The sequence below is a fragment of the Chryseobacterium piscicola genome, assembly GCF_900156685.1.
GTDB lineage: Bacteria > Bacteroidota > Bacteroidia > Flavobacteriales > Weeksellaceae > Chryseobacterium > Chryseobacterium piscicola.
On record NZ_FTOJ01000006.1, the window covers coordinates 1 to 57,671 of the forward strand.

General features: G+C 33.7%; 49 protein-coding genes, 3 tRNA genes and 1 pseudogene (1 of these 53 running past the window's edge). 23 read left to right on the forward strand and 30 right to left on the reverse strand.

Features of this window, described 5'->3' with window-relative positions; all coding sequences use genetic code 11:
* The first annotated feature begins 236 nt into the window (after nucleotides 1-236).
* The 3 genes from BW939_RS10010 to BW939_RS10025 all read left to right on the forward strand — a co-directional run bounded on the left by BW939_RS10010 (nucleotide 237) and on the right by BW939_RS10025 (nucleotide 3,695).
* The gene (locus BW939_RS10010) at nucleotides 237-1,247 is read left to right on the forward strand and encodes a hypothetical protein (RefSeq protein WP_076451902.1); all 1,011 of its coding nucleotides are present in this window, start codon (nucleotides 237-239) and stop codon (nucleotides 1,245-1,247) included.
* Between the two features lie 478 nt (nucleotides 1,248-1,725).
* Nucleotides 1,726-2,337 (forward strand): REP-associated tyrosine transposase, encoded by a 612-nt coding sequence (locus tag BW939_RS10020; protein ID WP_076451903.1) that lies wholly within the window; start codon nucleotides 1,726-1,728, stop codon nucleotides 2,335-2,337.
* A 242-nt stretch (nucleotides 2,338-2,579) separates the two neighbouring features.
* The gene (locus BW939_RS10025) at nucleotides 2,580-3,695 is read left to right on the forward strand and encodes an SIR2 family protein (RefSeq protein ID WP_076451904.1); all 1,116 of its coding nucleotides are present in this window, start codon (nucleotides 2,580-2,582) and stop codon (nucleotides 3,693-3,695) included.
* Between the two features lie 245 nt (nucleotides 3,696-3,940).
* On the opposite strand, the pseudogene BW939_RS16235 reads toward BW939_RS10025, so the two are convergent.
* Together BW939_RS16235 and BW939_RS10035 are read right to left on the reverse strand one after the other, a co-directional pair.
* Nucleotides 3,941-4,159 (reverse strand): annotated as a pseudogene (locus BW939_RS16235) (IS91 family transposase); the annotation flags it as partial.
* 33 nt (nucleotides 4,160-4,192) lie between these two features.
* Nucleotides 4,193-4,387, reverse strand: coding sequence for a hypothetical protein (locus BW939_RS10035; protein ID WP_076451905.1), 195 nt, complete (start codon nucleotides 4,385-4,387; stop codon nucleotides 4,193-4,195).
* A 121-nt stretch (nucleotides 4,388-4,508) separates the two neighbouring features.
* On the opposite strand from BW939_RS10035, the gene BW939_RS10040 reads away from it, so the two are divergent.
* Together BW939_RS10040 and BW939_RS10045 are read left to right on the forward strand one after the other, a co-directional pair.
* Entirely contained in the window at nucleotides 4,509-4,817 is a 309-nt protein-coding gene (locus BW939_RS10040) for an aminoacyl-tRNA hydrolase (protein WP_228417187.1), read from the forward strand.
* A 1-nt stretch (nucleotide 4,818) separates the two neighbouring features.
* Entirely contained in the window at nucleotides 4,819-5,208 is a 390-nt protein-coding gene (locus BW939_RS10045) for a hypothetical protein (protein WP_076451907.1), read from the forward strand.
* A 175-nt stretch (nucleotides 5,209-5,383) separates the two neighbouring features.
* Here the strand turns inward: BW939_RS10045 and BW939_RS10050 are convergent, their stop codons facing one another.
* Nucleotides 5,384-6,424 carry an acyl-CoA dehydrogenase family protein gene (locus BW939_RS10050; protein ID WP_076451908.1) on the reverse strand — a complete coding sequence of 347 codons (1,041 nt, stop codon included), beginning with the start codon at nucleotides 6,422-6,424 and terminating at the stop codon, nucleotides 5,384-5,386.
* Nucleotides 6,411-7,007, reverse strand: coding sequence for a nicotinamide riboside transporter PnuC (gene pnuC / locus BW939_RS10055; RefSeq protein ID WP_076451909.1), 597 nt, complete (start codon nucleotides 7,005-7,007; stop codon nucleotides 6,411-6,413). The genes BW939_RS10050 and pnuC overlap by 14 nt, the downstream gene beginning before the upstream one ends.
* 596 nt (nucleotides 7,008-7,603) lie before the next feature.
* Between pnuC and BW939_RS10060 the strand changes: the two genes are divergently transcribed.
* From BW939_RS10060 to BW939_RS10085, 6 genes are all read left to right on the forward strand, one after another.
* Nucleotides 7,604-8,200, forward strand: a complete 597-nt coding sequence (locus BW939_RS10060; RefSeq protein WP_084566641.1) for an HPP family protein — start codon at nucleotides 7,604-7,606, stop codon at nucleotides 8,198-8,200.
* Nucleotides 8,201-8,205: 5 nt separating this feature from the next.
* Nucleotides 8,206-8,547 carry a hypothetical protein gene (locus BW939_RS10065; protein ID WP_076451911.1) on the forward strand — a complete coding sequence of 114 codons (342 nt, stop codon included), beginning with the start codon at nucleotides 8,206-8,208 and terminating at the stop codon, nucleotides 8,545-8,547.
* Nucleotides 8,548-8,551: 4 nt separating this feature from the next.
* Nucleotides 8,552-9,457 (forward strand): TIGR01777 family oxidoreductase, encoded by a 906-nt coding sequence (locus BW939_RS10070; protein ID WP_076451912.1) that lies wholly within the window; start codon nucleotides 8,552-8,554, stop codon nucleotides 9,455-9,457.
* A 19-nt stretch (nucleotides 9,458-9,476) separates the two neighbouring features.
* On the forward strand, nucleotides 9,477-10,058 hold the full coding sequence (gene nudK / locus BW939_RS10075) for a GDP-mannose pyrophosphatase NudK (protein WP_185115887.1): 582 nt from the start codon (nucleotides 9,477-9,479) through the stop codon (nucleotides 10,056-10,058).
* Between the two features lie 22 nt (nucleotides 10,059-10,080).
* Complete coding sequence (locus tag BW939_RS10080; RefSeq protein ID WP_076451914.1) at nucleotides 10,081-10,662, forward strand: hypothetical protein; 582 nt, start codon at nucleotides 10,081-10,083, stop codon at nucleotides 10,660-10,662.
* 593 nt (nucleotides 10,663-11,255) lie between these two features.
* Nucleotides 11,256-11,702 (forward strand): KTSC domain-containing protein, encoded by a 447-nt coding sequence (locus tag BW939_RS10085; protein ID WP_076451915.1) that lies wholly within the window; start codon nucleotides 11,256-11,258, stop codon nucleotides 11,700-11,702.
* Between the two features lie 136 nt (nucleotides 11,703-11,838).
* Here BW939_RS10085 and BW939_RS10090 read toward each other — a convergent pair whose 3' ends face one another.
* From BW939_RS10090 to BW939_RS10105, 4 genes are all read right to left on the reverse strand, one after another.
* Nucleotides 11,839-15,027: an efflux RND transporter permease subunit gene (locus BW939_RS10090; protein WP_076451916.1), complete on the reverse strand. Its 3,189-nt coding sequence runs from the start codon at nucleotides 15,025-15,027 to the stop codon at nucleotides 11,839-11,841.
* A 7-nt stretch (nucleotides 15,028-15,034) separates the two neighbouring features.
* Nucleotides 15,035-16,096: an efflux RND transporter periplasmic adaptor subunit gene (locus BW939_RS10095; protein WP_076451917.1), complete on the reverse strand. Its 1,062-nt coding sequence runs from the start codon at nucleotides 16,094-16,096 to the stop codon at nucleotides 15,035-15,037.
* Between the two features lie 90 nt (nucleotides 16,097-16,186).
* Nucleotides 16,187-17,539, reverse strand: coding sequence for a TolC family protein (locus BW939_RS10100; RefSeq protein ID WP_076451918.1), 1,353 nt, complete (start codon nucleotides 17,537-17,539; stop codon nucleotides 16,187-16,189).
* 100 nt (nucleotides 17,540-17,639) lie between these two features.
* On the reverse strand, nucleotides 17,640-18,233 hold the full coding sequence (locus BW939_RS10105) for a TetR/AcrR family transcriptional regulator (RefSeq protein WP_076451919.1): 594 nt from the start codon (nucleotides 18,231-18,233) through the stop codon (nucleotides 17,640-17,642).
* Between the two features lie 231 nt (nucleotides 18,234-18,464).
* Here BW939_RS10105 and BW939_RS10110 point away from each other — a divergent pair, with 231 nt between their 5' ends.
* Complete coding sequence (locus BW939_RS10110) at nucleotides 18,465-21,731, forward strand: T9SS type B sorting domain-containing protein (protein WP_076451920.1); 3,267 nt, start codon at nucleotides 18,465-18,467, stop codon at nucleotides 21,729-21,731.
* Nucleotides 21,732-21,801: 70 nt separating this feature from the next.
* Here the strand turns inward: BW939_RS10110 and BW939_RS10115 are convergent, their stop codons facing one another.
* The 7 genes from BW939_RS10115 to recQ all read right to left on the reverse strand — a co-directional run bounded on the left by BW939_RS10115 (nucleotide 21,802) and on the right by recQ (nucleotide 29,850).
* On the reverse strand, nucleotides 21,802-22,626 hold the full coding sequence (locus BW939_RS10115; protein WP_076451921.1) for a CvfB family protein: 825 nt from the start codon (nucleotides 22,624-22,626) through the stop codon (nucleotides 21,802-21,804).
* A gap of 113 nt (nucleotides 22,627-22,739) precedes the next feature.
* Nucleotides 22,740-23,603 (reverse strand): DUF4476 domain-containing protein, encoded by an 864-nt coding sequence (locus BW939_RS10120; RefSeq protein WP_076451922.1) that lies wholly within the window; start codon nucleotides 23,601-23,603, stop codon nucleotides 22,740-22,742.
* Between the two features lie 151 nt (nucleotides 23,604-23,754).
* Complete coding sequence (locus tag BW939_RS10125) at nucleotides 23,755-24,366, reverse strand: FEKKY domain-containing protein (RefSeq protein WP_123891562.1); 612 nt, start codon at nucleotides 24,364-24,366, stop codon at nucleotides 23,755-23,757.
* A gap of 136 nt (nucleotides 24,367-24,502) precedes the next feature.
* Nucleotides 24,503-25,906, reverse strand: coding sequence for a dihydrolipoyl dehydrogenase (gene lpdA, locus BW939_RS10130; protein ID WP_076451924.1), 1,404 nt, complete (start codon nucleotides 25,904-25,906; stop codon nucleotides 24,503-24,505).
* 202 nt (nucleotides 25,907-26,108) lie between these two features.
* A complete protein-coding gene (locus tag BW939_RS10135) occupies nucleotides 26,109-26,459 on the reverse strand; it encodes a hypothetical protein (protein ID WP_076451925.1) in 351 nt (116 codons plus the stop codon).
* A gap of 60 nt (nucleotides 26,460-26,519) precedes the next feature.
* A complete protein-coding gene (locus BW939_RS10140; RefSeq protein ID WP_076451926.1) occupies nucleotides 26,520-27,605 on the reverse strand; it encodes a glycosyltransferase in 1,086 nt (361 codons plus the stop codon).
* 40 nt (nucleotides 27,606-27,645) lie between these two features.
* The gene (gene recQ, locus BW939_RS10145; RefSeq protein WP_076451927.1) at nucleotides 27,646-29,850 is read right to left on the reverse strand and encodes a DNA helicase RecQ; all 2,205 of its coding nucleotides are present in this window, start codon (nucleotides 29,848-29,850) and stop codon (nucleotides 27,646-27,648) included.
* A gap of 145 nt (nucleotides 29,851-29,995) precedes the next feature.
* On the opposite strand from recQ, the gene BW939_RS10150 reads away from it, so the two are divergent.
* The 5 genes from BW939_RS10150 to BW939_RS10170 all read left to right on the forward strand — a co-directional run bounded on the left by BW939_RS10150 (nucleotide 29,996) and on the right by BW939_RS10170 (nucleotide 36,796).
* The gene (locus BW939_RS10150; RefSeq protein ID WP_076451928.1) at nucleotides 29,996-30,955 is read left to right on the forward strand and encodes a KpsF/GutQ family sugar-phosphate isomerase; all 960 of its coding nucleotides are present in this window, start codon (nucleotides 29,996-29,998) and stop codon (nucleotides 30,953-30,955) included.
* A 121-nt stretch (nucleotides 30,956-31,076) separates the two neighbouring features.
* Nucleotides 31,077-31,901: a twin-arginine translocase subunit TatC gene (tatC, locus tag BW939_RS10155; RefSeq protein WP_076451929.1), complete on the forward strand. Its 825-nt coding sequence runs from the start codon at nucleotides 31,077-31,079 to the stop codon at nucleotides 31,899-31,901.
* A 140-nt stretch (nucleotides 31,902-32,041) separates the two neighbouring features.
* Nucleotides 32,042-33,688, forward strand: a complete 1,647-nt coding sequence (locus tag BW939_RS10160) for a M1 family metallopeptidase (protein ID WP_076451930.1) — start codon at nucleotides 32,042-32,044, stop codon at nucleotides 33,686-33,688.
* Nucleotides 33,689-33,845: 157 nt separating this feature from the next.
* A complete protein-coding gene (locus BW939_RS10165) occupies nucleotides 33,846-35,702 on the forward strand; it encodes a M61 family metallopeptidase (RefSeq protein WP_076451931.1) in 1,857 nt (618 codons plus the stop codon).
* Nucleotides 35,703-36,229: 527 nt separating this feature from the next.
* Nucleotides 36,230-36,796 (forward strand): hypothetical protein, encoded by a 567-nt coding sequence (locus BW939_RS10170; protein WP_076451932.1) that lies wholly within the window; start codon nucleotides 36,230-36,232, stop codon nucleotides 36,794-36,796.
* A gap of 98 nt (nucleotides 36,797-36,894) precedes the next feature.
* Here BW939_RS10170 and BW939_RS10175 read toward each other — a convergent pair whose 3' ends face one another.
* The 4 genes from BW939_RS10175 to BW939_RS10190 all read right to left on the reverse strand — a co-directional run bounded on the left by BW939_RS10175 (nucleotide 36,895) and on the right by BW939_RS10190 (nucleotide 37,756).
* Nucleotides 36,895-37,293 carry a hypothetical protein gene (locus tag BW939_RS10175; RefSeq protein WP_076451933.1) on the reverse strand — a complete coding sequence of 133 codons (399 nt, stop codon included), beginning with the start codon at nucleotides 37,291-37,293 and terminating at the stop codon, nucleotides 36,895-36,897.
* Between the two features lie 154 nt (nucleotides 37,294-37,447).
* Nucleotides 37,448-37,520, reverse strand: a tRNA-Met gene (locus tag BW939_RS10180).
* Between the two features lie 45 nt (nucleotides 37,521-37,565).
* Nucleotides 37,566-37,638, reverse strand: a tRNA-Met gene (locus BW939_RS10185).
* A gap of 45 nt (nucleotides 37,639-37,683) precedes the next feature.
* Nucleotides 37,684-37,756: transfer RNA gene (locus tag BW939_RS10190), tRNA-Met, on the reverse strand.
* A 101-nt stretch (nucleotides 37,757-37,857) separates the two neighbouring features.
* On the opposite strand from BW939_RS10190, the gene BW939_RS10195 reads away from it, so the two are divergent.
* From BW939_RS10195 to prmC, 3 genes are all read left to right on the forward strand, one after another.
* Nucleotides 37,858-38,469: an L-threonylcarbamoyladenylate synthase gene (locus BW939_RS10195; RefSeq protein WP_076451934.1), complete on the forward strand. Its 612-nt coding sequence runs from the start codon at nucleotides 37,858-37,860 to the stop codon at nucleotides 38,467-38,469.
* Nucleotides 38,470-38,542: 73 nt separating this feature from the next.
* The gene (yaaA, locus tag BW939_RS10200; protein ID WP_076451935.1) at nucleotides 38,543-39,301 is read left to right on the forward strand and encodes a peroxide stress protein YaaA; all 759 of its coding nucleotides are present in this window, start codon (nucleotides 38,543-38,545) and stop codon (nucleotides 39,299-39,301) included.
* A gap of 1 nt (nucleotide 39,302) precedes the next feature.
* Nucleotides 39,303-40,151 (forward strand): peptide chain release factor N(5)-glutamine methyltransferase, encoded by an 849-nt coding sequence (gene prmC / locus BW939_RS10205; protein ID WP_076451936.1) that lies wholly within the window; start codon nucleotides 39,303-39,305, stop codon nucleotides 40,149-40,151.
* Between the two features lie 209 nt (nucleotides 40,152-40,360).
* On the opposite strand, the gene BW939_RS10210 is transcribed toward prmC, so the two are convergent.
* The 4 genes from BW939_RS10210 to BW939_RS10225 are packed head-to-tail and all read right to left on the reverse strand — an operon-like array spanning nucleotide 40,361 to nucleotide 46,013.
* Nucleotides 40,361-41,020: a rhomboid family intramembrane serine protease gene (locus tag BW939_RS10210; protein ID WP_076451937.1), complete on the reverse strand. Its 660-nt coding sequence runs from the start codon at nucleotides 41,018-41,020 to the stop codon at nucleotides 40,361-40,363.
* 3 nt (nucleotides 41,021-41,023) lie between these two features.
* On the reverse strand, nucleotides 41,024-43,609 hold the full coding sequence (locus BW939_RS10215; protein WP_076451938.1) for a DNA gyrase/topoisomerase IV subunit A: 2,586 nt from the start codon (nucleotides 43,607-43,609) through the stop codon (nucleotides 41,024-41,026).
* On the reverse strand, nucleotides 43,599-44,078 hold the full coding sequence (locus BW939_RS10220; RefSeq protein WP_076451939.1) for a hypothetical protein: 480 nt from the start codon (nucleotides 44,076-44,078) through the stop codon (nucleotides 43,599-43,601). The genes BW939_RS10215 and BW939_RS10220 overlap by 11 nt, the downstream gene beginning before the upstream one ends.
* A 36-nt stretch (nucleotides 44,079-44,114) precedes the next feature.
* On the reverse strand, nucleotides 44,115-46,013 hold the full coding sequence (locus BW939_RS10225) for a DNA topoisomerase IV subunit B (RefSeq protein WP_076451940.1): 1,899 nt from the start codon (nucleotides 46,011-46,013) through the stop codon (nucleotides 44,115-44,117).
* Between the two features lie 190 nt (nucleotides 46,014-46,203).
* Here BW939_RS10225 and BW939_RS10230 point away from each other — a divergent pair, with 190 nt between their 5' ends.
* Nucleotides 46,204-47,352, forward strand: a complete 1,149-nt coding sequence (locus tag BW939_RS10230) for a methionine aminotransferase (RefSeq protein WP_076451941.1) — start codon at nucleotides 46,204-46,206, stop codon at nucleotides 47,350-47,352.
* A 172-nt stretch (nucleotides 47,353-47,524) separates the two neighbouring features.
* Here the strand turns inward: BW939_RS10230 and ychF are convergent, their stop codons facing one another.
* Entirely contained in the window at nucleotides 47,525-48,616 is a 1,092-nt protein-coding gene (ychF, locus tag BW939_RS10235; RefSeq protein WP_076451942.1) for a redox-regulated ATPase YchF, read from the reverse strand.
* 203 nt (nucleotides 48,617-48,819) lie between these two features.
* Complete coding sequence (locus BW939_RS10240; RefSeq protein ID WP_076451943.1) at nucleotides 48,820-49,371, reverse strand: ferritin; 552 nt, start codon at nucleotides 49,369-49,371, stop codon at nucleotides 48,820-48,822.
* A 352-nt stretch (nucleotides 49,372-49,723) separates the two neighbouring features.
* Between BW939_RS10240 and BW939_RS10245 the strand changes: the two genes are divergently transcribed.
* Nucleotides 49,724-50,935 (forward strand): dicarboxylate/amino acid:cation symporter, encoded by a 1,212-nt coding sequence (locus tag BW939_RS10245; protein ID WP_076451944.1) that lies wholly within the window; start codon nucleotides 49,724-49,726, stop codon nucleotides 50,933-50,935.
* Between the two features lie 245 nt (nucleotides 50,936-51,180).
* Here BW939_RS10245 and BW939_RS10250 read toward each other — a convergent pair whose 3' ends face one another.
* Both BW939_RS10250 and BW939_RS10255 read right to left on the reverse strand, forming a co-directional pair.
* Nucleotides 51,181-51,570: a DUF779 domain-containing protein gene (locus BW939_RS10250; protein ID WP_076451945.1), complete on the reverse strand. Its 390-nt coding sequence runs from the start codon at nucleotides 51,568-51,570 to the stop codon at nucleotides 51,181-51,183.
* A gap of 431 nt (nucleotides 51,571-52,001) precedes the next feature.
* On the reverse strand, nucleotides 52,002-53,528 hold the full coding sequence (locus BW939_RS10255) for an aldehyde dehydrogenase family protein (RefSeq protein WP_076451946.1): 1,527 nt from the start codon (nucleotides 53,526-53,528) through the stop codon (nucleotides 52,002-52,004).
* Between the two features lie 192 nt (nucleotides 53,529-53,720).
* On the opposite strand from BW939_RS10255, the gene BW939_RS10260 reads away from it, so the two are divergent.
* Complete coding sequence (locus tag BW939_RS10260; RefSeq protein ID WP_076451947.1) at nucleotides 53,721-54,641, forward strand: helix-turn-helix transcriptional regulator; 921 nt, start codon at nucleotides 53,721-53,723, stop codon at nucleotides 54,639-54,641.
* A gap of 204 nt (nucleotides 54,642-54,845) precedes the next feature.
* On the opposite strand, the gene hemL is transcribed toward BW939_RS10260, so the two are convergent.
* The 3 genes from hemL to BW939_RS10275 form a co-directional block, all read right to left on the reverse strand.
* Nucleotides 54,846-56,120, reverse strand: coding sequence for a glutamate-1-semialdehyde 2,1-aminomutase (gene hemL, locus BW939_RS10265; RefSeq protein ID WP_076451948.1), 1,275 nt, complete (start codon nucleotides 56,118-56,120; stop codon nucleotides 54,846-54,848).
* Between the two features lie 64 nt (nucleotides 56,121-56,184).
* Nucleotides 56,185-57,234 carry a glucosaminidase domain-containing protein gene (locus BW939_RS10270; RefSeq protein ID WP_076451949.1) on the reverse strand — a complete coding sequence of 350 codons (1,050 nt, stop codon included), beginning with the start codon at nucleotides 57,232-57,234 and terminating at the stop codon, nucleotides 56,185-56,187.
* 69 nt (nucleotides 57,235-57,303) lie between these two features.
* A protein-coding gene (locus BW939_RS10275; protein WP_076451950.1) for a 1-aminocyclopropane-1-carboxylate deaminase/D-cysteine desulfhydrase crosses the window boundary here: on the reverse strand, nucleotides 57,304-57,671 show its 3' end. The gene runs 535 nt beyond the window's last position; 368 of the gene's 903 nt are visible here — the last part of the coding sequence; its start codon lies beyond the right edge, outside the window; it ends in the stop codon at nucleotides 57,304-57,306.

Here is a 57,671-nt window from a genome sequence, read left to right on the forward strand (position 1 = left end):
AAATCGATATTCTCCACAAAAGCATCAATAAAGCGAACCGGATTATCTTCAAAAATCGAATCTTCTAAACTCGTAAAAACCATTTGATTGCGGGCAATCCCAGCGATGTGTTGCATCTTTAAATATACAAAATCACTCTCGAATTATTGAAATTATTTACCTATTTTTGATTAAAATAAACGGAGGTTTTTTCACAGACTGCCGTTATCTGTAATTTTAACCAAACACAATCCAAAATGAGCATTTGTAAATTTTGTCAAATAAATGACGCAAATAAAAAAAACACTCATTATTTAACTGATGCAATTATAAGGAGTTGTTTAAATATTGAAGGGTCAAACAATAGAGAAAAAGGATTATATTTTGCGATTAATAGTAAAAATCCATTTATTGAATTTAATTTCCAGCGATTAGATGAGCATACAATTGAAAATGCCATTGGAAGAAAACCAACTGATGAAGAAATAGAAAACGCAAAACGAATTCCATTTTCTGTTGATTATATTTTTTGTAGTGATTGTGAGAGAAAATTCACAGATATTGAGACTAAATTTATAGAGAAAGTGTTGCCAAAATTCAGACAGGATGATTTAACAAATCTAAATTCCATTTCAATCAGCGATAATTTAATTTGTAGAAATTTTTTCTATCTTCAAATCTTTAGAAGTACAATATGCGAAGAAGTATTTGACTTACCTAAAGACTTTGTTGACAAACTTCGTAAAATATTATTTGAAAATATTGAAGATTATACAATTCCACTTTCTGTTACTTATTTGCAAACGACAGGTGGACAAGAGAATTACACAGAGAATTATGTAGGATACACAAGTGACAAAAATCCATTTATTATTTTTATGAATGATTTTATTGTTCAATGTTATGATAGAAATGAGAACATAAAACATTTAGAACTATATGGTTTAAATAATGATAACTACAATGACTTTATTAATATCAATGAAGAAGAATTTATTTTCAATATTTTTCAAAATGATGAAAGAAAAGCATTTCTTAGCAACTTAATCACAAATGAAAAAGTTAAGCAAACAATAATCAATTTCGAAAATTACTTTGATGAAATTTGGATAAGATTATTTGGCACAAAAGCTCCTTCTTACCAAAAAGAAAAATACATTAAATCTGTTGCTAATCAAAGTCAAGAAAAACTAAATTCACTTTCACAAGAAGAGATGTATAACTTTACATTTTCTTATTTAACTAAATTATTGAACATTAAAGAATAAAAACTACAGATAATAACTAAGCTTTCGTTGGGCTTGAAAAGCCAACAATGAAAGCCCGTTGAACGGAACCTCCGGTGGCTTTTCCTCCCCACTTGGTAACCTTATGGAGTTGTCGTTTTTAGAATTTTGATATACAAAGCAGTTTTTAGAAGAACTGCTTTTTTTTGTGGCGTTTGGTAGCATCTCTTATCTTCTGTAGTTTATTCGACCGTTTTGCCCAAAAACACTTGTGCTACTTTTCCACAAAAGCATCGATAAAGCGAACCGGATTATCTCCAGAAATAGAATCTTTTAAACTCTTAAAAACCATTTGATTGCGGGCAATTCCAATGATGTGTTGCATCATTAAATATACAAATTTCTTCTCCCGCTGCGCAAAGTCTCCTGACTTTGAGCAATCAACATAACAAATCTTGTCACCTCGAGCGATATAAAACTGATGTCTGAATAAATTTATATATTTGGTAAAAGCATTAAGATGAAAGAAGGTTACGTTATTAGAGATCAGGAAAAAATACATTTCGTTACCTGCACTGTTGTAGATTGGATCGACGTTTTTTCACGGAAAATCTATCGGGATCTAGTGATCGATTGCTTTCGGTATTGTATTGAAAATAAAGGAATGCTGGTGTATGGTTTTGTGATTATGAGTAATCATATTCATATTATTTTGCAATCGAAAGAGGGTAAACTTTCAGATTTGATTAGAGATTTTAAAAAATTCACAGCAAAGAGTATTTTAGATGCCATAAAACAAAATCCTGAAAGCAGACGAGAGTGGATGTTGGAACGATTTGCAAAAGCAACCGAAACGCATACCAGAAATAAGAATTACCAGTTTTGGCAATATGGCAATCATGCCGAAGAAATTTATACTTTGCATTTCCTTTGGGATAAACTTAATTATATTCATCTAAATCCTATAAGAGCCGGAATTGTAGAAAAAGCGCAGGATTATCTTTATTCTTCCGCAAGCAATTACGTAAACGGAAAGGGATTATTTGAGATAGAATTAGCTGATAACCCAATCATAGATGTGACAAAAACCAATGAGTTTTGGAAGTATGGTAATTATGATAAGGAGGAATAATTTTAGCGCAAAGTCAGGAGACTTTGCGCAGCGGGGGAACCGGATTATCTTCAAAAATCGACTCTTCTAAACTCGTAAAAACCATTTGATTGCGGGCAATCCCAGTAATATGTTGCATCTTTAAATATACGAATTTCTTCCCAAATTATTGAAATTTTTTACCTATTTTTGATTAAAATAAACGGAGGTTTTTTCACAGACTGACGTTGGTGGCAAGCTTAACAGACACATCGTAAAAAAAAATGACAAAGAGAATAAAAACTAAAACAGTATTCATAATTGGTGCAGGATTTTCAGTTGAAGCCAAAGCACCTTCACAAGAAAAATTAGTTCAGAAAATATTTGAAGTACATAGTACTAATCCTGAAGTTTTCAAAGAAAATAGAATTGCAGAATTTGTTGAATTTTTAAATAATACACTTTGTATTCCATCAGAATTACAAGAAACAATTCCCCTCGAAGATATATTTACACCATTAGATAGTTGTATTGCTAACAATGTATCTTTTAGAAATTTAAGTGTTCAAGAAGTTGTCCAAAAAAGGAAATTAATATTTGAACTTATCGGTTTAACCCTTCAATTTTTATTAGAAAATTCGGATAAAAAATATATTGATGACTTTGCTAAATATGTAGTTGACGCATCAAAAGTTAGACAAGGAAAATATCGAACAATTGACCCAGTTTCAATTATCAGTACAAATTGGGACATTCTATTAGACAATTCACTTTATAACAAAATCAGAAATCAAAATGATTTAGGAGTTGTTGATTATTGTTGTTACATAAGTTCATATGACGAATTTGATGATACGGTAAAGCCAGGACTTGAAATATTAGGCAAAGGTGGATTTAATGTAAAACTTTTAAAACTTCACGGCTCTTTAAATTGGTTACAATGTCCTAAGTGCCAGAGAATTTATGTGAAGTTTAATGAGAAAATTGCAATGAACCCGTATGCAAATATTGCACATCCAACTTGTAGGCATTGTGACGGAAATTTTGGAAAACAAAAATCACATAATCTTGTTGCAAATATCATAATGCCAACATTCTTGAAAGACTTATCTAATCCACAATATAAAATTATTTGGCAGAATGCAGGAATAGAACTTTCTGAGGCTAAAAAAATAGTATTTATTGGCTATTCATTACCTCAAGCCGACTTTGAAATGAGACAGTTATTATCAAGAATGGTTGACGTAGATACAGAAATTGAAGTAGTAAATTTCAAAGATAATAATAACCCGAAAGTATACGAAGACTTAATAAACAATTACAAACAATTCTTTGGAAGAAACATCACTGATTTTAAAGACGGAACTTCAAAATATATAGAACAAATACTAAAAGAATAAAGCCAGCCACCAATAACTAAGCTTTCGTTGGGCTTGAAAAGCCAACAATGAAAGCCCGTTGAACGGAACCTTCGGTGGCTTTTCCTCCCCACTTGGTAATCTTATGGAGTTGTCGTTTTTAGAATTTTGATATACAAAGCAGTTTTTAGAAGGACTGCTTTTTTTTGTGGCGTTTAGTAGCCGTTAGAAGCGGATTTCTGCGGTTTTTCTTTGTGGCAGAACACAATTTCCCTTACCCACAATGGTTATTTTGCAGATGAAGTTGGGGTTACGAAAAGAAAATCCTCTGGCGGTCCTCGCTGTCCGAAAAGTGCGATGGTCACGAGGTTTCCTTCCTTGCAACACCGGCATTTTTTAAGCAAAGTTTTGGGTTTTACCTCCGGAATTTGGATTTTTAAAGTGGTTTGTAAATCCTGAAGTTTGCCCCGTTTCCATGAACTGCTTAAAATCCCGTAATGGAAAAATTCGATGAAATATTTTTTGTTGAAATAGCAAGACTAAATGAGAAATATCTTTTTCCTTGAATTCGGTCGTCCTTCCGTTTTCGGAGTTCGAAGTTCAAAACCCAACGCTTTCAAATCGATATTCTCCACAAAAACATCAATAAAGCGAACCGGATTTTCTCCAGAAATCGAATCTTCTAAACTCGTAAAAACCATTTGATCGCGGGCAATCCCAGCGATGTGTTGCATCTTTAAATATACAAAATCACTCTCGAATTATTGAAATTATTTACCTATTTTTGATTAAAATAAACGGAGGTTTTTTCACAGACTGACGTTAGACACAATAATAAGGAGACTCCGTATGAAAATGTACATTATCGTAAAAGACAGTATTCCAGATAAACTAGTTCCTGTAATTACGGCACACGCAGCTTTAGCTTGTTACAAAAAATTTGAGGAGCATGAGAATATGATTAAATGGATTAATGAAACATTTAAAAAAGTAGTTTGCATTGTAAATGAGATTGAATTTGACCAATTTAAAAGCGAACTAGATTTTGTGGTGTTAACAGAATCTTCTCTTGAAAGCAAAGAGGTTAGTTTAGCATTTTGCCCAAGAGCAGAATTTCCAAAAAAATTTAAATTCCTAAAAATGTGGACACCACAAAATATATAAAATGGAAAATAAAGTATACAACTGGCTTGTTAAAAAAGGAACTATTTCTGTTCGAAAAAATGGCGATTTAATAATGCTACAACTTGACTATGAAAATGGAGAAAGTTGTTTACTGACAAGAGCAGACAATGATGAAATTATTCAATTATTAACTACAATTGCAGAACAGATTTGGGAAAATCCTAACTATGAAAGAAAACCTTATACAAAGCAACTATATGAGAAGATTGACAATGACTATTATTGGGAAATAAACGGATCTAAACTTATCATAAGATACAATGAAAATGAAAATGCAACAGAAATTAGAAGCGATGAAAGTAAAGAATTGAATATAGAAATAAACTATATAATAGAGATAGTACAAATTTTAGAACATTTGAGCCGTTAAAAATACTCAACTTACCAGCTAAGCTTTCGTTTGTATGAAAGACAAAAAACCTTGTAAGTTTGCCAAAGGGAAATGATTTACAATCACCGATTCCACTAAAAAAAGAGATACATTCCGTTGAACGAAAAGTTCGGTAGTTTTTCGACAGTGCTGCACCATTATATAGCAACAATACTTATTTAGATAAACGAAAAAAATTATGCTCATTAAACTCATTCCTAAAATTGGAATGCTGAGTAGCCGTAAAATAATCACAAAAAATTTGATATATTTCAGAATCTATATGAGTGGCTTTTAGTCCTAACTGGAAATAAATTTCCAAAATCTGATGAGATAAGTTTTCTACCAAAACGGTTGATAAGCTGTGGATTTCAGCCTGTTTTTCAGAACTTATTAATTCGAAATCATTCAGTAAAACTTCTATTTCATTGGCAAAACACATCAATTTTTCTTTTTGCTTTTCTATGTTTTGATTGAATAAGCTTAAATTTAAATGTGGCCGAATTTTAATTGCTTCCTCAGAAAAATGCGCCGCCATCCCAAGATAGTTTACTAGCAAAGTAAAGTCTGCAAAAATCCGGAATGGTATTTTATCTAAAACATCATTCGTGAAAAATTCATCGTAAACAAAACTGTAATCTTCCGAAACTTTTGCATTGTTTACTTTAAAAGAATACGTTCCCGTAGCTTTCATACCCATGGATTTCCAATTGGGAATAATTTCTACCTGATCTTTAAGAATTACAAATGACCGAATGATTTCAGTACCCGATTCATCCAGCAAAGGATTCCCATTGTCAGTCAGTTTTGCATTCAGTGTAAAATGACTCAAATGTGGCGTTCCTGTTGCGAAATGCCAAAGCCCGTTGATAATGTAAGATCCGTCGTTTTGTTTCTCTGCATTTCCGCCAATCATTCCACTTCCTCCAAAGCAAGTATTTGGGTTAGCGAAAAGTGTTGAGGCAACATTTGGTTTTAAATTTCTAGAGAAAAAATTGGCGCCCGAACATAAAGTAAGCATCCAACCCAAACTCCCATCAATTTTTGCCCATTCAAAAAGTAATTTTAAACCTTCATTTAAACGAAATCCCAATCCACCGTATTGTTTGGGAACCCAAATCTGAAGCAAACGTTGCTCATGAATAGCACTCATTATTTTTGGGGAAACTTCAGAAGCTCCCAGCATTTCATTTCTGATGTCTTTATGCGAAAGCATTTTCTCTTTTTTTAATAATTTTGCGCCACTCCAAATATCCGAAGATAGCAACGATGAATAAGAAAATCGTCAAAACTGCATATAAATACAGGTCTTTGTGAATCAATAACGGGATTGCAATGATATTACTGATATTAAGCAAAAGCCAGTTTTCTATTTTTCTTCTCGCCATTAGCCACATTCCGGCCCAAGCAAAAGCACTAACCAATGAATCTAAAATAGGAACATCAGAATCGGTAAAATTTGTAAGAAAAAGCCAGAAAAGGATAAAAGTTCCCATCACGATTCCTGCTGTAATTACTTTTTCCTGATTCGTTGTTTCAGAAATCGCCGTTTCAGATTTTCGTTTTCCGAATTTCCAGTAGAGCCAGCCGTAAATGCTCATCACCAAATAGTACAAGTTGAGCGTAAACTCTGCATACAGTTTAGATTGAATCATTACAAACAGTGTGAGTGAAATACCGGCAATACCGAAAAGATAATTATTGGGATTGTTTTTTTTGGCCAATAAAACCTGAAAAACTGAAAAGAAGACTCCAAACCATTCCGGCAAGGTTGTCTTAAGTAAAATTTCGTGCATCAAATTAACTTTAATAAATTAAATGATGAGATGACAAATCATAAAATCCCTACGTCGGCATTATCCGAATCAGGTGTGGAAAAATTTCCTGGGTATCATCTCAGCCGCCATCTTGCAGCACCCCATTGATGCCACAAATTTGATGTTTTTTTTCTGAAATAAAAAATTAAATTCATTTTATTAAGAGCCTGTTTAAATTTTCACCAAAATTTATTAATTTCCCCCTAAAAGTATAATTTGGATGAAATTTTCACACATTTTTCCACTCTTTAGGGATGAGAAAACAATAAAAACTTTATTTTTTTTTCTGATTGTCCGCAATCCGTTATAATGGAGAACCCTTTGTATTCTTTAAGCTAAAAATGGGTATTATGATGAATAACGTACAATCAAATATTTTTTAAATAGGCTCTAAGCCGCAAAATATTTTTCTGTAATTTCAGATTTAGAAAAGCAAGTATCAGATTAACAAAGGAGTTCCAATTCTGTAAAATTTTACATTCCCTATGTGTATCTTTTTCTTTTGTATCTCTTACAGTTAATTCAAAATCGTTTTCAAACGGATATTTTGTATATTTAAATTTTAATATCAGAAAATTGTGAAGAAGACTTTAAGAAGAACCTATCGTGTATCTAAATATGTAATCTACAAAGAAACACTTGTAGATTACAAAGAGCATTTTTGGTCTTTTCTGGGGGCATTTTTCGGAATTGGAGTTATTGCTTTCTTGCAGTCGAAATATCTTTTAGAACAAGAAAATATATTTCTGATTGGCTCATTTGGCGCCTCAAGTGTTTTGATTTATGGAGCCATTCAAAGTCCGTTAGCACAACCGAGAAATCTTGTGGGCGGCCATGTACTTTCGGCTTTGGTTGGAGTCACAATTTATCAGATATTTCCGGATATAATATGGCTTAGTGCACCTCTAGCAGTAGCACTTTCAATAGTTTTAATGCAATATACAAAAACGCTTCATCCTCCAGGTGGCGCAACAGCTTTAATTGCAGTAAGTTCTCCTGGGAAAATTGCAGATTTAGGATATTGGTATGTTTTGTCTCCGGTTTTATCCGGTTGTATTATTTTACTTCTCGTTGCTTTGCTTTTTAATAATATGACAAAGAACAGAAGCTACCCAAACAGTGCAAAACGAAGAAGAATCTCAGATAAAAAACACAGACACCCATTGAAAAATTAATTATTATGGAATGTATTGAATGCGGTGAAAAAATCATTGGCAGATCCGACAAAAAATTCTGTAACGATGCCTGCAGAAACGCTTTTAATAATAAACAAAATAAAGATTCCAGCAATTTGATGCGGAATGTAAATAATAAACTAAGAAGAAACTACAAGATTTTGAACACAATAAATATTGAGGGCAAAACAAAAATTACCAAAGCTAAACTTGATGGCTTGGGATTTGATTTTAATTATTTTACTAATCTGAAAGTGTATAAAAACGGTTCAGAATACAAATTTATTTATGATCAAGGCTACAAAATTTTAGAAGAAGATTTTGTATTGATTGTAAAAAACTTATAATTAAATGAAAGAAACAATTCTCATTACCGGAGCCGGCGGAAGTATCGCCCGAAAACTGTCTGAAAGATTACAACCAGATTTTGAAATACGGTTTCTTACCCGAAAAAAGAAAAATATAAACGATTTTGAATGGGATTTGAAAAATAAAACCATTGATGAAAATGCTTTTAATAATGTCTCGCATATTATTCATCTCGCTGGAGCCAATATTGCCGAAAAAAGATGGACTGCCGAGCGTAAACAAGAAATCATCAAAAGCCGTACAGATTCTGCGCAACTTCTTTTAAAAACTTTAAAGAAGAAAAACATCAGGCTAAAAACATTTATTTCGGCTTCTGGAATCAATTATTACGGAACCGAAACTACAGAGCATATTTTCACTGAGAACGATCCTTCTGGAAATGATTTTTTAAGTAAAGTTGTGGTTTTGTGGGAAAAATCTGCCGATCAATTTAAAGAAAATAATGTTGCGGAAAGAGTTGTAAAAATAAGAACAGCAGTTGTGCTTACCGAAAATGAAGGTGCACTTCCGAAAATGTCTACACCAATAAAATTAGGAATAGGATCGCCCATAGGAACTGGAAAACAATACATGCCCTGGATTCACATTGATGACATCTGCAGAATTTATGAATTTGCATTAAAAAACGAATCAGTTGAAGGAGCTTTCAACGCTACAGCTCCAGAACATAGCAACAATCATTATTTTACAAAAACAATTGCCAAAGTTTTAAAAAAACCTTTATTTATGCCAAATATTCCAGGGTTTATTTTAAAACTTCTATTTGGAGAATTATCAGTTGCACTTTTGGAAGGCTCTAGAGCATCATCAGAAAAAATAAGAAAAGCTGGATTTGAATTTAAATTTCCTGATTTGGAAAATGCCCTGAAAAATTTGTTTAGAAAATAAAAAAGCTGAAAAATATATAATGCCGGAGCATACTATAAATATTGAAAATACAGAGATTTTATCTAATAATTGGTACACTTTAAAAAAAGTAACTTTCCAGATTATAAAAGACAACGGAGAAACTGAAGTACAAATACGGGAAGCTTATGACAGAGGAAACGGAGCCGCAATTTTATTGTACAATATCAATTCTAAAAATGTAATTTTGACGAGACAATTTCGGCTTCCCACTTACATTAACGGAAACTCTACAGGATTTTTGATTGAAGCTTGTGCAGGAGTTTTGGATAACGATAATCCTGAAGACTGTATAAAAAGAGAAACTGAGGAAGAAACCGGTTATAAAATTTCGAAACTTGAAAAAATATTTGAAGCGTATATGTCTCCGGGATCTGTAACGGAACTTCTCCATTTTTATATCGCCGAATATGCAGATGATATGAAAGTAAATGAGGGCGGCGGTCTTAAAGAAGAGGGAGAAAACATTGAAGTATTGGAAATTAACTTCGAAAAAGCTATTGAAATGATTGTTTCTGGAGAGATTAAAGATGCGAAAACAATCATGCTACTTCAGCATCTGCTTATTAAAAATTTAGTTTAAATTTCAATTAAAATCACTGATTATGAAAATTCGTTTTTTGATGATATTTTGTTTAATTTTTTCGGTATTTGCTTGGGCTCAAAAAAATCAAGCTATAAGCCCTAAAGACAAAAAAATCATCGAACATTTTGAAAAAAATTATAAAAAACAAAACTATAAAAAATTTAACGGAACAATTATCGTTAACAATAACAACGTGAGTTTTGACAAAAGAACGATAACATTTGATACTGCCGAAAAAATCATTCAAACCATTCTGAAAAACGGGTTAATTTATCCTCAGCTGATTTCAGAATATCAGGCAGAAAAGTACAAAAAAGAAACCACAGACCGTACCCAAAAGAGGTTTATGAAAATTCAAAAAGACTGGAAATCTTCATTTGATATTGTAAGCTTAAAATTGAGTCAGCTACAAGATTTGCAATATTTTAAAAATAATATTCAGGTAAAAAGATTTAAGGTAATTTCAAAAAACAATAATCTACCCAATTCTGTAATCTATTTTTTTGAATTGACCAACGAAAAAGCAACAGCCAAAACAAATCTAGAAGATTTTGTGAATGGTGCAAAGCTGACGTTTTTTGAGCAGGAATGGTATGAATAATACTGCACCTGCTCCTATTAAAAATCATCTCAATCAAATTTCTTCATCTCAGCTTTTTCTACAAAACAGTTTTTGGAATCTCAGAATTAGCATACAAAAAAACAACATAAATCCTGGATTGAGGTTTTCTATTTAATTTATTATCCACTATTTGTGAGAATGCATAATTCATTCCGATGGTAAATAAAGAATTTTATATTGTTCCCATTTTCAATATAGAAAGAGGCAATTTGGCCTGCTGAGTATCTAATTAAAACTTAATAAAGAAGCCAAAAACATTTTCTATAAGGTTAGATCTTCTACCAGCCTAAAATTGAAGCCTCATTTTTATCTTTATGAAAATGAATCTTTTTTTTTACCTATTGTAAAGCTTTAGATTATATTTTAAATAATTTTTCGTTACCAAATAAATTAATAATGAATTACTTACGCTTCTTTCAATTAAAAAGACTAATTTTGCATCCCGTAAAAATGATTATACAATAATGAAATCGCTATTGCAAATTTTGTAATGAAGCACAGAGTGGTTTAGCGATTACATTATCTTTCCCGACTATTCGGGACGACTTTAAAAAATTGATAAATATCTTTATATGAAAAGAATAGGCGAACACAGAAAACTTCTTGGCGTTGATAAGACAGCAACCCTAAAAGATCTTAAAAACATTTACAGGAATACAATGAAGGATACGCATCCTGATAAATTTGTGAATGACGAAGAAGGGAAACTGGCAGCAGAAGAAAAAAGCAAATCTGTGATTGAAGCCTATCACTTTTTGGTAAGCATCAATCCGGAAACACAAGAAAAATACAAAGAAGAATATACGGAGACGATTACAAAATCTAATATTCAGGATTTTTATCTTGAAAAATCGATTTTGAAAGTTCAGCACCTGAACGGAAAAATGTTTGAATACATTGGAGTTCCAAGAAATACGTATATCAAAATGGTGAATGCTGATTCTCCTAGCCGTTTTGCAAGAAGACATATCTATGGAAATTTTATTTTCAGAAAGTCTGGTGAAGTAATGGCAGATTAATTTCTTGTTTTAAAATATATTAAAGGCTTTCAGAATTTTTTTCTGGAAGCTTTTTTTTGTTTTTATAATGCTAATGAAACTAAAAAAAGCGCACCAATAGAATTGATGCGCTTTTAGGTTAATTAAGGTTGTTATATTAATCTACGTGTTTTGGCGTATAGCCATCTTCACTTAGTTCTTTATGCTCATACTCTGCTACCATTTCGGCGTCGTAATCTACAGGTTTACCTTTGCCCATTCTTCTTAGTAATGAATCAAACAATGAATAAACTACTGGTACGATAATCAAGGTTAAGAATAATGAAGATGTCAAACCACCGATGATTACCCAAGCCAAACCGTTGTTCATCTCGGCTCCTGCTCCTTTTGCAATTGCAATCGGGATCATACCAAAGATCATTGCAATAGTCGTCATCAAAATCGGACGAAGACGTGCGTGGTTGGCTTGGATCAAGGCATCGTGCGTACTTGCACCTGCTGCTTTTCTCATATTGGCAAAATCTACAATCATAATTGCGTTTTTCGCTACCAAACCAATCAACATAATCATTCCCAACATCGTAAAGATGTTTAGTGAATTCCCCGTGATGGCCAAAATAACCATTACCCCGATTAATGCTAAAGGAATAGAGAACAGTACTACGAATGGATACACAAACGAGTCATACAATGAAACCATTACCAAATAAACCAATACGATTGCTGCTAACAAAGCGATACCTAAAGTACCGAAACCTTCCGTTTGGTTTTCCATATCACCACTCCAAATATAAGTTACACCCGCTGGTTTGGTTTTCTCGTTGTCCATAAACTGAGCAGCCCACTCGTTGGCAACATCTCCTACGGGACGACCTACTACTTTAGATTTTACCTTTATAGAAGGCGCTTTGTCTCTACGCTCCAGCAAACTAGGGCCCGATCCCATCTTCACATCTGCAAACTGACTGAGTCTTATCTGCTGTCCTGAAGGATTGGTAAACATCAAGTTTCTTACATCATCAATTGATTGTCTGTTGGCATCTCCGAAGCGAATGTTGATATCATACTCATATTCTCCGGCTCTGAACTTCCCATCTGTATTTCCACTGAATGCAGTTTGCATCGTTTGTCCTATACTTGAAAGATTTAAACCTAAAGAAGCCATTTTATCTCTATCGATATTCACCTGTACTTCTGGACTCCCAGAATCTGATGATAATTCTGCATCTACAGAACCTGGTACTTTTTTCAGTAATTCTAGAATTCTGTTGGCTTCTTTGTTTGCTGTTGCATTATCTTGAGCGGTTACAACCATTTCGATTGGTGCATTGTCTGCTCCCATTAATCCGATGGGTGCTGTTTTGAATTCAACACCGGTGAATTTTTCTTCTAAAGCTCTTTTTATTTTTGCTGATTTGATATCTGTACTTTCATTACGCTCAGATTTATCAACTAAAATCACCTGAATTTCAGACTGATACAATGTTGCCTGCGCTCCACCAAAACCTGATGACTGCTGGCCAACTGTGGTAATCATATCGACTACATCTTTATCTTCTCTCAGATATTTTTCTACTGCAAGAGTCACTTGATTGGTTTTTTCTACAGAAGCATCCTTAGATAACTCCATCTGAACCAGAAACTGACCTCTATCCATTTTCGGGAAGAATTCTCCTCCGATAAATCCGAAAAACACCAACGTAAATGATGAAATCAAAATAATAAAGGTCACTACCACCACCATTATTCTTCTTAATCCGGATTTAAGCGCCCATTCTAGAATTCCGGAGATCCATTGTGTAAATTTCTCCAATTGCTTTTCAAACCAAAGGATAAATTTTTCAAAAGGATTTTTACCCGTCAAATGAACTAACTTACCATATCTTGATGATAACCAAGGAATGATGGTAAATGAAGCCAATAATGAGAACAATGTGGCAATAACAACCGTCACACAGAATTGCGCTAAGATATCAGCCACCAAACCAGAGCTCATTGCAATTGGTAAAAATACCACGACAATTACCATCGTGATTGCTGTTACCGTAAATCCTATTTCTGATGCACCATCGTACGCTGCACGTATTCTGCTTTTTCCCATCTCCATATGGCGGTAAACGTTTTCTAAAACCACAATTGCATCATCCACAAGGATCCCTACAACGAGTGAAAGCCCTAGTAAACTCATCAAGTTCAAGGTGTAGCCCATCAGGTACATTCCAATTACTGTTGCAATCAATGACATCGGGATAGAAACCATTACAATAAATGCATTTCTGATGTTGTGAAGGAATAATAACATTACCACTGCCACCAAAATAATCGCAAGGAATAAATCGAAGATCACGTGGTCTGCTGCTTCTAGCGTAAACTCTGTTGTGTCATCTACAATATTAACTTTGATATCCTGCGCTTTATAATTACCCTCTACCTGCCCAATGGTTTTCTGAATCAATTCTGAAACCGATACAGCATTGGCATCAGACTGTTTCTTCACCTGCATCAAAATTGTAGAATTCTGATTGTATCTTGCTACTTTCTCGATATCTTTCTGTGTATCAAAAACGGTAGCAATATCCGATAGGCGAACTTGTGCACCATTTTTATTAGAAATTACAAGATTATTCATTTCTTGTACATTTCTATACTTTCCGGAAAGTCTGATTGTAGATCTTGAAGTTCTGGTTTTTAAAGCTCCCGTTGGGAAATCTAAATTGGATGAAAGAATCGCCTGCTGCACGTCTGCAATCACAAGACCATAGCCCTGCATTTTCTTTTCATCTAAACTCACCTGAATTTCTCTTTCCTGCCCACCGACAAGGTCTACCTGAGCCACACCGTTTACACGAGAAAAGACGGGTTCTATTTTTTTATCCAAAAGATCATAAAGATCTTTGTTGTTCAGCTTGTTACTAGAGATACTCAAGGTCATAATCGGGAGATCATCCAGTGAGAATTTTTGCAAAGACGGCGGATCTGCATCTTCCGGAAGATCTGCCAAAATAGCGTTTACTTTTCTCTGCGCATCATTCAAAGCATAATTAACATCTGCACCCGTGTTCAGCTGAACCATAATAACAGATAAACTTTCGTAAGATGAAGATTCTACTTTTTTTACGTTTTCTAAAGAACCTACAGCATCTTCGATCTTACGCGTCACAGATGTTTCTACCTCGGCAGGCGAAGCTCCCGGATAAATGGTAGAAATTGTTACCATATTGGTTTCAAACTTCGGAATCAACTCGTACCCCATCATAGAGTAACTTAACAAACCTCCCAGCGTAAGAATCGTAAATAATACGATAACGAGGGACGGTCTTTTAATGGATATTTCTGCTAACTTCATTCTTATATTACTTTACGATATTGATTTTTGACCCATTGTCTAGGTTGATCTGTCCGCTTGTGATTACTTGTTCACCTCCATTCAATCCGCTGATAATTTGTACTTTGTCTCCGTATACTTTTCCTGTTTTCACAGTGATCATTTTAGCAGTACCATTTTGAACGATAAAGATTTGCCCTGAGCTCACTCCGTTGGCAAAAGCTTCTGCAGGTACAGTTAGCATATTTTGAGTTTCGGCACCGTGATTGGTTTTGAATAAAGCAGTGGCATACATACCCGCTTTTAGATTTCCTCTGTTCTGAACTTCAATTTCCACAGGGAAATTAAGCGATGCATCACTTTTTGGAGCTATAAACGTAATTCTTCCGCTAAAAGATTCTTCAGGTAAAACATTGACATTAATTGAAACTTCCTGACCCAATTGAATTCTTCCAATTTGGCTTTCGTCTACTAAAACAGACAATTTTAAGCTGTTGATATTAACGATTTCAAATAAAGCAGTCCCTGGCGCAACCACCATACCTGGCTCTACCATTTTCTTGTTTATGGTACCACTAATTCCGGCTCTGATGCTTGTGTCGTTTACTCTCACACCTTGCGCTCTTACAGCAGCCTGCATATTTTTCAACTGTAATCTTGAATTATCGAGCTGTTGTTTTGTAACACCTCCGGTTTTGAAAGCATTTTCATAACGTTGGTTGTCTGCAATGGCATTCTGCAAATTGTTCTGAGCCTGAGTAACGTCTACTTCAATTGCATCTCTTTTAATGGTTGCCAAAACCTGACCCGCTCCTACTCTAGAACCTTCTTTTACAAAAACGCTTACAATACGTCCCGCGATTTCTGAAGACTGATTGGATTCTTGTTTTGGGATAAAAGTTCCGTTGGCTGAGTAATCTGTATCTATATTTTCTCTAGAAACTGTGATTACATTCACGTTGATTTTGTCAACCTGCTTTGCCACTTCTTTCACTTCTGTATCCTGCTTCTTTTTGTTGTCGGCAATTTTCCATGCTGCCAGACCTACAAGTACAGCCGCTACGATGATATATATTAAAGTCTTTTTCATTTGAAGTTATTTATTAATTTTAAAGGTCAAATGCAATCGCCACATTTTCATAAGTTTTTTTGTACTATAGTTCATAGCGATTTCATTTTATTATGGGTTTTGTAAAGTATTAAGTTCTCCTTTAGCTTTAATTAATTTAATTTCAGCTTGTTTGTAATCTAATAATGCTGTTGTGTAATTTTTTTTGGCATCCGTTAAAGCATTTTCAGAATCTAAAACTTCCGTTAATGTTGCTAAACCGTATTGATAGTTTGCCTGAGTATCTTTTTGCACTTTTTCAGCCAACTTTACATTATTTTTCATGCTTTCAATATTGATTAAAGAATTCTCGATATTGGTAATTGAATTTTTGTAGTCTAAACTTAAACTCAATTGTGTATTTTGAATATCTTGATCAAGATCCAGAATATCAATCTCAGCCTGCTGAATTTTAGATTTTGTAGCTCCACCCGTGAAAATCGGAATATTAATATTTAAACCAATTGCTGAATAATCACTCCAAAGAACACCGTTATTGATACCGTTGGTTAAAGGGAACTTAGCACCTTGCCCAGCCCAACCGTAGTTTGCCTGCAAACCAACTGTAGGATATAAATAAGCTTCGGTTGCTTTTTTATTATAGACAAGGAGTTCTCTATTTTTATTCAAAACTTTTACTTCTGTGCGCTCATCCAAATTTAAATTTCCTGCAATCAATTCAGGTTTTGGCTCGATGCTTTTTTCTTCAAGTTCAATAGCAGTATCGATAGGAACGCCCATATAGAATTTTAAGGAATTTTTTGAAAGCTCAACGGCATTTACCAATTGCTGTCTATTGGCACTGATATTCGTTAGTTGAACGTTAGTTCTATCCAAATCGATACCTTTTGCCAAACCGTTTTCTACTAAACTTTTGATTACATTTCTTACCTTTTCGGTGTTTGTGTAACTTACATTTAAAGTTTTAAGATTTTCTTCCTGTACAAAAACCTGGTAATAGGCAGTCGCCACATTTTCTATGATCTGTTCGTTTGAAAGCTGGGCATTCAAAACATAAAATTCTCTTGTAGATTTCGCGGCTTTGAGACCTGTAAAAACTCTTTGATCGAAAATTGCTTGGTTTACAGTAACCACAGCACTTGAGCTCCAAGGTTGTCCCAATTGTGCACGAATTCTCTGCCCTCCAAATTCCAATAAAGACTCTTGAATGATTGGATTATACGTTAATCCTGCATTAGCGCTTACTTGTGGTAATGCTCCTGCTCTGGCTTCTGCGATCTTGTATTCTGCTTTTTTGATTTGTAAAGCTGCTTTTTTGGCTTCTGCTTTATTCTGCAAAGCCTGTTTGATGGCTTCTTGCAAAGACACTTGTTGCTGGGCAAAAGCAGATGTAGAGCCGAAAATCATAAATGCTGCAGCTATCCCAATTTTTAGCTTTTTTGCAGTTATAAGTTTTCTATTCATAATTTATTACTTCGTTTATTTTTTTAATACTTTTTGATTTTTTGTGATTCTTTACTCATAAAAGACGATTCAATTTTACAAATACTTTAAATTAACTTAATTATTTTTTAAAAAGAATATTCATAATAATGTCTTTTCTATCTGCGATCAAGAGATCAAATTCTTTCTCATCAATCAACATATTTTCTAAGAATAGTGGCCGAACAGCACTTGGAAATATGAGAAGTGAAATCATGTTGAGTACAAATTGTACTGGCGCCATTTTTTCAATATTTCCCAATTCCATTTCTATTTCTATCTCGCTGTACATTTTCTTCAAATCTTTCTCTTCCACATCTTTTTTGTGGCAACTGCCTTTGTTGATTTGAGAAACTATATAGGTTTCCAGATAAGGATATTTGAGACATGTCTGTAAACTACCATCGATGAAATTTGAAATTTTCTCTTTAAAAGGAAGATCAGAATTCATAATTAATTCAGATTTTTCTTTTTCTACTCTATGAGCTTCATCAAAAATGATTTGAATCAAATTATCTCTTGATCTGAAATAATAGTTGATCAACGTCCTGTTAACACCCGCTACATCAGCAATTTCTTGTGTGGTAGCATCAAATTTCCCTTGTACAAAGAATAAATTCTTTGCAGTTTCTTTAATTAATTCCTGAGTTTGGTCTTTCTTTTCTTGTTTTGACATTTTTGTTAAACAATTTTGTACAAATATATATCAATCATTTGTTTTGACAAAGTTGTTAAACAAAATTATTAATATGATAATAATCATTTAATGTATCAGAATCACGTATTAATGATTTATTAATTTCTTTGTAGCCTTTGTTTAATTATACTTGCTGGAAACTATTTAGCTTTGAAAAAATTATTACCTTTTCTATTACTTTTATGCAATATTTATTTGCATAGCCAAAATTTGCTGTGGGATTTTCACACTACCGGTCCTATCATTCAGTCTCAACATTTTTTACAATACAGTACAACCGATTCTCAAGGCAATATTTATATTGGGGGATCTTATGGTTTGGGATTACTTCCCAGTGTAAATGCAATAACTTTCGGAAATATTACTAAAACTTCTGCCCCACTTGTAGGATCTACAGCAGTCATTGCCAAATTAGATAAAAATAAAAATGTAATTTGGGTAAAAGAAATTAAATCAAAAGTAAGTTCGAGAGTATCCTCATTAATTGTTGATCATAATGATAACCTAATTATTGCTGGCATTACTGACGGAGCAGATCTAAAATTAAATCCTAATTCTGATACAATATATCCAACTGGAAGTAATCAAGACAGTTCTTTTATTGTTAAATTAGATTCAAATGGTAATTTTGTATTTGGAAATATCTATGTTTATGCCTATAATATAAGCTGTAGCATTGATTCCAATAACAATATAATATCTAGCGGAAACTACGCAAGTTATGCTCCTTTATTTTTTACAGATTTTAATCCTGATCCCTCAATTACATTTAATCTACCTGCTCCAAACGGTATATTTGTCATGAAAAATAATCCGGATGGTAGTTTTGTATGGGCAAGACCTCTTCATGCACACAATACACCATCAATTCAAAGTATTAAAGTTGATAACAATAATGACATAATTATACATGGAAATTATGAAGCCTATTTAAAAATTGACAATAATACCTATTCTTCTGGAAGTAACTCAAACCGTTACTTTTTAGTAAAATTTAATAATAATGGTGGTTTTCTTTGGTTTCAGAGGCTTTCATCTTTTAGCTTTCATCTCGGAACATCAGGTTCTAAAATAGACGTTGACAGCAGTAACAATATCTACACAGCAAGCACCTTCGTTGACCCCCAATCAATAGTATTCCCAAATAAAACTATAAATATAGCAGGTGGTGGAGGTCAGATCGTGTATAAAATAAATAGTAACGGAAATTTAAACTGGAATTCAATTGTAAAAGGAAATTCAGCATATGTCTTCTTATCTATAAAATTAAATACTGATAACACTATAAACTTTTTGGTAAAAGACACTGGTGATATACTAAAGGTTACCAACGGTAATGATAACACTGAAGAAACCATTCACAGGATGAATTTAGGTATAAATTACAGTTATCTCTCTAATGATTCAAAGGCGTACTTTTTAAAATATAGAAATGATGGTAAGTTGATTTTTAATAAAAGTGATTTTTCATCCTCATTGTATAGCCAAAATATTGATTTTGAAGGAAATATAGTGTTAGCAGGATATTTTGATGACCATCAGGATTTCAACCCCGACCAAGATATTAAAGACATCGAATATAACCATAATGATATTAATGGTCTAATCCAAAAATTTGGAAAATGCTATAATGGAACACCTGACGGAAATAAAACTCAAACATTTTGCTCTTCGCTGAATCCTAAGATAAGCAATCTTCAACCTAATACGTCCTATACTACTTGGTATGATTCCCCATTTTCAACAATTGCACTTCCACCAAATACATTACTTCAAAATAATGTTACCTATTATGCTTCTGTACAGGATGAATCTTGTCCACTGAATCCCAAAAGACTTCCCGTTCTGGTTATTATAAAACAATCACCGACCGCTTTAAATGTTAATGACTTTTATTTCTGCAGCAATGTAAATCAAATGACTTTTAATCAATTAAACATAAACAATAATCAAAATATAAGATTTTATGATGCTAATGGAAATCTTTTAAGTAACTATTCATACATACTCCCAGGAGTTCAATATTATGTTGCACAATACAATCAAGAATGTGAAAGTACTAAAACTCCATTCAAAGTATTTTCACTTCAAAATACTGGCCCCACAGCTAACTCACCGCAAACTTTCTGCACATCTGATCTTCCTACGGTAGCAAGCATCCAAATTTCCGGACAAAATATTAAATGGTATGATTCATCAGGAAATCTTCTCAGCGCTACTACTCCATTGATTATTGGTCAGACGTATTACGCATCTCAAACTATTAATGGCTGTGAAAGTATTAAAACAGCCATTCAAATTACCGTAAACAATACACCTCTTCCAACCGCAAATACAAATCAGGATTTCTGTGCATCTGCAAATCCAACATTGGTAAATCTTATCATTAACGGAACATCTTTAATTTTTTATGATGCTGCCGGGAATGTGTTACCTCTTACTACTCCACTTGTTAATGGTCAGATTTATTATGTGAGTCAAACTCTGAACGGATGTCAATCTGAGAAGCTTGCAATTACCGTTACGCTTTCTCAGAATAACGTTCCTGCAAACAATTACAGAGAGACGTTATGTAATGTTACGACTGCCAATACAATGATAGTCAACCTCAATTCGTACCAATCTAATCTGATTGTGAATCCTGCAAATTACATTTTTACTTACACAAATCAGGCAGGAAACCCAATTTTGAATCCTGCAACTTATATTTTAAATCCTGGTTCAAATATTATCAACGTAAAAGTAGCAACATCCGACGGTTGTTTTAAAAATGTAATTCTTGAATTGGTTTTAAATCCTAAACCTTCCGTCACTCTTCCGGAAGATTTTGATTTCTGCGAAGGAAAATCTGCAATTCTGGATGCCGGCAGCGGTTTTACAAGCTACATTTGGAATACGGGTGCAACTACTCAAACCATTACTGTTTCAACGGCAGGAACTTACTCTGTGAAAGTGACCAACAGTTTTGGATGTGAAAACACCGACAGCATTGTATTGAGTTATTCTACTCTTGCACAGATTACAGCTGTAAATATTACCGGTAATACTACAACAGTGGTAGTTTCTACATCAGGCAATTATGAGTACTCTTTAGATAATATTTCGTGGCAGGATTCGAATATTTTTACTCAGCTGGAAATGGGCGAATATACTGTGTATGTAAGAACAAAAGACGGCTGTTTTATCGGACAAAAACCATTCTCAATATTCAATATTCCGAACGCAATCAGCCCCAACGGAGACGGCGTGAACGATACCTGGAAAATTGCAGGTCTTCAGAATTATAAAGGTTCAGAAGTAAGCGTTTACGACAGAAAAGGAGCTTTGGTTTTCAGACAGATCATCAACAAAACTGATTTGAAATGGGACGGAAAAATTCAGGGAGCTGCGGTTCCTACCGGAAATTATTGGTACATAATCAAAGTTTCAGACGGTAGAAATTACAACGGATGGCTTTTAATTAAAAACAGAAATTAATCCAAATAAATGACAAAAAAACGGGCGGTTCCTCAATTGAGACCGCCCGTTTTTATTTTATATAAATTTTTTAAACCAACTTTATTTTATCATCCATTATTTCGACGATTTTATCCTTGTACAAACCGCCAAGAGCTTTTTTAAAGTTCTTTTTACTCATTTGCAGTTCGTCTTTAATTTCTTCTGGAGAAGATTTGTCTGAAAGATGAAGTAAGCCGAAGTTTTCTTCAAGTTTATCAATAATTTTTTGTTTGAACTCATCAATATTTTCAAAACCTTGAGGTTGCAAAGAGATATCAATTTTTCCGTCTTCCCGGATTTCTTTTATGTAACCACTTTCTTCTGATAAGGGATATAGTTTTTTGAAAACATCAGAAGCGTAAATCAGCCCGATGTATTTTTTATTGATGACAACATTCCAGCCCAGTTCGCTTTCGTTCATCATAATTAAATCTACTTTATCTCCTTTCTGGAAAGGTAAATTTTCGTATTGAGGATTTCTTTTGAATTTTGTGGTTCCCGTTATTAAATCCAGATCTTCATCAACGTAGAGATAGACAAGGTATCTTTTTGCTTCAAGAATTTTTGTTTTCTGCTGCTTGTACGGAATAAAAAGATCTTTGATGATTCCCCAATCCATAAAAGCACCTGTTGGAAGACTTTCTACACAACTCATCACAGCAAATTCTCCTACTTCAGCTAAGGGAATTTCTGTAGTTGCTTTCAGTTTGTTGTCATCCTGAAAAACAAAAACTTCAATTTCGTCACCCACTTCTTTTTCTTCGCGTATAAAAACTTTAGACAGGAAAGCAGATTTTCCTGTTTCTGATTCAAGCATCCATCCTGAATTGTTTTTTTCTGAAATTTTTAAAGTCTGGGTTCTTCCGAGTTGCATTAATGATAAATTTAGTATGCAAAGGTAATGAAAATAAGTTGGAGAGTTTTAAGGCTTTTTGAGTCGGAGAGTTTTATAATTAATGAGTTGTTTTTTTTTGGATTGCTAATCATTTAATATTTAGATATAAAATCCATCAAATCTCTCCTGCTGCTATCAAAATCTAATGCATCACCCACAACAAAATATTTCTGTTTGTCTACACATTTTGAAAATAAAGATTTAGCCAAAGCAATTTTATTTTTATCAAAACTCAGATCTTTTACCAAAACACTTATTTGCTCCGAAGTAAACATTGCGTGACGACTTTGCTGATTAATAAAGGTGATTTTTTTATCATCAAACCATGCATTTTTTTTCAAAGTAGACCTAAATTCTTGAAAAGTCTGATTATCCATTACATTTGGATAATTTATATTGCCATTATTTTGTGAATTCCCGTAAGGATTATTCCAGATGTCATTCCAGTCATTAAATCCGTAATAGCCATTTTGAAGCGGATAAGAATCTAAAAGATACAAACCTTCATTTGTGAAAAAATCGAGAACTAATCTGCCGTTGTTTCTAAGGTTTAAAGTTGTTCTATACATCAAGAAACCGTTTTCGTAAATTGAAATAGGAACTCTTCCCGATGGCAAATCAAAGAATCTATATTTACCTGAGCTGTTGGAAATCAGCTGATCTGCCAATTCCACACTAAAATTTCCCTGCTCGGGAATTCTCAGGAAAACCTCAGCATATCCGTAATTGTAATTCCATTGATAATTCGGGTTTGCAGGTCTTCTGTTTGTATTATTCTGATTATTTGGATTTCTGAATCCTGAATTATTACTTCGTGAATTTTCCCTTTTACTGGTTGTAGCTTCAATTTCTTTCTTTGAGGCTTCGTTTTTTAAAAGCTCACCGGCTTTTCCTGCTTCTTGTGCAAAAAATAATAGGCTTGATAAGATAGCACAAACTGTAAATATTTTTTTCATAATGATATCATTTTATAGTGAATCCGGGCTCTATTTTCATGCCAAAAATGTTTAATTTTCATTAAAATAAAATTTATAATAATTGGGTTTAACCTTATTAAAAATATAGAATCCAAGCAAAATTTAAAGAAAAAAAAGAGAAATCAAAAAATTAGTTTTTTATTTTTTCAATTTCAGATTTCATTTTCAGTTCCCAATTTTTTCCGTTTCTTTTTATTAAATATGGTTTTACAGTTTCCTGATATTTTCCCTGAGCTTTAAGATGCATAAAATCTACAATACATCCTGTATTAAAATAGGTTATCCCATAGTTTTTGTAAATACTGTCAATTTGATTTTCTGTCTTTTCATTATAAACAGAATCAGTAAATCCACCGGCAAATTTGTAGGTTACATGATCTTTTTCAATATCTTTTTTAGCTTGTTTTACATACTCATTTTCAAGCAGTGTAAGTGCTTTTGTTCTTTTCATATATTCTGAGCTCCCTTTAAAAACCAGAAAACCTAAAAACAGACAATTCAGTAGTAAGAAAATATACAGAAATCTATTTTTAAAATTATTTTGCTTGCTTTTAACTGATGCAAATAAATAAGCTAACAATCCAATTATCAGAAAAACAATAAAGATATATTGTATTCCGTAATCTTTAAAATTTTTTATAAAATCAAAAGGCATTGGGAAATTATAACCATAAAATACTGCAACACTTGCAACAAGTATTAAGAAGATTAAAATAATATTCAGATATACTATTTTTTTCAAGATTTCTCTTTTATGATTTTTCAGATTAGTTCTTTAACTAATTTATAAATAATATTTTAATAAAAAAAAGACTGCCATCTAATTGAGGCAGTCTTAATTTTTAAATATTTAGATGATTAAATTTTTAATCAAATCATTACATATGCAATGCTCTTTTTCCTGTAGCATCTAACGCAGCTTCTTTAATAGCCTCTGCGTAAGTAGGGTGAGCGTGAGAACTTCTTGCGATGTCTTCTGCACTTGCACGGAATTCCATTGCAATTACTCCTTCAGCAACCAAATCTGCAGCTCTCGCTCCGATCATGTGGAAACCAAGAACCTCATCCGTTTTTTCGTCAGCGATGATTTTCACCAAACCGTCGATATCACCACTTGCACGGCTTCTTCCTAAAGCTCTCATTGGGAAAGTTCCGATTTTGTAAGCCACACCTTCTTCCTTCAATTGCTCTTCAGTTTTACCAACTCCGGCAACTTCTGGCCAAGTATAAACTACTCCAGGAATTAGGTTATAATTGATGTGCGGTTTTTGTCCGGCCAAAGTTTCGGCAACAAAAACGCCTTCTTCTTCAGCTTTATGAGCCAACATCGCCCCTTTAATAACGTCTCCGATTGCATAGATATTGGCAACGTTTGTCTGTAAATGGTCGTTTGTTTTCACTCTTCCTCTTTCGTCTAGCTCTACACCAGCTTTTTCTAATCCAAGTCCGTCTGTAAAAGGTTTTCTACCTACAGAAACTAAACAATAATCTCCTTCAACTGTTACTTCTTCTCCTTTTTTATCTTTAGCCGTAATTTTTACAGTATCTCCATTTCTTTCAACTGCAGAAACTGCTGTAGAAAGCATAAATTTCATTCCTTGTTTTTTAAGAACCTTAGTTAATTCCTTGCTTAAAGCTCCATCCATTGTAGGAATGATTTTGTCCATAAACTCAACTACAGTAACCTGAGCTCCTAATCTTAGGTAAACAGAACCCAATTCAAGGCCAATAACTCCACCTCCGATTACTACCAAATGCTTAGGGATTTCTTTTAAATTCAAAGCTTCAGTGGAAGTGATTACTCTTTCTTTATCTAAAGTAATGAAAGGCAATGAAGAAGGTTTAGAACCTGTTGCAATGATGGTATATTTAGAATCGATTGTTTCCGTAGAACCGTCGTTTTTAGTCACTTTAACCTGAGTAGCAGATTCAAAACTTCCAAGACCTTCAAAAACTGTAATTTTGTTTTTGTCCATCAAAAAGTTAATCCCTTTAGTCGTTTGATCTACCACTTCATTTTTTCTCGCAATCATTCTTGCGATATCCGCTTTTGGCTCGTTAATAATAATTCCGTGGTTTTCAAAATTGTGTTTTGCATTTTCGAAATGTTCAGAACTGTCTAGAAGTGCTTTTGAAGGAATACATCCAACGTTAAGACAAGTTCCGCCTAAAGTTGAATATTTTTCAATAATTGCTACTTTGAAACCTAATTGTGCAGCGCGGATTGCAGCTACATAACCTGCAGGACCAGAACCTATTATGGTAACATCAAATTGACTCATTTTATATTTTTATTTATTTATTATCTGATGATTAATTCTTACAAATTTACTGATTAATTTAGAAGGAGCAAAGTGAGTTTTGTCAAGTTTTGAAATGCTGAATGTTGCGCGTTTGATGATGGAAGTTTTATAGTTTCCTCTTTTTTTATTTGAATTATAAACACCTTATTTTCCAGCTCATTCTTCACATTCCCATACAATTTTATAAATCTAAATTCAATTTTCCTTGTCCAAAAACCTCTTTACTTCCAAAAAACTCGCCTCCGCAAACGTACCATTCAAGATTTTCGAGATGCTCCACGGCATGTTCCGGCTTCATTCCTGCCACCTCTTTTTTGGCGATGATTCCTTTGTACCATCGTCCTGATTCTGGAGCGTTTGGAAATTCAATATCATATTTAATCCAAATTCTTTGGCACAGTCTGCATTGAATTACTGTGACTTCTGCATTTCGACTGTCTGTAGAATCTACTCCTACGTTTGAAGTTCTGTATTCAGATTCTGTTAAATCGTGTTTTTCGCAGGCACACCCTAATTTTGGAAGTTTTTTCATGAATGAAATATTGGTTTTTAGATAAAATTGAAATGCAAATTTAAGGAAAAGTGAAGATTATTACTTATTGACCAAATCCAACAAAACTTTTTCATATTTATCCAGAATAATATCTTTTGAGAAGCGTGCTTTTATGGAATTTTTGATGGCATCCTGATCATGCGTCTGGTGTAGAATATGCATGATTTTTTGGGAGAAATCTTCGTGATTTTCGATATCAGCAATTTCACCATTGGTATTATGCTGAATAATCTCGTTGATTCCGCCAGGACAGTTATTGGCTAAAGAATAAGTACCGCAGGCTCCGGCTTCCAATAAAACATTGGGAAAACCTTCATATCTTGAGGAAAGAATAAATAAGTCTGCATATTTTAGATATTCATACGGATTTTCTTGTTTCCCATGAAAAACCACATTTTTTAGACCGAGAAATTCTTTCATCTGGTGAAGAATTTCTCGGTCTTTACCGTCACCTAAAATATGTAATAAAATTTTCTCATTTTTTAATCTGGAAAAGACTTTCAGTAGGTTATCAAACCCTTTTCGAGAAGATAAATTACCAATGGCGACAACATTTTTATAATTGTATTTAAAACTCTCAGGCTTATGAGATATCCTCAGTTTTTCATCAATAAAATCAAAATCTACAGGATTATTAATTTTTATAATTTTTGAAGGATTGATTTTAAAACTATCAATCAAATCATCCATCATGTCGTTGCTTTGAGCAATAATCTGCTGATAATTATTGTAAAAATTGTAGAAAAATTTAATCTCTTTTTTTGTTACATGTTTGGAAACAACATTGGTTTCTCTGGCAATGAACTTTACTTTAGGAAAAAGTTTAATAAAGAGAGATAAATAAGCATTTACCTCGCCAAAACCAGAAAAAACAATATCTGGCTTTCTGCGATAGATTTCCTTTAAAATAGGTTTCAGCGAGTGTCTTATTCTCTCGGTATTAATGTCAATAATTTCAACATCTTTTTTTACAATTCCTAAATAACCACCTTGTTTGCGAAGAAGCAAAATCTTAGGTTCAAAACGATCTCGGGAGAGATGATTTGCGATGGTGGTAACGATTCTCTCTGCACCTCCGGTTTCGAGATCCGGCAGAATAAATATAACAGAAATTTTTTTTTCCATAAACAAAACCTTACCCAAGTATTTGGATAAGGTGTAATTTTTAGTTAGCAACGTCGCTGATAAATTTTATTCTCAGCATTCGCACCTCTTCATCAGAAAGCTCATCACCAAATTCATCTAGCAAAACTTTCATGCTGTCGCTTTCAGATTCCGTCATGAATTCCATGAATTCATCTACCATGTCTTCATCAAAATTTTCTTCCACATAATAATCTATATTCAGCTTTGTGCCTTGATAAACGATACGCTCCATTTCCTTCAAAAGGTCATTCATTGAAAGGTTTTTTGCTCTCGCAATATCTTCTAAATCTATCTTTTTATCAGTATTCTGAATAATGAAAACTTTATGACTAGATTTATTCGCTACATTTTTCAAGACCATGTCTTGAGTACGTTCTATATTGTTTTCTTCAACATATTTAGAAATAAAATCTGCAAATTCTTTACCGTATTTTTTAGCTTTACCTTCTCCAACACCATAAATCTTGGCAATTTCTTCTAAAGTAATAGGGTATTGAACGGTCATATCTTCCAAACTAGGATCCATAAAAACCGTATATGGAGGTATGCCATGTTTTTTGGCAACTTTTTTTCTAAGCTCCTTTAGAAGTCCGAATAAATTTTGGTCTAAACCACCACCAGCTTGCTGTTGAATATGATCATTTTCTGCTTTTGTCTGCGAAAGATCAAATTCACGGTCTTCAGCAATCATAAATGGATGTTTCAATTCACCATTGAGAACCAATTTTCCTTTTTCTGCAACTTTTAAAACGCCATAAGTTTCAATATCTTTTTGAAGGAAATTTTGTACAGTTGCTTGTCTTATAATGGTTTTCCAATAGTTTTCTTTTTCATTTTTTCCGAAACCAAAATAGGACGACTGCTCTAATTTGTAAGACTTGGTTACTGCATTTTCTTTTCCTACAATTGTAGAAATAAGATCTTTGGATTTAAATTTTTCTCCGGCATCACTAATGAGCTGCATTACTTTCTTGAAATCTGCAGTTGCATCTTTTAATTTCGGAGGATTTGAAGCATTATCACACATTTTTGCGCCATCTCCGTTTTCAGGATCAAAACTTTCACCAAAATAATACAATATATACTGCCTTCTGCTCATACAAGTTTCGGCATAACCCACCACTTCATTAAGGAGTTGTAAACCAATTTCTCTTTCAGAAACGGCTTTTTGCGCTAAAAATTTCTCTAATTTCTCAATATCTTTAGGATCATAGAATGCTAAACAATGACCTTCTCCACCGTCTCTTCCTGCTCTTCCTGTTTCTTGATAATAGCTCTCAAGAGATTTCGGAAAGTCATAATGAATTACAAAACGAACATCTGGCTTATCAATTCCCATCCCAAATGCGATAGTGGCAACAATTACATCTGCATCCTCCATCAAAAATTTATCTTGATTGGCTACTCTTATTTTCTGGTCAAGACCTGCATGATAAGGAAGTGCATTTATTCCGTTTACTTGAAGAAGCTGTGCAAACTCCTCTACTTTTCTTCGGCTCAAGCAGTATACAATTCCAGATTTCCCTTTATGTTGATTGATAAACTTTACAATTTCTTTATCTACATTCACTTTCGGACGTACCTCGTAGTAAAGATTGGGTCTATTGAAGCTTTCCTTATATACTATAGCCGAAGTCATTCCTAATGTTTTCTGAATATCATCTTGCACTTTTGGAGTTGCAGTTGCCGTTAAAGCAATTACGGGAACATCAGCAATTTTATCAATAATAGATTTCAGATTCCTGTATTCTGGTCTGAAATCATGCCCCCATTCTGAGATACAGTGCGCCTCGTCAATAGCAACAAATGAAATCTTCACTTCTTTAAAAAAATCAAGATATTCTTCTTTGATTAATGATTCTGGGGCAACATATAGAAGTTTTGTTTTTCCAGCTTTGATATCATCAAAAACTTTTTTGGTCTGAGTTTTGTTTAATGAAGAATTCAAAACGTGAGCAACTCCTTCATCTGATGAAAGCCCATTCACAGCATCTACCTGATTTTTCATTAGTGCAATTAATGGAGAAACTACAATTGCCGTTCCTTCAGAAATTAATGCGGGAAGCTGATAGCAAAGAGATTTACCGCCACCTGTAGGCATTAGGACAAACACATCCTTTCCCTCTAAAAGATCTTCTATTATCTGCTCTTGTTGACCTTTAAAGGTAGAAAACCCAAAGTATTTTTTTAATTCGCCCGATATATTGGCTTTTTTTGCGCTCATCTAATTTTGTATTGCTAAATTTGCATCTATTTCAAAGTTATAAAAATTTTGCTTAAAATAAAAGCGAACGAATTTATAAAAATAAAATTTATAGTAAATATAAATAGATTCCGAATCTATTTTCCACTTGTAATATACGATAAAAATGTATACAACCGATATTATTTCCAACGCAAAAAAAACCCTTGAAATAGAAATTTCTGAACTCGAAAAACTCAGAAACAGAATTGATAAAGATTTCCAGAAAGCTGTAGAAACCATTAATGCCGGAAGCGGAAAACTTATCGTGGTAGGCATTGGGAAATCAGCACACATCGCCAATAAAATGGTAGCTACATTTAATTCTACAGGTACACCTTCACAATTCCTTCACGCCTCAGAAGCAATTCATGGAGATCTTGGAGTAATCCAGAAGCAGGACATCGTTTTGTGTATTTCCAATTCGGGAAATTCTCCTGAGATTGCAAGTTTGGCTCCTTATTTAAAAGACTATTCATCGGCATTGATTGGGATGACGGGTAATAAAAATAGCAAACTTGCAGAATATTGCGATTTCATTTTAGATACCCATGTAGATGTAGAAGCTTGCCCAATAAAATTGGCGCCTACCAGCTCTACAACTATCCAAATGGCATTGGGAGATGCTTTGGCAATTTGTTTAATGGAGCTTAATAATTTTAAAGCAAATGATTTTGCTAAATTTCACCCAGGTGGAAGTTTGGGCAAAAATCTAATTTCGAAAGTGGATGATTTTGTTTCTGAACAAAAGCCTCAAGTATCACAAAATGACAGCATAAAAGATGTTATTATATCAATAAGCAGTTCACGACACGGCATCACAGTGGTAACAAATGAAAATCACATCATCGGTGTGATTACCGACGGAGACTTGAGACGAATGCTGATGAAAGAAGATAATCTTTCTAAAGTTTTAGCCAAAGACATTATGTCTCTTAATCCTAAAACTGTAGAGAGGAACCTTTTGGCAAAAGATGCCATGAAAATTTTAAAAGACAATAACATCGGTCAGCTGGTAGTTACCGAAAACGGGAAATATTTCGGAATTATTGATTTGCATAAACTACTGGATGAAGGGATTAATTAGACTGAGCTTTAGAAACTTTATACAATTTTAAGTCTTGAATCTTAAATCTTGAAAATGAAGAGCGCAAGCACCACTCAACTCCCACTTTTTTTCCTAAATTTGAAAACTTAAAAAATATTTTGTGAGCGAAGGTAAAGACTTGTCTTTTTGGGGACATATTGGTGAACTGAGAGGACATCTCATCCGATCAATTATTGCGATTATCGTCGCAGCATTTATTATTGGATATAATATAGAATGGATTATGGATCATGTGTTTTTTGGTCCTACTAGGAATGATTTTCCTACTTTCAAAATTGCCAATCATTTTTCGAGAATGATTTTGGGTGAAGATAGCATTAAGCTTCCAAAAGAATTTCCGGTGCGTGTACAAAGACTTTATCAGCAGTTTAATGTCATGATGGCTGTCTCTATCTTTGGTGGAATCGTTTTGGCATTTCCTTATATTGTTTGGGAATTGTGGAGATTCATCAGCCCAGCTTTACACCAAAAGGAAAGAAAAAATTCAATTTTCATCATCAATTCAGTTTGGATATTGTTTATGGCAGGGGTGCTTTGTGGGTATTATCTTATTTTACCTTTCGCAGTGAACTTTGGTGTGATTTTTAAAATATCAAACATTATCGTTCCACTTTACGACTTAAGCGATTACACAACTTTATTTTTGCAGGTAGTCTTAGGAATGGGTGTAGTATTTCTATTTCCTATTCTTATTTATTTCCTTACTTCAATTGGGATTTTAACACCAATGTTTATGCGAACTTACCGCCGTCACGCTATAGTGATGATTATGGTGGTTGCTGCTATTATAACTCCTGCAGACGTATTGAGTATGATGATGGCTGCTTTACCCCTTTTATTTTTATATGAATTTAGTATTATTGCTTCGGGGTATACTTACAAAAAAATCCAGAAAGCAAATGCAAACCTTTCAGCTAAAGACTAAAAAAGGTTTTATTTAAAAACATACTGAGCAGCTTTAATAATTTAAAGCTGCTCTTTTATTTTCTAAAATTCTGTTACATTATACCAACTTTTACGACTAAACAAAAATTAATTTCTAATTTTGAAAAACATATCTAACCAATGAAAAAAATAACTCTCTCACTACTTTTTGCTTCATCATTGGCTTTCGGGCAATTTTTTGAACACGGTAAAAACTTCACAAAACAAGATACACTGAAGGGTTCCAATACAGAATTCAGAAATTTTTGGGATGTGAAAAGATATGATCTTTCTGTAGAGCCAGATTTCGCTTCAAAAAGCATTAAAGGGAATAATAAAATCAGTTTTGAGATTACGAAAGACATTGTTAACCCTACTTTTCAAATTGATCTCCAGAAACCTATGAGGGCTGATAAAATTGAATGCAGCTTCCCAACCGTCAATGGCTTTAAGCAGGATAATGATTTCATTTTCATATCTACAAAGAAAAATTTTAAAAAAGGAGAAAAATACACCATAGATATTACTTATTCTGGAAACCCTGTAATTGCTAAACGTGCACCGTGGGACGGTGGCTGGGTTTTCACGAAAGATGAAAAAGGAAATCCTTGGATGAGTGTTGCCGATGAAGGAATTGGAGCTTCGGTTTGGCTTCCAACAAAAGATATTTGGAGTGACGAGCCTGAACTAGGAATTACCATGAAAATCATTACGCCGAAAGATCTCGTAGGCATCGGAAACGGAAGATTAATCAGTAAAAAAGAAGAAGGCAACAAAACCGCCTACACTTGGGAAGTAAAAAACCCAATAAACGCCTACTCTATCATCCCAAACATCGGAAAATATGTGAATTTCAAAGACATTTATAATGGCGAAAAAGGAAAACTTGATCTTGATTATTGGGTGATTGACTATAATTTAGATAAAGCCAAAAAACATTTCGCCCAGGTAAAACCCATGCTCGAAGCTTTTGAATATTGGTTTGGTCCTTACCCTTTTTATGAAGATTCTTACAAATTGGTCGACTCTCCTTACTTAGGGATGGAACATCAAAGCAATATTGCCTACGGAAATCATTACCAAAACGGATATTACCAAGCTGGTTATGGGTCAATTGACTACTCAGGAACAGGTGTAGGTTTAAATTGGGATTACATCATCGTTCATGAAAGTGGCCATGAGTGGTTTGCGAATAATATTACTGCGAAAGATCAAGCTGACATGTGGGTACATGAAGGTTTTACGATGTATTCTGAGGTGCTTTTTACTGAAAAATATATGGATAAAAAATCTGCAAATATATATGCTCAAGGAATTCAAAACGGGATTAGTAATGATGTTCCAATTATAGGGAAATATGGTGTGAGAAATGAAGGCAGCGGCGATATGTACCCTAAAGGAGCCAGCATGCTTCACACGATCCGCCAAGTAATTGATAATGACGAAAAATTCAGACAGATTTTGAGAGGAATCAACAAAGATTTTTATCATCAAACTGTCACCACAGAACAGATTGAAAAGTATATTTCAGAAAAATCGGGGATAGATTTTTCCTCAGTATTTAATCAGTATTTGAGAACTACTGATGTTCCTGTTTTAGAATATTCTCAAAAAGGAAATGAGCTGAAATTTAAATACAGCAAAGTAGTAAAGAATTTTAAGCTTCCCTTGAAAATTGGCAATGAATGGATAAAGCCAACGGAAGAATGGCAGACTTTGAAACTGAAAAATGGAAATAAAGCAGAGTTTAACAGGAACAATTATGTTTATTTCAGAGAAGTGAGATAGCTTGCAGCTTTGAATAAGCTTAAATTAAATACCCACTTGTATTTTAAATATAAAACAAAATCGTTAGCTCGGTTTTGTTTTTTTTTAATTATATTTTAACATCGTAGAATGTAACAAAACAAACTTTACTGCAACTACTTAATCAAAATAAATCAGCATGAAAAAAATTGCAATCAGTTTAGGCCTGTTGTCTGTATTTGTATTAAATGCACAATCGGTAAAGACACAAATCGACCTTCTTAATATAAAAGACGACAAAGTAAATGTAAGCCTTGAATTTCCTAAAATGAAATCAGGCGATGTGAAATTCCATTTTCCTAAAACCGTTCCGGGAACTTACTCTACAGATGATTATGGAAGATTCATTGAAGGAATAAAATTTCTCGATAATAAAGGAAAAGAACTGGCTTTCACCAAAGTGAATGATAATTCTTACACCTTAAAGAATGCTCAGAATCTATCTAAAGTAACCTATTGGGTAAACGACAGTTTCGATGATGAGATGGAAAACACAAAACACAAAGCCGTATTTTCACCTTCAGGAACCAACATTGAAGAAGGCAAAATCTATCTTTTGAACACCCACGGTTTTGTAGGTTATATAGAAAACATGCAAGATGTGCCTTATCAGTTAATCGTTAAAAAACCAAAAGAGTTTTATGGAACAACAGCCTTGGTAGATCAAGACAAATCTGAAGATACAGACACCTTTACTTTAGCAAACTATGCTAAACTCACAGATTCTCCGCTGATGTACACAAAACCGGATTATATTACCTTTAATGCAGGAGGAATGGAATTGGTTTTAGGCGTGTATTCTCCCACAGGTAAGTACAAAGCCGCAGATTTTAAAGAAAATTTAGAGAAAATGGTCATTGCTCAAAAGAAATTTTTGGGTGATATGAATACCAATAAAAAGTATGCAATCATGCTTTATCTTGCAGGAACAGAAGGTCCGCAGATTAAAGGTTTCGGAGCTTTAGAACACCACGAATCCACGAGTGTGGTTTTACCTGAAATGATGCCTAAAGAAGCCATTGACCAGACGATAACGGATGTGGTTTCCCACGAATTTTTCCATACCGTAAATCCTCTAAAAGTACATTCTGAAGAAATTCATTATTTCGATTATGCTGACCCGAAAATGTCTCAACACTTGTGGATGTATGAAGGGGGAACTGAGTATTTTGCTAATCTTTTTCAAATTCAGGAAGGCTTGATTACAAGAGATGAATTTCTGAAAAGAATGACCGATAAAATTACCAATTCCAAAAATTACAACGACACCATGCCGTTTACAGTGATGAGCAAAAACATCCTGAAAGACGAGTATAAAGATCAGTACAGAAACGTATACGAAAAAGGCGCTTTGCTTGCAATGTGTATAGATATCGAGCTTAGAAAACTATCCAACGGAGAAATGGGTTATCGTGATATGATCAGAAAATTGTCTCAAAGATTTGGAGAAAACAAACCTTTCAAAGACGACAAGTTGATTGACGAATTGGTAGAAGTTACAGGATATCCTCAGGTAAGAGATTTCTACAATAAATATATTGCCGGGAGCGAGCCTACACCTTACGAAAAGTATCTAACCGAGGTAGGTGTGGAAGTTAAAAAGCAAGATGCACCACCCATTTTTTGGTTTGTAAAAGATCCTAATCAAACGGGTTACAACGACAAAAACAATACTTTTATTTTTGATGAAAGTTCTGCTCTTTCACCCTTCGCAAAGGCAATCGGATTCAAAATTACGGATGAAGTGGTTGCGCTTGACGGAAAAACAATCAACATACAGAATGTTCAGGAATTTATCAATTACGCAAAAAATATAAAAGACGGACAAAATGTAACGCTTACAGTTTTGAGAACAACGAACGGAAAATCTGAAAAAATTGATCTGAAAGGAAAAGCTATTCTCGATAAAATGACCATTGAATCTTTAGGTTTTAAAAGCAATCCAACTGCTGCTGAGAAAAAACTTCAAGATCAGTGGATTACTGGAAAAAAATAATTTAATATTAAATATTTCAACAAAAAATCAGCCTTTTCCGAGGCTGATTTTTTTTATTTCTGAAGATCCGGTTTTATAGGATTCATCTTCTTATTAAAACTTTATTTCGCTTTCTTTTCCAATTCTCTAAAGAACTGGTTAGAGTAATAAATTTCTCTCACTTCCAAAATTGCCACCAAAAATAAATTGATTTGATGAGATAAAAGCGGTGTGTCTTATTTTTTTATATTTTTAAATATCCAATTCATATCACGAATTACCCATTGATATGGATGTGGAGATTAAAATCAAGTAATACAGTTATTTTTATAGTAATACAGTTTTAATATTAATTTAAATAATTGATAATCATCACACTAAATATAACATTTTACACAAATTAATAGATACATAAACTGATAAATATTCATTTATAACAATCAACTAGTCACAAATTCTTAAAACTTGTTAAAATTTATTAAATAAAATGATGAGGAAGTTATAAAAAACAAGAAAAAATATTTATTTTAGTGGTCTAAAATAAATTTATGAAAAGATATACTTTACTGGCTGTAATTTTAATGTGTACATCTTCATTCGCATTTGCACAAACATCAGTATTTGGATCAATCACTGAAGCTAAATCTAAAATAGAAGCTACGGTACCTGTAGTAATCGAATATTTAAAGAAAACGAGTGAAAAAGAAGGCAACCAAACCATTCTCACCAACGGAACCGAAGCTTTAAGAAAAGAATACAACGCAGTTTCTCAAGAATTTGATCTTTACAAAGGAAACTTAGCAAGTTGTATCGTCAACAAAAAGAAAAAAGCGAATAAATGTCTAAATTATCATACGCAGTATTTTAGAAGTACATTAACCAATTATGACAATTTTGTTTCTTACCTCACGAAAAAAAATGGTTTTCTAGGTGTTGATGATGATGAAGTAAAAAAAGATTTCAAACCTACTGAGATTGCAACATCTATTGATAAAGATTTCACATCTGCCGCAGGCGCAGTAGAAAATATGAAAGGAAGTGAGAAAGCAAGGTATTTTGAAAATTTAAAAGCAGAAGATTTGAAATTGCAAGACTTCAATACTTTGGTGAAATAAAATATAAATTATCCGTTTCAATAGAAACGGATTTTTTTTTCTCAAAAAATGAAAATCAGTTTAGATTTTCATTTTTATTTTAAATAACCTACAATCAATTAACTTACTATATACTCTGTAATGACAGGTTCATCTTTTACGATGTCCCAAGTAAGTTTCCAGTCTTCTTTTAAGTTCAAATTAACAACCGCATGCTTCATAGGTGCAACATATCTTACATTAAAAGATATGTCAAACTGATTTTCGCTTCTTTCTGATACTTTAATCTCAGAAACATGATGGGCAGTATTTCCCAACAAATTGCTTTTAGACTCTGCAAACCACTTATTAAATCTTTCGTGACCAGTAAATAGATCATTTCCCGGAAATTTCATTTTTACATCTTCAGACAAATATTTCGTCAAGAAACTACTTTCGTCTACTTGATCAAAATAGATGAACCATTTCTCCAAAAATGCTTCAATTTTTTCAATCTTTCCTTTTTGTACTTTTTCCATACGGTGTTACATTAATAGTTATAAATAGTAGAATTTTCTAAAGATATTGATCCTAAAAAATGATGTGATATATTTCTAAGACAATAGATTTGTAAAAAAACAAATTAATAGCACCAAAAAAAGAGAACTACATCTGTAATTCTCTTTAATATAGTAGCGGGAACCGGACTCGAACCGATGACCTTCGGGTTATGAGCCCGACGAGCTACCTACTGCTCCATCCCGCGGTGTTTCTTTTAAATCGTACCGACTGTAACGATTGCTTAACTTAGTAGCGGGAACCGGACTCGAACCGATGACCTTCGGGTTATGAGCCCGACGAGCTACCTACTGCTCCATCCCGCGGTGTTTCTTTTAAATCGTACCGACTGTAACGATTGCTTAACTTAGTAGCGGGAACCGGACTCGAACCGATGACCTTCGGGTTATGAGCCCGACGAGCTACCTACTGCTCCATCCCGCGTTATTGGACTGCAAATATACAACAATATTTTAAAATTCCTAATTTTTCTTTTAAATAAAGGATTTACCACAAAATTATTTTAATATTACTATCTTTGTTCTATGGCAAAAATACTAAGAATATACCCCGAAAATCCTCAAGAAAACCTTATAAATGAGATTGTTAAAACATTGAATAATGGTGGCCTTATCATCTATCCATCAGATACTATTTATGCTTTGGGATGTAATATTTTTGATATTAAAGCAATGGAAAAACTTGCTCAAATCAAAAAGCAAAAGCTAGAAAAAGCAAAATTTTCTATAATTTGTAACGATTTGAGTCACCTTTCAGACTTTACAAGGCCCATTGATACTTCCATTTTCAGGTTTTTGAAGAGTCATCTCCCTGGTCCATTCACATTTATTTTGGAAGCCAATAAAAACCTTCCTTTAGCCTATAAAAATCATAAAACGATTGGTATACGAGTTCCCGATCATCCGATTCCTCAATTGATTGTGGAAAAATTAGGACATCCCATAGCTTCAACTTCCATTCACGACGATGATGAGATTATTGAATACTCTACCGATCCAGAACTTATTGCAGAGAAATACGATCATCTTGTGGACATTGTTATCGACTCTGGTTATGGAGACAATATCGCATCAACGATTGTAGATCTTACTTCAGGAGTACCTGAAATCATCCGTCAAGGTAAAGGGATTATATAAATTCAAAGTTGAATGTTTGAAGTAGTTTGCTAAAAACTTAAAACCCTAAACTCAAAACCTTAAACTTTAAAAAATGAAACTCATTACTTCGCCTGCCAAATTGATGAATGTGGAAAATACAACTCATCTTTTGAGATCTTCTACCCCAAAATTCATCAATGAAGCGGCACATATTCATAAATATTTAAAAGAAAAAACTCCAAAATACCTTTCAGACCTCATGGAAATTTCGCCAAAACTGGCAGATGAAAATTGGGAAAGAAACCAAAAATGGAATGCAAAACCAACAGCAAAAAATTCTGCTCCCGCAATGTTTGCATTTACCGGTGAAGTTTACAGAGGTTTAGACGCAAAAACATTAGACAAAAGAGCCGTGGATTATCTTCAGAAAAACTACAGAATACTTTCTGGATTATACGGTTTGCTAAAGCCTTCAGATAAAGTTATGCTTTATCGTTTGGAAATGGGAAGAAATTTTGAATTTGAAGATTATAAAAACCTTTACTCTTTCTGGACAGAAAAAGTGACTGCACAATTAAATTCTGAGCTAAAAAAGAACGAAATAGTCCTCAATCTTGCCAGCAACGAATACTTTAAAGTTATAGACAAAAAGAAGCTCAATCATCACGTTATTGATTTTGATTTTTACGAATTGAAAGATGGAAAATACAAAACCATCGTGGTTTACACCAAACATGCAAGAGGTTTGGTAGTAAGATTCTGTGCAGAAACCAATGCAAAAACCCTAAAGGATGTAAAGGCTTTCAACTACGAAGGCTACAGAATTGATGATGAAAAATCAACGGATTCTAAATTGGTTTTTGTGAGATAAAATGAAATACTGTAATTTAAAAAAACACTTTATACAAGAGCTTTCTGAGGTTTATTTGGAATCTGAAAGCCGTTTTATTTTTCAGCAATTTTCTGAGAATATTTTACGTTTAAACGCAATTCAGCAACGCCAATTTTCTGAGGAAGAAGTTGCGGAAGACATTCAGATTGCATTTCAAAATATCATTTCAGAATTAATAACAGGAAAACCTTACCTTCAAATTTTAGGCGAAACTGAATTTTATGGAATGAGATTTTTCGTGGATGAAAATGTTTTAATTCCACGTCCCGAAACCGAGGAGTTGCTTGAAATTGCGATTGGAAAAATCTCAAATCTTAAATCTCAAATCTCAAATTGTAAAATATTGGATATTGGAACCGGAAGTGGAATTATTCCTTTGGTTTTGAAAAAGTATTTTCCTGATGCTGAAATTACTTCGATAGATTTTTCTGAAAAAGCCTTAGAAACGGCCAAGAAAAATGCAAATTTTCACAATTTAAAAATCAATTTTTTGCATGCAGATTATTTGAATTTAGATTTAAATGAAAATTTTGATGTTGTTATTTCAAATCCACCTTATATTGGATTGGATGAGGAAACTGAAATCTTAAATTCTGTGAAAAATTTTGAACCTACAATGGCTCTGTTTTCTCCAACTTCGGATGCTTTGATTTTTTACCGAAAAATCAGTAAAGATTGTGATAAATATTTAAATAAAAACGGATTGGTTTTTCTGGAAATCAATCAAAAACTAGGTCAGGAAACTTTAGATTTGTACAAAAACTTATCTCATTCTGAATTAATTAAAGATTTGAGTGGAAATGATCGTTTTATATTAGGAATAAAATAAAATTTAAAATAACGGAAAGCATAGATCAATCTAAATGTGAATTTTTAGATTAAACAGAATTGGAGCTTTAATTCTCATACTATTTCGGGTATATTGGTTTCAGGTACAGGCATATTTGATGAAAAAATCATTAAAAAGTAAGCCATCTCAAATTGAGATGGCTTTTTGGATATTATTAAATTTATTCGAACAAAAAATTGTACTGTATGCTAACCGATTTTCTTTCTTATAAATATTTCGAAAGCCAAATAAAGCAGTGGCAAAGACATGATGAATAAAAACAAAGCGTTTTGCATTGCCTTTTCTGGGAACATGGCAACAGATACCACCAATCCGAAGAACGCACCTCCCAAATGGGCAGCATGGCCAATATTATCGTTATTTCTAGGATTCAGCATGCTGTAAACGGAATACCCAAAATACAACAAACCAAAAATATAGCCTGGAACACTGAGAAAAGGGATGAAAATAATTCCTATTCTTGTAAATTCCGGATTTAAAGATACACCAGCAAAAATAATTCCGGCTACACCACCACTCGCTCCGATTGCAGAATACCAACTTTGATTTTTATATATAAGAAGCGAAAAAAGATTCCCAATAAGAATGGAACCTATATAAACAATCAAAAACCCAACAAGCCCAAATTCACGTATCACAGAAGGACCAAACATATACAAAACATACATGTTGATAGCAAGATGCATAAAATCTGCATGGAGAAACCCTGCAGAAAACAATCTCAGATACTCTTTTCTATGCACAATCGCTCCTACATTGAATTTATACTTTTCAAAAATTCGCATATCATTCAGCGCAAAATAGCTGATAATGCAGGTAATGGCAATAATAATTATAATTATACTCATATTTTAGTTTTCATTTTCACCGTTCTGAAATAAATCTCCTATTGTTCCTCCTTCTTCGTCTGAAGACGGCGAAAAATCTGGCTCTTCATACGCTTCAGTCTCCTCTTCCACAGGTTCAGGAATGGTAATATTTATGGTTTTAACTTTAAATTTAGTAAATTGATTTCCAATGGCTTTAATGCCTTTTATGGCGATGTATTCATCAATATTTACTATCTCAGGATCTCGTTCTTTACCTTTATCTTTAGCAAAAATAATTTCTGCCGTTGCTCCGTTGCTCACCAGTACATTTTCTATAAAAGATTTTGGGTGTTCGGATGGCATAAAAGTCTGCACGTTAGTATTATTTTCAAACAAGAATCTTTTGATGAAATAAATATCTTTTTCACCATCAAAATAGATACAAGTAACGGGCTGCTCGGGTTTCCATTTTTCGAGTATCAAATATTCGTCGTCAAAACGGTTTCCTAGATCAAAAGAAACCAGTTTAGCTTCGCCATTGGTATTAACGGTCAATATTTTATCATCTCCTTTAAAGTTTCCTAAAAACACTCCTCTTGCATCTGCATTCAATCTTCTTACCGTATCATCATACCAAATTTTTCTCGGAGCGAGAGTAGAAACACCTTCTTCTTTCAGATCTACTTTTTTCACAGAATATTTGGTTACCAAGTTTCCTTTAGAATCTCTTCCTTTTATAGCAAGTTCAGAGAAATCGATATCCATTTTATTTTTCCTGATTCTTGGGTTGGGTTTTAGTAAAACACTTACCGTCTCTGCCTCTCCGTTGGGATTTGCCGAAAAATAGAGCATTTCAGAGAATTTTGCTTCCGAAGCCAAATGATAATCTGTATTTCGTGTAACTCCTGTCACAGAAAAACGCTTCATATAATAAGGACCTTCTCTGCCCTCGCGGTAAATCATGTTATATACCGTTCTTTTATCATTTTTTTTCCAGATGGCAACGTGAAGAATATCTTTTCCTATAAAAGTTTTTGGCTCTACTTTTACCACTTTCATACTTCCGTCTTTTCTGAAAGTAATAATGTCGTCAATATCTGAACAGTCGAATAGATATTGGTCTTTTTTCAGTGATGTACCGATGAAACCTTCTTCAAAATTGGCATAGAATTTTTCGTTGGCTACAGCAACTTTTGTGGCATCAATGGTGTCAAAAATTCTGAGTTCGGTTTTTCTTTCTCTTCCTTTGCCGTATTTTTTTTGGATATTTAAATAATAATCAATTGCATACTGAATCAAATTGGCAAGATTATACTTTACTTGCTCTATTTTGCCTTCTAATGCGGCAATATTTTCTTTAAATTTATCTAAATCGAATCTTGAAATTCTTTTAATTCTGATTTCTGTTAACCTTAAAATATCTTCTTCGGTTACAGCTCTCAAAAGATGAGCTGTATGAGGTTTCAAACCTGTATCAATAGTTTTGATAACTTCTTCCCATGTTTCTACCTCTTCTATATCGTGATAAATTCTGTTTTCAATAAAGATTCTTTCTAAAGAAGAAAAATGCCAGTTTTCTTGTAATTCATGAAGCTCAATTTCAAGTTCTTTTTTCAGTAAAGAGACTGTATGGTCGGTATTCATCCTCAGAATCTCAGAAACATTCAAAAACATGGGTTTGTCTCCTACGATTACACAAGCATTTGGAGAAATTGTTACCTGGCAGTCTGTAAATGCGTACAAAGCATCAATGGTTTTGTCTGGCGAAACATCATTATGAAGATGCACGAGAATCTCTACAGCATCTGAAGTATTGTCTTCAATTTTTTTGATCTTTATTTTTCCTCTTTCATTGGCTTTTAAGATAGAATCAATCAAATCTGAAGTGTTTTTTGAAAAAGGAAGCTCAGTAATGACCAAAGTATTTTTTTCGGTATGAGAAATTTTGGCTCTGGCTCTCACTTTACCTCCTCTATGGCCATCATTGTATTCTGAAACATCTAGAAATCCTGCGGTAAGGAAATCCGGAAAAATTTCAAACTTTTTTCCTTTAAGATGAGCAACAGAAGCACTAATTAATTCATTGAAATTATGCGGAAGAATTTTAGTAGAAAGCCCTACACCAATTCCTTCAACTCCTTGAGCCAAAAGCAATGGGAATTTTACGGGTAAATCTACGGGTTCATTATTTCTACCGTCATAGGATTTTGACCAAACGGTAGTTTTGGGATTAAAAACTACTTCAAGAGCGAAAGGTGTAAGTCTGGCCTCAATATATCTTGCAGCAGCAGCAGAATCTCCTGTATAAATATTTCCCCAGTTTCCTTGTGTATCTATGAGCAATTCTCTTTGCCCAATACCCACCATTGCATCTGTAATAGAAGCATCACCATGTGGGTGGTACTTCATGGTATTTCCCACGATGTTGGCTACTTTATTGTATCTACCGTCTTCTAATTCACGCATTGAGTGCATGATTCTGCGCTGTACAGGTTTAAAACCATCAAAGACAGAGGGTATTGCTCTGTCTAAAATTACATAAGACGCATAATCGAGAAACCAATCTTTATAAAGTCCTGATACTTTTTTTAGACTCTCACTTTCATGAGAATATTCTTCATTTATCATTTAATTTCTCCTTATTATTTTTGATCACTTTATTGAGTGAAAATTTCAAATCATTTAATTCTTTCGCTGTAAGGTATGATATTTCATATTTTAGAATCGTATTCCCACTTTTGCTGTTAATGGTAATGTATAATCTTTTAAAAAACAGAAAAGTAATTGATTCATACTTCAAAAATTTATATTTTGGAAATTCATCACTTAGTGGCTTACTGAAGAAAGGAACTATATTTCGGTTTTTGAAATGAAGCGCTTCTCCGTCACTATCATATTCAAAAATCTGTCTTCCGTTAAGATAAAAAAGAATAAGAAATAATGCAGGAATTATGATGAGCAAATAAGCCTCTATCCCAAGCAAATGAAATACCATTTCTTCTACTACAAAAGCCAATATACCGATTACGAAGAGCATAATCAATGCGGTATTGATAAAATTATAAAGAGGTATTCTCCGTTTATTACTAAGTCTCATTTGAAATTAAAAATTGAGATTAATTTTGGTTTAAATTTAAATATTTTCAGACAAGATCTCTTTTTTGTCTATATCAGAATCATCTTCTATTACAAGATTTTCTAGAATAAAAAGCTGTCTGTCTGGTGTATTTTTCCCCATGTAAAATTCTAGTAATTGTTCTATCGTTTGATCTTTTCCCAAAACTACAGGCTCTAATCGTATATCTTTTCCGATAAAATTTTTAAACTCATCTGGAGAGATTTCTCCAAGACCTTTAAATCTTGTGATTTCCGGATTTTTGCCTAATTCGTTGAGGGCTTTTACCCTTTCTTGCTCTGTATAGCAATATCTTGTCTCTTTTTTGTTTCTTACTCTGAAAAGTGGTGTTTGTAGAATATACAAATGTCCGTTTTTAATTACATCAGGAAAAAACTGAAGAAAAAAAGTAATCATCAGCAATCTAATGTGCATACCGTCTACATCGGCATCAGTAGAAATAATTACTTGGTTGTATCTAAGGTCTTCAAGGCTTTCTTCAATATTTAAAGCAGCTTGAAGAAGATTAAATTCTTCGTTTTCATACACCACTTTTTTGGTTAAACCATAGCAGTTAAGAGGTTTTCCTTTTAGTGAAAAAACGGCCTGTGTTTCTACATCTCGCGATTTTGTAATAGATCCTGAAGCAGAATCTCCCTCGGTAATAAAAATTTGTGTTTCTGCTTTTCTTTCAGCTTTCTGGTCGTTATAATGCTGTCTGCAGTCACGCAGTTTTTTATTGTGAAGTGAAACTTTCTTTGCTCTTTCTCTTGCCAGTTTCTGGATTCCTGAAAGTTCTTTTCTTTCTCTTTCTGAAATTAAAATTTTACGTTGTAGAGCCTCCGCAATTTCTGGGTTTTTGTGAAGAAAATTATCTAATTTATTTTTTAGATAATTAATCACGAAAGTTTTAATAGTTTCCAATTCTTTCCCTTCGGCATCTTGTCCCATTGTAGCAGATCCCAACTTGGTTTTGGTTTGAGATTCAAAAACAGGATTACCAACATTGATGTAAATGGCACCAATAATAGCTTTTCTAATATCAGTAGCTTCAAAATTTTTATTGAAGAATTCACGAATAGTTTTCACAAAGGCTTCTTTAAAAGCATTTAAGTGCGTACCACCTTGCGAAGTATATTGCCCATTAACAAAGGAAAAATAGGTTTCAGACTGTGACTTGTCTGAGTGCGTGATCGCCAATTCCATATCTTCATCTTTGATGTGAATGATGGGATAAACGATTTCGCCATCTATTTCCTCTTCCAACAAGTCTTTTAATCCGTTTTGAGACTCGTAAACTTCACCATTAAAATAAATTTTTAAGCCTAGATTAAGATAAGTATAATTTCGGAGCATTTTCTCCACATACTCATTTCTGAATTTGAAATTTAAAAAAATACTTTCATCAGGAGCAAAAGTAATTTCTGTTCCATTTCTCTCAGAAGTTTCAGCCTCATCATGAAGTATTTCTAATCTTCCTTCGCGAAATTCGGCAATTCTCATTTTGCCTTCTCTTACGGATTTTACTTTAAAATAAGTAGACAAAAAGTTGACTGCTTTTGTACCAACACCGTTTAGACCAATAGATTTTTTGAAAGCACCGTCATCATATTTCCCTCCTGTATTCATTATAGACACTACATCAACAATCTTCCCCAAAGGAATTCCACGCCCATAATCTCGCACGGTAACATTGCCTTCCTTGATTTTTACATCAATTCTTTTACCTGCCTTCATTCTAAATTCGTCGATGGAATTATCCATAACTTCTTTTAGCAAAATATAAATTCCATCATCCACAGATGAGCCGTCTCCCAACTTCCCGATATACATCCCAGGTCTTAGCCGTACGTGTTCTCGCGGTTCTAGGGTTCGGATATTATCTTCGGAATAATTGCTCTGTAAATCTTGTGACATATATAAAAATCAGTAAACAGACAAAAATACGAATAAGAATAAAATAATCCGAATTTATCTCAATATTTTTACCAAGAGTTTTTCGATAAAAAATGAATGATAACATCCCAACATTTAACATTTACATAGAAAATTTGGTTTTTTTATTGAAAATTGACCTATTTTAGAGATTCCAAATTATAATAAACAGATGATACAACTTCCTCTATCTAAACTCTCCAATGTAGGAACTACTATTTTCAGCCAGATGACACAGTTGGCCAATGAAAATGAAGCAATTAATCTTTCCCAAGGTTTCCCGGATTTCCCTGCTGATCCCGATCTGCTGAATCTTGTAGATCATTACATTAAAAAAGGATTTAATCAGTATGCTCCCATGGGCGGAATGATGTCTTTAAAGGAAGAAATTGCGAAGAAAATAGAAAACGCTCATGAAGCAATTTACCATCCCGACACGGAAATCACTGTTACTGCCGGAGGAACTCAGGCTATTTTCACAGCCATTGCAAGTTTGATAAAAGACGGCGATGAAATCATTATTTTCGAACCCGCCTACGACTGTTATGAGCCCACAGTAGAACTTTTTGGAGGAATTGTAAAACGTTTTAAAATGACTGCTCCAGATTATTCTATTGACTGGAATGAGGTGAAAAAATTGGTATCAAATAAAACTAAACTCATTATTTTAAACAATCCAAATAATCCTGCGGGTAAAATTTTAGATGAATCTGATTTTCAAGAATTAATTAGTATTGTAAAGGGTACATCTATTTTTATTTTAAGTGATGAAGTGTATGAAAATATAGTATTTGATGGCAAAAAACATTTGAGCATTTGTAAATATCCTGAATTGAAAGAGAGAAGTTTTCTTATTGCCTCATTCGGAAAACTTTTTCATGTTACTGGTTGGAAAATAGGCTATTGTGCCGCACCCAAAAATCTGACTGATGAATTCAGAAAAGTGCATCAATTCAATGTTTTTTCCGTCAACACACCAATTCAGCTTGCGTTTGCTGATTATATGAAAAATGAAGATAATTATTTAAATCTTAATGTGTTTTTTCAGAAAAAAAGAGATTTAATACGAAATGGGCTTTCTGGAACCTCATTTGAACTTCTTGATTGTGAAGGAACCTATTTTCAAGCGGTGAAATATGATAAAATTTCAAATAAAAAAGACATCGATTTTGCTCATGAACTCACCATTAATCATAAAGTTGCTACTGTACCCTTCTCTTCGTTTTATAAGGAAAAACTAAACGAAAACGTCATCAGGCTTTGTTTTGCAAAAAAAGATGAAACTCTAGAAATGGCTTTGGAGAATTTGAGAAAAATATAATTGGGCAGTATTCATTATAGATTAATTTCGAGCATACAATCAGATTTTTAAACAAAAACATCTATTTTTTGCTATTCTCCTATTCATATTAGTTTTAAATCAAGATAACAAAAACGCTTCCAAAAATAAATTCGGAAGCGTTTTCTATATAACTAACTTTAACTTGGTCTTCTTAAACGTTGAATCTAAAATGCATAATATCGCCATCTTTTACGATATACTCTTTTCCTTCAACTGATAATTTTCCGGCTTCTTTTATCTTAACTTCGGAACCGTAAGATAAATAATCATCATACTTAATAACTTCTGCGCGGATGAAACCTTTTTCGAAGTCTGTGTGGATCACTCCTGCAGCTTGAGGTGCAGTCCAACCTTGCCCGATTGTCCATGCTCTCACTTCTTTTACACCTGCCGTAAAGTAGGTTTGAAGCTTCAACAAATCGTAAGCCTTTCTAATCAAGCGATTTACGCCAGGCTCAGACAAACCCAATTCGTCAAGGAAAATCTCTCTTTCTTCAAAAGTTTCCAACTCATTGATGTCTGCTTCAATTTGTGCTGCCAAAACTACAACCTCAGAGTTTTCAGCTTTAGCCATTTCTTCGATTTTGGCAATCCAATCGTTTCCGTTTTTGATAGAATTTTCGTCTACATTACAAACGTAAAGAACTGGTTTATTTGTCAATAATTGAACTTCTCCAATAATATTGTTCATAACATCATCCGTAGCAAATTCTCTTGCATTTCTGCCGTCTTCAAGATGTTTCTGAAGCTTTTGAAGAGTTTCATAAGCTAAAACATCTTCCTTTTTACCAGATTTGATGAATTTTTTTGCCTTTTCTACTGCTTTTCCAATAGTTTCAAGGTCTTTCAATTGTAGTTCGATATCGATAATTTCTTTATCACGCATAGGATCTACAGAACCCTCAACGTGGATAATATTTCCATTATCGAAACATCTTAAAACATGTATGATAGCTTCGCATTCTCTGATGTTTGCCAAAAATTGGTTTCCAAGACCTTCTCCTTTGCTCGCTCCTTTTACAAGGCCCGCAATATCAACAATTTCTACTACCGCAGGAATTACTTTCTCTGGTTGAATAATTTTTTCAAGCTCAAAAAGTCTTTGATCTGGTACCGAAACAGTCCCTAAATTGGGCTCAATGGTACAGAAGGGATAGTTCGCTGATTGTGCTTTTGCATTGCTCAAACAGTTAAAAAGTGTTGATTTACCTACGTTTGGCAAGCCTACGATTCCACATTTCATAACGAAATTTTTATTTTTGTTTAAATTGTTATGTAACCTTTCGGTTTCATATTATTTCTTAGCTTTTGGCAATTGGCTTATTGCTTTTTGCATGCTAAAATTAAAGGTGTGCAAAGATAATGAAATAAAAGAGAGAATCATAACAAAAAAAATCTGTCTTTTAATTGACAGATTTTAAGAAATAATAAAAACTTGATATGTTTCTATGGCTTAGCACCGGTAGCATCTTGAGCTAATTCTGCATCATCAGGAAGGGTTTCTAATGTTTTATCAAGACTGAATAGAGATTCGTCTGTAGCCCTATCTCCACCTGCAATTTTTAATTTATCTATGAGATTCATTGCAAATGTTTCTTCTTCAATTTGTTCTTTTACAAACCATTGAAGGAAATTCCACGAAGCCCAATCTTTTTCTTCAAAAGCGATATTTACTAAGTTGTAAATGGCTGTTGTATTTTCAACTTCATGCTGAAAAACAAGGTCAAAGCAATTCGTAAGGCTTGTAGGCTCATTTCCTGGCGATTCCAATGCTGTGATTTTTGGCTTCCCTCCTCTGCTAAGCACATATTGCATAAATTTTACCGCATGATCTCTCTCTTCTTGTGCATGGCGGAAAAGAAAGTTTGAAATCCCGCCATAGCCTTTGTCTGCCGCCCAAATTCCGTAAGAGAAATAAACTCTTGATTGCAAATCTTCTGTATTCATCTGGTCGCTTAGCGCTTGCTCTATTCTTGGCGAAAGTCTATTAGTATTCATAATTGTAAATATTTTAGTGATATCTTGAGAGATGCAAAAATGATTCCGTGATTTTTTTTTTAGTGGCAGACATTTAATTTATAGCTATTCTAAAAAACAGTAGTACTTATTAAACTAGAAGGTTAAACCTTGAAATTGCACAAAGATTTCTTTAATAAATTCTGAGGAAGACTCAAAAATTCACCAATGCTTATAGATGTTGATATGATTTGAATAGTAAACATATAGCATCATAAATGGAACAAGTCAAAATCAATTTAAACAAAATTAAATAGTTTCTTGTTTACATTTAAATGCTGTTAATCCCAAAGAATAGATTTTATTGATATATATTTGAATAAAATCCCAAGGAATGCAACAAGGAATACAAGAATTACTAAAAAATTATTCCGGAATTTTACTTTTACTTTTCGGAATTACTGTCGGCAGCATCATCGGAATTGTTGCTCCTAATATTGTTGATTATCTCAAGCCATTAGGCGACATTTTTCTTAATTTACTTTTTGTAAGTGTTGTTCCGCTGGTCTTTTTTGCAGTTGCCAATTCTGTTTCATCATTAGAACAGCAATCTAAGTTTGGAAAGATCATGCTAATCATGTGTTTTACTTTTCTTTTTTTCATTATTACGGCAGCACTTTTTACTATACTTGTTGTTTATTTTTTTCCTGTATCAGGAGTTTCGGCAAGCAAAGAGGTTGTGGAAGATGCAGTAAATAATGATAGTTGGGGCAATAGGATTGTGAGTTTTTTCACGGTTGGAGAATTCACTCAGCTTTTCTCAAGACAAAATATGCTAGCACTACTCATTTTCTCTTTTATGACAGGTTTTTCTGCGAGAAAAGCAGGTGAACAAGGTAAAGCTTTCCGAGTATTTATTGCTTCTGGTTATGAAGTCATGAAAGAATTACTTTTGATGATTATGAAAGTTGCACCAATCGGTTTGGGAGCTTATTTTGCTTATCAAGTTGCCACACTAGGACCTCAGCTTTTTGGGTTTTATGCAAAACCTTTAGGACTCTATTACATAGCCGGAGTTGTTTATTTCTTATTATTCTTCTCGTTATATGCATTCATTGCAAAAGGTAAAAATGGAGTAAAAAGTTTTTGGAAAAACGCTATTTACCCAACTTTAACAGCATTGAGTACGTGTAGCAGTTTTGCCACGATGCCCGCTAATCTGCAGGCAGCAGCGAAAATTGGAGTTCCTAGCCAAGTTGCCAATTTGGTTATCCCAATCGGAACGACTTTACATAAAAACGGCTCGTCTATGTCATCGATAATTAAAATTTATGTTGCTTTTTTAATAATCGGAAGAGATTTTTTTGATCCAATGAATCTTCTTTTAGCATTAGGAATAACAGTTTTTGTGAGCATCGTCGCTGGTGGAATTCCCAACGGCGGATACATAGGAGAAATGCTGATGATTTCTGTTTACCAATTACCGCAAGAAGCCATACCTGCAGTAATGATTATCGGAACTTTGGTAGATCCTCTGGCAACTGTTCTTAATTCGGTTGGGCAATTGGTAGCCTCAATGTTTGTGAGTAGATTTGTGAAAGTCTAAATAAAGAGCAATAAAAAAAATCAGAAAAATTTATCTAATAATGTGAAAAATGATACATTTTTTTTTAAAATACGTAGAAATTCACGAGGCTCTCAATCTTTCAATTGACATGAATAAACTAGAATTTGATACGAATCTTTAAAATCGTTTACAAAATACATTAAAATAGAATAAATGTGTTTTTGAATAAGTATTAAATTCTCTTGGTCATAAAAAAAATAATAGATTTAAAGATTATAATAAAATTATTCACTCCGTTTTACCTCATCCAAATTCTGTAACTCTTCTGCTGTGAAAAGTTTATAATTTACTTTAAAAGTCTTTCCCAAGGGCGTTTCTAAAGAAAATCCGCCGGGACCCCAACCTTCCAAAACGTCCAATGTAAAGTGCGAATACTTCCAATATTCAAAGAGGTCGCGGTCTATCCAGAATTCGAAACCATTGATGGTGCCAATCATCGCATCATTCATCCTCGGAAAGTAACCGCCTTTCTCGAAACATTGTGGCTGCGTGCCTTCGCAACATCCGCCAGCTTGGTAGAACATCAGTTCGCCGTGTTTTTTCTCTAGTTCCCAGATCACTTCCATCGCCGCATCTGTAACGGATAGTCTTGAGATTTTATCTTTAGTTTTCATCTTTTTATTTTGAAATTAATGAATAATAATGTTATTGACAGGTCGCTCCTACGGAGCTTAACTTGGTTGTTACTATTTTTTCTATTAACAGTTTGCTCCTCCAGAGCTTTGTTAATCCATTCCGATTCAACTTAATATTTGGATTATAGAATTTACAAAAAAGTTACTTGCTCATTATTATTTTAAAGTTAAACAAAAAACCCGACAAAAAATTCTGCCGGGCTTAATATTAAATTTTAGGTTCCTACAACTTAACAATTTTAGTCCTTTGGATTTGAAATTCGCAACCCGACCTGAGTGGAAATCCTTTTTTTGCTTCTACAAATGTTATTTGATAAAAATGTCTGCAAAAAAAAGATTGACTGCGTCGAAACACTACGTTAGGTTTGGGAACGGAGGGCGGATAAGTTGCCATAATTATTACAAGCAGATTAAAAGAACCCTAATTTATTTTTGCTGTAAGAGATCAACATATTTTTGGTTTGGCGATAATGATCTAGCATCATTTTGTGATTCTCTCTACCAATCCCCGACTGTTTGTAGCCCCCGAAAGGCGCGCCAGCAGGATAAGCGTGGTATTGATTCACCCAAACCCTACCCGCTTCTACGTGTCTTGGGATGTTGTATAATTGATGTGCATCGCGCGTCCAAACGCCTGCTCCAAGACCATAGATTGTATCATTGGCAATTTCCAAAGCTTCCGCCTCATCTTTGAAAGTTGTGAAAGCTACCACTGGACCGAAAATTTCTTCTTGGAAAATTCTCATTCTGTTGTTCCCTTTGAATATGGTTGGTTTGATGTAGTAGCCTTCTTCCAACCCTTCAACAGTATTCACATCACCACCAGTAAGCACTTCTGCGCCTTCTTCTTTACCAAGTTTCAAATAACCCAAAATTTTATCTTTCTGAATTTTGGAAGCCTGAGCACCCATCATCACAGTTTTGTCTAGTGGATTACCTATCTTGATAGCCTCAGTTCTTTCTATCACTTTTGCAATGAATGCGTCTGCAATATCTTCCTGAACCAACAATCTCGATGGGCAAGTACAAATTTCGCCTTGGTTGAGGGCAAACATTACGGCACCTTCTATGGCCTTGTCCAGAAACTCATCATCTGCATCCATTACAGAGCTGAAGAAAATGTTAGGCGATTTTCCGCCCAATTCTAAAGTCACGGGAATGACATTTTCTGTTGCATACTGCATTACCAAACGACCTGTAGCAGTAGAACCCGTGAAGGCCGCTTTGTTTACTTTAGGATTTGTCACCAGAGCTCTACCCAATTCTGCTCCGAAACCGTTGACGATATTCACAACTCCTGGCGGAAGCAAATCACCAATCAATTCCATTAAAACCAAAATAGAGATTGGCGTACTTTCTGCCGGCTTCAAGACCACGCAGTTTCCTGCCGCCAATGCTGGTGCCAATTTCCAAACAGCCATTAAGATAGGAAAGTTCCAAGGGATAATTTGCGCTATAACACCTAATGGCTCATGAACGATTAATGAAACGGTGTCTTTGTCTAGCTCGTTGTGCGAACCTTCTTCTGCTCTAATCACTGAAGCGAAATATCTGAAATGGTCTATTGCCAAAGGAATATCGGCTGCCAAAGTTTCTCTCACGGCTTTCCCATTATCAATAGTTTCAACGGTAGCGATATATTCTAGATTCTCTTCTATTCTGTCAGCAATTTTGTTTAGAATGATGCTTCTTTCTGTTGCTGAAGTATATTTCCACGTTTTGAAAGCTTCTGTTGCTGCGTTAACTGCCAATTCTAAGTCTTCTTTATTAGAATGTACTGCCTGGGTAAAAACGTGCCCATTGATTGGAGAAATCACATCAAAATATTGTCCGCCCACAGATGGCAAAAATTTTCCCCCGATGTAATTATCATATTGAGATTTAAACTCTGGCCACTGTAAAATTGTGCTTGATTGATTTTGTGTTGTTGTACTCATTTTTATTTAAGTTTTATATAATTTCTGTTTTATAAAGCCAAATTACATTGATGTATTGTATTTGAATAGCAAAATCGTGCAGAAAAACAGGAAAATAGTGCACATCATTAAATTTTATAGTTTCGTTAACATTTGTTATTATCATTAAATTTTTATATTTGATAAAGAGCAAACACCGAAACACCCCTCAAAATGAACAATCATAAATACCTATTGCAAAAGCCTGAATTGAAGGGAGAAAATCAGTTAATCAGTCTGGTAGAAAATCAAACAAAATTCAATTTAAAGAATTGCGAATTTAGCATTTATGAAACCCACAAATCTGCTTTTAATGTAAAACTGCATTTTGATACGATTGCATTTACCGCAATGCTTCGGGGTAAAAAACACTTGAAACTAGAAAGTAAATCTCATTATTTTGATTATTTGCCTGGGGAAAGTGTATTGGTATCGCCAGGAGAAACAATGATAATTGATTTTCCTGAAGCTGATGATATACCTTCACAATGTATTTCTTTAAGTTTAAATCCAGAATTCATTGAAAATTCTTTGAATCATCTCAATTATCATCTACCAAAAATTGATGAAACCTCTACTTGGAATTTAGATTTGAATGAATATTTTCTTTTTAACAATCAATCTCTAGCTTCTGCCACCAATAATATTATGAGAATTGCGATGGATGATAATTCTGAGAAAGATATAATGGCAGATTTTGCTTTAAAAGAGCTTTTAATAAGACTTATGCAAACACAAGCACGAGGGATGATGGAGAAAAATATTGCTAAAAATAAATCTCGAATTGGTTTTGCAGTTGATTATATTAGAAAAAATCTACATCAGAAACTATCAATTGATACTATCGCAAAATTTAGCTATGTAAGCAAATCAAACTTTTTTAAAATGTTTAAAGACGAACTAGGAACTTCCCCGAACGATTTTATTCTTCATGAAAGAATTACCAAAGCAAAAGAACTATTGTCTTCTAACAACAGCATAAAGGAAACAGCCTTTCAGACAGGGTTTTCAGACGCTAATTACTTCAACAGAGTCTTTAAACAGCTGGTGGGAGATACACCAAAGAATTACCAAAAAAAAATCACTTTTCTATAAGTCTTCTTTTCTCAATAATTATCAAAATAAAAACATATTAAATTCCAATTAATTGTTTAGTATTTAAGAATAATCATAGTAGGTCTTCAATTTTCCAAATGATAATTTTTGTTTTAATAAATAATCATTCAAAAAGCAGGTATTTTTTTGCACAAAAAAAAGATGAAGCAATCTACTTCATCTTTTTATATCTAAATTTAGGTATTAAAATGTGCGTACCGCATCCAAAGTAAGATTGATTTCTGCATCTTTAATAGCATCGCTTATGAAGTAGGTTTCATACCCGCTTGGTGGAAGATAAATTCCGTTTTCGAGCATGTGATGGAAAAACTTATTGAATTTTGAATGATTTGCTTTCTGTGCATCATCAAAATTTGAAACCACTTCAACATCAAAGAAAACTGACATCATGGAGCCTTGTCTGTTGATTTTGTGCTGAATACCTTTTTCCGTTAATATTTTACCAATTTCTATATCTAAAACTTCGGTTGTTTCTGCCAATCCGGTAAAAAATTCTGGATTGTTTTTAATAATTTGAAGCGTTTTCAAACCCGCTCTCATCGCTAAAGGATTTCCACTTAAAGTACCAGCCTGATAAACACCGCCTTTCGGAGCAAGATGATCCATAATTTCATTTCTTCCTGCAAAAGCTCCTACCGGAAGCCCTCCACCTATTACTTTCCCATAGGTTACAAGATCTGCTTTTACATTAAACAATTCCTGAGCACCTCCGAAAGCCAATCTGAAGCCTGTCATCACTTCATCGAAAATCAGTAAAGTCCCGTTTTCGTCACAAAGAATTCTTAGTTTTTGAAGAAAATCATTTTCAGGAAGCACGCACCCCATGTTTCCGGCAATCGGCTCAATGATAATGGCTGCAATTTCGTTTGGATTTTTCTTAAATAATTCTTCAACTTGTTCAAAATCATTATATCTTGCCAGTAAAGTATCTTTTGCCGTTCCAGCTGTAACTCCTGGGGAATTGGGGTTTCCGAAAGTAGCTGCACCACTTCCTGCTTTTATTAAAAATGAATCTGAGTGACCATGATAACAGCCCTCAAACTTCACAATTTTATCCCTTCCTGTAAAACCTCTTGCCAATCTTACAGCACTCATACAAGCTTCCGTTCCCGAAGAAACCATTCTGATCTGGTCTATATTTGGAACATTTTCTGTGATGAATTTTGCAATTTCAGTTTCTAGTTCAGTTGGCGCACCAAAAGAAAAACCTTTCTCGGCCTGAATTTTTAGTTCCTCTAAAACATCGGGATGGGTGTGTCCCAAGATGGCAGGTCCCCAAGAATTGATGTAATCTACATACACATTATCGTCGGCATCTGTAAGATAAGCTCCTTTTGCAGACTTCATAAAAACAGGAACTCCGCCTACAGATTTGAAGGCGCGTACAGGAGAATTAACTCCTCCAGGGATATATTGGTAAGCTTCATCAAATAGAGCTGAACTTCTTTGGTATCTCATTATTTTAGTTAATGTTTGGCAGTAATTGGTTAATTGTTGACGGTTTTAAAACGAAAATTCAAAATTAATTTCTTGGTTTTTTAGCAATCAGGTAAATTAATTGTCCTGGAGCAGGTTTTTGCCCTTCATCCATTCTGTTTTTAGCGTATAATTTATTGAGTTTAATTCCGAATTTCTGTGCAATATCGCGCATTTCTTCTGCAGATTCGGCTTTGTAGGTTGCCGTGTTTCCGTCAGAATTTTTAGATTCAAGAAACACAATTTCGTTTTTCTTTAGAGAATAGGTCTCAAGCTCATTCCATTTCATCAGTTTTTCTTCACTGATTTTAAATTTCTTGGCAATAAACTGAATGTCTGTATCTTCCGGAATGACAACATATTTCAAACTTCCATTCGGATGACTTTTAATTAAAATAGAATTTAAAATTTCTGATTTTGTCTTTATGCGTTCCTTTTTTGGCACTTCCGCATATACTTTTTTCGGAGCAGGATCTTGTTTTGAAGGCTTTTTTTTGTCTATTGTTTTTGGAGATTCTAAACTTGCCATGTACGTCTTATCATCTTTCAGACTAGGATACATTTTTAGAACGGCATAATTTACTTCCTTAGAATTAACCTGATCAAATTCGTAAAGCTTATATTTTTCAATTTTGTTAATTAGTATATTGGCATATTTCGGGTTTGTAGCGTATCCTGCTTTTTTCAACCCATGAGCCCATGCTCTATAATCTTTCATGTCTAGATTAAAAAGATTGGCGTAATACTTTCTGGTCGCCAGAAATACAGAATGATCTTCGTAAGATTGACGTGGGTCATCATACACTCTGAAACACTCATTGGGAGCATCATCTGTATGTTTCATAGATTTCCCTGTCCATTCTTCTTTACATTTTATTCCGAAATGATTTTTTCCTTCCAAAGCGAGTCGGCTCTGTCCGCCACCCGTTTCCAAAAGTCCTTGTGCAAGTGTAATTGAGGCTGGAATTTTATATTTTTCCATCTCTTCCACTGCATATTGAGCAAATTTTTGGATGTATTGATCATCATTTGCCCAATTTTGAGCTGAGAATTTAGATAAAACTAAAAGGCTTATAACGGTAAAAAGTCTTTTCATCTTATTATTTTTATTGTTTTAGAAGAAAGATGTTGCACAAAAGTATGCTTCATTTTTTCAGATTTAAATTTATATAATTAAATTTCTTTTTTGTTTTTCTAAAAGCAAATTTGCACCTTCAATTCCCTGCAAACCACCTGTATGAAAACATAGAATTCTGCTGCCTTTAGGAAAATAATCTTCGGATATCATTACAAAAATTTGCTGCATCATTTTCCCTGTATAAATAGGTTCCAGCGGAATTTCAAATTTCAATTTAAAGTTATTGATAAAACGGATGTTTTCATCAATTATTTTACCATACCCCCCTAAAGTAGCATCGGTTAAATAGAAATTTCTTTTTGAAGTTAATTTTAAAATATTTTCATACAAAGAAGAATCTTCTACCACTTTAAAACCTATAACTTTTTGACTGTCTTCACAAAATTGAGAAAGTC

Excerpts from the sequence above, each read along its gene's own strand:
- BW939_RS10150 (WP_076451928.1), top strand. The coding sequence starts at position 29,996 with ATGTATACAACCGATATTATTTCCAACGCAAAAAAAACCCTTGAAATA.
- BW939_RS10255 (WP_076451946.1), bottom strand. The coding sequence starts at position 53,528 with ATGAGTACAACAACACAAAATCAATCAAGCACAATTTTACAGTGGCCA.
- BW939_RS10070 (WP_076451912.1), top strand. The coding sequence starts at position 8,552 with ATGAAAGAAACAATTCTCATTACCGGAGCCGGCGGAAGTATCGCCCGA.
- BW939_RS10080 (WP_076451914.1), top strand. The coding sequence starts at position 10,081 with ATGAAAATTCGTTTTTTGATGATATTTTGTTTAATTTTTTCGGTATTT.
- BW939_RS10020 (WP_076451903.1), top strand. The coding sequence starts at position 1,726 with ATGAAAGAAGGTTACGTTATTAGAGATCAGGAAAAAATACATTTCGTT.
- BW939_RS10215 (WP_076451938.1), bottom strand. The coding sequence starts at position 43,609 with ATGATAAATGAAGAATATTCTCATGAAAGTGAGAGTCTAAAAAAAGTA.
- BW939_RS10250 (WP_076451945.1), bottom strand. The coding sequence starts at position 51,570 with ATGAAAACTAAAGATAAAATCTCAAGACTATCCGTTACAGATGCGGCG.
- BW939_RS10010 (WP_076451902.1), top strand. The coding sequence starts at position 237 with ATGAGCATTTGTAAATTTTGTCAAATAAATGACGCAAATAAAAAAAAC.
- BW939_RS10165 (WP_076451931.1), top strand. The coding sequence starts at position 33,846 with ATGAAAAAAATTGCAATCAGTTTAGGCCTGTTGTCTGTATTTGTATTA.
- prmC (WP_076451936.1), top strand. The coding sequence starts at position 39,303 with ATGAAATACTGTAATTTAAAAAAACACTTTATACAAGAGCTTTCTGAG.
- BW939_RS10270 (WP_076451949.1), bottom strand. The coding sequence starts at position 57,234 with ATGAAAAGACTTTTTACCGTTATAAGCCTTTTAGTTTTATCTAAATTC.
- BW939_RS10140 (WP_076451926.1), bottom strand. The coding sequence starts at position 27,605 with ATGGAAAAAAAAATTTCTGTTATATTTATTCTGCCGGATCTCGAAACC.
- yaaA (WP_076451935.1), top strand. The coding sequence starts at position 38,543 with ATGAAACTCATTACTTCGCCTGCCAAATTGATGAATGTGGAAAATACA.
- BW939_RS10045 (WP_076451907.1), top strand. The coding sequence starts at position 4,819 with ATGGAAAATAAAGTATACAACTGGCTTGTTAAAAAAGGAACTATTTCT.
- BW939_RS10175 (WP_076451933.1), bottom strand. The coding sequence starts at position 37,293 with ATGGAAAAAGTACAAAAAGGAAAGATTGAAAAAATTGAAGCATTTTTG.
- BW939_RS10220 (WP_076451939.1), bottom strand. The coding sequence starts at position 44,078 with ATGAGACTTAGTAATAAACGGAGAATACCTCTTTATAATTTTATCAAT.
- BW939_RS10105 (WP_076451919.1), bottom strand. The coding sequence starts at position 18,233 with ATGTCAAAACAAGAAAAGAAAGACCAAACTCAGGAATTAATTAAAGAA.
- BW939_RS10245 (WP_076451944.1), top strand. The coding sequence starts at position 49,724 with ATGCAACAAGGAATACAAGAATTACTAAAAAATTATTCCGGAATTTTA.
- BW939_RS10100 (WP_076451918.1), bottom strand. The coding sequence starts at position 17,539 with ATGAATAGAAAACTTATAACTGCAAAAAAGCTAAAAATTGGGATAGCT.
- BW939_RS10240 (WP_076451943.1), bottom strand. The coding sequence starts at position 49,371 with ATGAATACTAATAGACTTTCGCCAAGAATAGAGCAAGCGCTAAGCGAC.
- BW939_RS10170 (WP_076451932.1), top strand. The coding sequence starts at position 36,230 with ATGAAAAGATATACTTTACTGGCTGTAATTTTAATGTGTACATCTTCA.
- BW939_RS10090 (WP_076451916.1), bottom strand. The coding sequence starts at position 15,027 with ATGAAGTTAGCAGAAATATCCATTAAAAGACCGTCCCTCGTTATCGTA.
- hemL (WP_076451948.1), bottom strand. The coding sequence starts at position 56,120 with ATGAGATACCAAAGAAGTTCAGCTCTATTTGATGAAGCTTACCAATAT.
- BW939_RS10040 (WP_228417187.1), top strand. The coding sequence starts at position 4,509 with ATGTACATTATCGTAAAAGACAGTATTCCAGATAAACTAGTTCCTGTA.
- BW939_RS10135 (WP_076451925.1), bottom strand. The coding sequence starts at position 26,459 with ATGAAAAAACTTCCAAAATTAGGGTGTGCCTGCGAAAAACACGATTTA.
- recQ (WP_076451927.1), bottom strand. The coding sequence starts at position 29,850 with ATGAGCGCAAAAAAAGCCAATATATCGGGCGAATTAAAAAAATACTTT.
- BW939_RS10085 (WP_076451915.1), top strand. The coding sequence starts at position 11,256 with ATGAAAAGAATAGGCGAACACAGAAAACTTCTTGGCGTTGATAAGACA.
- ychF (WP_076451942.1), bottom strand. The coding sequence starts at position 48,616 with ATGAAATGTGGAATCGTAGGCTTGCCAAACGTAGGTAAATCAACACTT.
- BW939_RS10230 (WP_076451941.1), top strand. The coding sequence starts at position 46,204 with ATGATACAACTTCCTCTATCTAAACTCTCCAATGTAGGAACTACTATT.
- BW939_RS10035 (WP_076451905.1), bottom strand. The coding sequence starts at position 4,387 with ATGCAACACATCGCTGGGATTGCCCGCGATCAAATGGTTTTTACGAGT.
- BW939_RS10120 (WP_076451922.1), bottom strand. The coding sequence starts at position 23,603 with ATGAAAAAAATATTTACAGTTTGTGCTATCTTATCAAGCCTATTATTT.
- BW939_RS10050 (WP_076451908.1), bottom strand. The coding sequence starts at position 6,424 with ATGCTTTCGCATAAAGACATCAGAAATGAAATGCTGGGAGCTTCTGAA.
- BW939_RS10195 (WP_076451934.1), top strand. The coding sequence starts at position 37,858 with ATGGCAAAAATACTAAGAATATACCCCGAAAATCCTCAAGAAAACCTT.
- BW939_RS10225 (WP_076451940.1), bottom strand. The coding sequence starts at position 46,013 with ATGTCACAAGATTTACAGAGCAATTATTCCGAAGATAATATCCGAACC.
- BW939_RS10065 (WP_076451911.1), top strand. The coding sequence starts at position 8,206 with ATGGAATGTATTGAATGCGGTGAAAAAATCATTGGCAGATCCGACAAA.
- BW939_RS10160 (WP_076451930.1), top strand. The coding sequence starts at position 32,042 with ATGAAAAAAATAACTCTCTCACTACTTTTTGCTTCATCATTGGCTTTC.
- BW939_RS10260 (WP_076451947.1), top strand. The coding sequence starts at position 53,721 with ATGAACAATCATAAATACCTATTGCAAAAGCCTGAATTGAAGGGAGAA.
- nudK (WP_185115887.1), top strand. The coding sequence starts at position 9,477 with ATGCCGGAGCATACTATAAATATTGAAAATACAGAGATTTTATCTAAT.
- BW939_RS10025 (WP_076451904.1), top strand. The coding sequence starts at position 2,580 with ATGACAAAGAGAATAAAAACTAAAACAGTATTCATAATTGGTGCAGGA.
- BW939_RS10210 (WP_076451937.1), bottom strand. The coding sequence starts at position 41,020 with ATGAGTATAATTATAATTATTATTGCCATTACCTGCATTATCAGCTAT.
- BW939_RS10095 (WP_076451917.1), bottom strand. The coding sequence starts at position 16,096 with ATGAAAAAGACTTTAATATATATCATCGTAGCGGCTGTACTTGTAGGT.
- lpdA (WP_076451924.1), bottom strand. The coding sequence starts at position 25,906 with ATGAGTCAATTTGATGTTACCATAATAGGTTCTGGTCCTGCAGGTTAT.
- BW939_RS10115 (WP_076451921.1), bottom strand. The coding sequence starts at position 22,626 with ATGCAACTCGGAAGAACCCAGACTTTAAAAATTTCAGAAAAAAACAAT.